At 44.7% G+C, this 57671-nt stretch carries 49 protein-coding genes, 3 tRNA genes and 1 pseudogene (2 of these 53 cut by a window edge); 23 read left to right on the top strand and 30 right to left on the bottom strand.

All coding sequences use genetic code 11. The features are described 5' to 3' along the window. From CWO08_RS04675 to CWO08_RS04665, 3 genes are all read left to right on the top strand, one after another. On the top strand, positions 1–1282 hold the 3' portion of the coding sequence (locus tag CWO08_RS04675) for a DUF3413 domain-containing protein (RefSeq protein WP_102433622.1). The gene continues 527 nt to the left of window position 1, outside the view; only the last 1282 of its 1809 coding nucleotides appear in the window; its start codon lies off the left edge, out of view; the stop codon is at positions 1280–1282. 138 nt (positions 1283–1420) lie between these two features. Then, positions 1421–1511, top strand: a tRNA-Ser gene (locus CWO08_RS04670). 445 nt (positions 1512–1956) lie between these two features. After that, a tRNA-Ser gene (locus CWO08_RS04665) sits at positions 1957–2047 on the top strand. Positions 2048–2112: 65 nt separating this feature from the next. Here CWO08_RS04665 and CWO08_RS04660 read toward each other — a convergent pair. Then, positions 2113–3033, bottom strand: coding sequence for a histone deacetylase (locus tag CWO08_RS04660; protein ID WP_102478324.1), 921 nt, complete (start codon positions 3031–3033; stop codon positions 2113–2115). Positions 3034–3294: 261 nt separating this feature from the next. Between CWO08_RS04660 and CWO08_RS04650 the strand changes: the two genes are divergently transcribed. Further along, a complete protein-coding gene (locus tag CWO08_RS04650; protein WP_102433614.1) occupies positions 3295–3981 on the top strand; it encodes an SDR family oxidoreductase in 687 nt (228 codons plus the stop codon). A gap of 7 nt (positions 3982–3988) precedes the next feature. Next, the gene (locus tag CWO08_RS04645; RefSeq protein ID WP_108019980.1) at positions 3989–4990 is read left to right on the top strand and encodes a DUF3080 domain-containing protein; all 1002 of its coding nucleotides are present in this window, start codon (positions 3989–3991) and stop codon (positions 4988–4990) included. A gap of 18 nt (positions 4991–5008) precedes the next feature. Here CWO08_RS04645 and CWO08_RS04640 read toward each other — a convergent pair whose 3' ends face one another. From CWO08_RS04640 to CWO08_RS04630, 3 genes are all read right to left on the bottom strand, one after another. Then, a complete protein-coding gene (locus CWO08_RS04640) occupies positions 5009–7021 on the bottom strand; it encodes a DNA topoisomerase III (protein WP_108019979.1) in 2013 nt (670 codons plus the stop codon). Positions 7022–7835: 814 nt separating this feature from the next. Continuing rightward, positions 7836–8384, bottom strand: coding sequence for an NAD(P)H nitroreductase (locus CWO08_RS04635; protein ID WP_009848708.1), 549 nt, complete (start codon positions 8382–8384; stop codon positions 7836–7838). A 206-nt stretch (positions 8385–8590) separates the two neighbouring features. Further along, positions 8591–10600 (bottom strand): NADPH-dependent 2,4-dienoyl-CoA reductase, encoded by a 2010-nt coding sequence (locus CWO08_RS04630; protein ID WP_165886704.1) that lies wholly within the window; start codon positions 10598–10600, stop codon positions 8591–8593. Positions 10601–10879: 279 nt separating this feature from the next. On the opposite strand from CWO08_RS04630, the gene sppA reads away from it, so the two are divergent. Continuing rightward, positions 10880–12730: a signal peptide peptidase SppA gene (gene sppA, locus CWO08_RS04625; RefSeq protein WP_108019978.1), complete on the top strand. Its 1851-nt coding sequence runs from the start codon at positions 10880–10882 to the stop codon at positions 12728–12730. A 118-nt stretch (positions 12731–12848) separates the two neighbouring features. Next, entirely contained in the window at positions 12849–13865 is a 1017-nt protein-coding gene (gene ansA, locus CWO08_RS04620) for an asparaginase (protein ID WP_019823767.1), read from the top strand. Positions 13866–14008: 143 nt separating this feature from the next. Here ansA and CWO08_RS04615 read toward each other — a convergent pair whose 3' ends face one another. Continuing rightward, the gene (locus CWO08_RS04615; RefSeq protein ID WP_010437067.1) at positions 14009–14290 is read right to left on the bottom strand and encodes a YeaC family protein; all 282 of its coding nucleotides are present in this window, start codon (positions 14288–14290) and stop codon (positions 14009–14011) included. Positions 14291–14403: 113 nt separating this feature from the next. Between CWO08_RS04615 and CWO08_RS04610 the strand changes: the two genes are divergently transcribed. Beyond that, positions 14404–15210 (top strand): DUF2989 domain-containing protein, encoded by an 807-nt coding sequence (locus CWO08_RS04610; protein ID WP_108019977.1) that lies wholly within the window; start codon positions 14404–14406, stop codon positions 15208–15210. A gap of 179 nt (positions 15211–15389) precedes the next feature. Here the strand turns inward: CWO08_RS04610 and msrB are convergent, their stop codons facing one another. Further along, the gene (gene msrB, locus CWO08_RS04605) at positions 15390–15827 is read right to left on the bottom strand and encodes a peptide-methionine (R)-S-oxide reductase MsrB (protein WP_080967323.1); all 438 of its coding nucleotides are present in this window, start codon (positions 15825–15827) and stop codon (positions 15390–15392) included. Between the two features lie 319 nt (positions 15828–16146). Here msrB and gap point away from each other — a divergent pair, with 319 nt between their 5' ends. Further along, entirely contained in the window at positions 16147–17142 is a 996-nt protein-coding gene (gene gap / locus CWO08_RS04600; RefSeq protein WP_017059382.1) for a type I glyceraldehyde-3-phosphate dehydrogenase, read from the top strand. Between the two features lie 242 nt (positions 17143–17384). Continuing rightward, positions 17385–18269 carry a D-hexose-6-phosphate mutarotase gene (locus CWO08_RS04595; protein ID WP_102433609.1) on the top strand — a complete coding sequence of 295 codons (885 nt, stop codon included), beginning with the start codon at positions 17385–17387 and terminating at the stop codon, positions 18267–18269. An 86-nt stretch (positions 18270–18355) separates the two neighbouring features. Here the strand turns inward: CWO08_RS04595 and CWO08_RS04590 are convergent, their stop codons facing one another. Beyond that, positions 18356–19324: a nucleoside hydrolase gene (locus CWO08_RS04590; RefSeq protein ID WP_108019976.1), complete on the bottom strand. Its 969-nt coding sequence runs from the start codon at positions 19322–19324 to the stop codon at positions 18356–18358. A 204-nt stretch (positions 19325–19528) separates the two neighbouring features. Here CWO08_RS04590 and rlmA point away from each other — a divergent pair, with 204 nt between their 5' ends. The 5 genes from rlmA to CWO08_RS04565 all read left to right on the top strand — a co-directional run bounded on the left by rlmA (position 19529) and on the right by CWO08_RS04565 (position 25779). Then, positions 19529–20344 (top strand): 23S rRNA (guanine(745)-N(1))-methyltransferase, encoded by an 816-nt coding sequence (gene rlmA, locus CWO08_RS04585; RefSeq protein ID WP_048660809.1) that lies wholly within the window; start codon positions 19529–19531, stop codon positions 20342–20344. Between the two features lie 75 nt (positions 20345–20419). Then, positions 20420–21373, top strand: a complete 954-nt coding sequence (locus CWO08_RS04580; RefSeq protein WP_102433607.1) for a ChaN family lipoprotein — start codon at positions 20420–20422, stop codon at positions 21371–21373. Positions 21374–21639: 266 nt separating this feature from the next. Beyond that, positions 21640–21993 carry a hypothetical protein gene (locus tag CWO08_RS04575; protein WP_048611520.1) on the top strand — a complete coding sequence of 118 codons (354 nt, stop codon included), beginning with the start codon at positions 21640–21642 and terminating at the stop codon, positions 21991–21993. Between the two features lie 128 nt (positions 21994–22121). After that, entirely contained in the window at positions 22122–24008 is a 1887-nt protein-coding gene (locus CWO08_RS04570) for a BCCT family transporter (RefSeq protein ID WP_108019975.1), read from the top strand. 193 nt (positions 24009–24201) lie between these two features. Then, on the top strand, positions 24202–25779 hold the full coding sequence (locus CWO08_RS04565; RefSeq protein WP_102478344.1) for an alkaline phosphatase: 1578 nt from the start codon (positions 24202–24204) through the stop codon (positions 25777–25779). 167 nt (positions 25780–25946) lie between these two features. Here the strand turns inward: CWO08_RS04565 and CWO08_RS04560 are convergent, their stop codons facing one another. Next, positions 25947–26384 carry a YcgN family cysteine cluster protein gene (locus CWO08_RS04560; RefSeq protein WP_017059388.1) on the bottom strand — a complete coding sequence of 146 codons (438 nt, stop codon included), beginning with the start codon at positions 26382–26384 and terminating at the stop codon, positions 25947–25949. A gap of 159 nt (positions 26385–26543) precedes the next feature. Here CWO08_RS04560 and CWO08_RS04555 point away from each other — a divergent pair, with 159 nt between their 5' ends. The 3 genes from CWO08_RS04555 to CWO08_RS04545 all read left to right on the top strand — a co-directional run bounded on the left by CWO08_RS04555 (position 26544) and on the right by CWO08_RS04545 (position 28452). Continuing rightward, positions 26544–26792 (top strand): YkgJ family cysteine cluster protein, encoded by a 249-nt coding sequence (locus CWO08_RS04555; RefSeq protein WP_017059389.1) that lies wholly within the window; start codon positions 26544–26546, stop codon positions 26790–26792. 93 nt (positions 26793–26885) lie between these two features. Next, entirely contained in the window at positions 26886–27575 is a 690-nt protein-coding gene (aqpZ, locus tag CWO08_RS04550; protein ID WP_102433604.1) for an aquaporin Z, read from the top strand. A gap of 229 nt (positions 27576–27804) precedes the next feature. Further along, complete coding sequence (locus tag CWO08_RS04545) at positions 27805–28452, top strand: porin family protein (protein ID WP_107898528.1); 648 nt, start codon at positions 27805–27807, stop codon at positions 28450–28452. A gap of 99 nt (positions 28453–28551) precedes the next feature. Here the strand turns inward: CWO08_RS04545 and recR are convergent, their stop codons facing one another. The 7 genes from recR to CWO08_RS04515 all read right to left on the bottom strand — a co-directional run bounded on the left by recR (position 28552) and on the right by CWO08_RS04515 (position 34494). Next, positions 28552–29151 (bottom strand): recombination mediator RecR, encoded by a 600-nt coding sequence (gene recR / locus CWO08_RS04540; RefSeq protein WP_019823189.1) that lies wholly within the window; start codon positions 29149–29151, stop codon positions 28552–28554. Positions 29152–29228: 77 nt separating this feature from the next. Further along, on the bottom strand, positions 29229–29558 hold the full coding sequence (locus CWO08_RS04535; protein ID WP_017062338.1) for a YbaB/EbfC family nucleoid-associated protein: 330 nt from the start codon (positions 29556–29558) through the stop codon (positions 29229–29231). A 152-nt stretch (positions 29559–29710) separates the two neighbouring features. Then, positions 29711–31933 carry a DNA polymerase III subunit gamma/tau gene (gene dnaX, locus CWO08_RS04530; RefSeq protein WP_057622326.1) on the bottom strand — a complete coding sequence of 741 codons (2223 nt, stop codon included), beginning with the start codon at positions 31931–31933 and terminating at the stop codon, positions 29711–29713. 18 nt (positions 31934–31951) lie between these two features. Then, positions 31952–32497 carry an adenine phosphoribosyltransferase gene (gene apt, locus CWO08_RS04525; protein WP_019823185.1) on the bottom strand — a complete coding sequence of 182 codons (546 nt, stop codon included), beginning with the start codon at positions 32495–32497 and terminating at the stop codon, positions 31952–31954. A 161-nt stretch (positions 32498–32658) separates the two neighbouring features. Further along, complete coding sequence (locus tag CWO08_RS04520; RefSeq protein WP_029225617.1) at positions 32659–33030, bottom strand: YbaN family protein; 372 nt, start codon at positions 33028–33030, stop codon at positions 32659–32661. Positions 33031–33104: 74 nt separating this feature from the next. After that, positions 33105–33242: a hypothetical protein gene (locus CWO08_RS23925; RefSeq protein WP_017067606.1), complete on the bottom strand. Its 138-nt coding sequence runs from the start codon at positions 33240–33242 to the stop codon at positions 33105–33107. A 148-nt stretch (positions 33243–33390) separates the two neighbouring features. Beyond that, complete coding sequence (locus CWO08_RS04515; protein ID WP_048660821.1) at positions 33391–34494, bottom strand: response regulator; 1104 nt, start codon at positions 34492–34494, stop codon at positions 33391–33393. 228 nt (positions 34495–34722) lie between these two features. On the opposite strand from CWO08_RS04515, the gene CWO08_RS04510 reads away from it, so the two are divergent. Then, entirely contained in the window at positions 34723–35598 is an 876-nt protein-coding gene (locus tag CWO08_RS04510; RefSeq protein WP_048660822.1) for a LysR family transcriptional regulator, read from the top strand. Between the two features lie 76 nt (positions 35599–35674). On the opposite strand, the gene purF is transcribed toward CWO08_RS04510, so the two are convergent. From purF to CWO08_RS04460, 9 genes are all read right to left on the bottom strand, one after another. Then, the gene (gene purF / locus CWO08_RS04505; RefSeq protein ID WP_048660823.1) at positions 35675–37189 is read right to left on the bottom strand and encodes an amidophosphoribosyltransferase; all 1515 of its coding nucleotides are present in this window, start codon (positions 37187–37189) and stop codon (positions 35675–35677) included. Between the two features lie 34 nt (positions 37190–37223). After that, positions 37224–37715 carry a CvpA family protein gene (locus CWO08_RS04500; RefSeq protein WP_009848678.1) on the bottom strand — a complete coding sequence of 164 codons (492 nt, stop codon included), beginning with the start codon at positions 37713–37715 and terminating at the stop codon, positions 37224–37226. Positions 37716–37776: 61 nt separating this feature from the next. Then, a complete protein-coding gene (locus CWO08_RS04495; RefSeq protein WP_102433601.1) occupies positions 37777–38352 on the bottom strand; it encodes an SPOR domain-containing protein in 576 nt (191 codons plus the stop codon). Beyond that, positions 38353–39615, bottom strand: a complete 1263-nt coding sequence (folC, locus tag CWO08_RS04490) for a bifunctional tetrahydrofolate synthase/dihydrofolate synthase (RefSeq protein WP_108019974.1) — start codon at positions 39613–39615, stop codon at positions 38353–38355. A gap of 42 nt (positions 39616–39657) precedes the next feature. Continuing rightward, positions 39658–40584, bottom strand: coding sequence for an acetyl-CoA carboxylase, carboxyltransferase subunit beta (gene accD, locus CWO08_RS04485; RefSeq protein ID WP_010436898.1), 927 nt, complete (start codon positions 40582–40584; stop codon positions 39658–39660). A 176-nt stretch (positions 40585–40760) separates the two neighbouring features. Next, complete coding sequence (gene truA, locus CWO08_RS04475) at positions 40761–41555, bottom strand: tRNA pseudouridine(38-40) synthase TruA (protein ID WP_004734161.1); 795 nt, start codon at positions 41553–41555, stop codon at positions 40761–40763. 193 nt (positions 41556–41748) lie between these two features. Then, positions 41749–46614, bottom strand: coding sequence for a FimV/HubP family polar landmark protein (locus tag CWO08_RS04470; RefSeq protein ID WP_108019973.1), 4866 nt, complete (start codon positions 46612–46614; stop codon positions 41749–41751). Positions 46615–46821: 207 nt separating this feature from the next. After that, on the bottom strand, positions 46822–47835 hold the full coding sequence (locus tag CWO08_RS04465) for an aspartate-semialdehyde dehydrogenase (protein ID WP_010436890.1): 1014 nt from the start codon (positions 47833–47835) through the stop codon (positions 46822–46824). Positions 47836–47847: 12 nt separating this feature from the next. Then, positions 47848–48981 (bottom strand): 4-phosphoerythronate dehydrogenase, encoded by a 1134-nt coding sequence (locus tag CWO08_RS04460; protein WP_048660828.1) that lies wholly within the window; start codon positions 48979–48981, stop codon positions 47848–47850. 86 nt (positions 48982–49067) lie between these two features. Between CWO08_RS04460 and CWO08_RS24345 the strand changes: the two are divergent. After that, a pseudogene (locus tag CWO08_RS24345) lies at positions 49068–49361 on the top strand (hypothetical protein). Between the two features lie 79 nt (positions 49362–49440). Here the strand turns inward: CWO08_RS24345 and fabB are convergent. Continuing rightward, positions 49441–50667 carry a beta-ketoacyl-ACP synthase I gene (gene fabB / locus CWO08_RS04450; protein WP_108019972.1) on the bottom strand — a complete coding sequence of 409 codons (1227 nt, stop codon included), beginning with the start codon at positions 50665–50667 and terminating at the stop codon, positions 49441–49443. 56 nt (positions 50668–50723) lie between these two features. On the opposite strand from fabB, the gene mnmC reads away from it, so the two are divergent. After that, positions 50724–52874, top strand: coding sequence for a bifunctional tRNA (5-methylaminomethyl-2-thiouridine)(34)-methyltransferase MnmD/FAD-dependent 5-carboxymethylaminomethyl-2-thiouridine(34) oxidoreductase MnmC (mnmC, locus tag CWO08_RS04445; RefSeq protein WP_108019971.1), 2151 nt, complete (start codon positions 50724–50726; stop codon positions 52872–52874). Between the two features lie 120 nt (positions 52875–52994). Here the strand turns inward: mnmC and CWO08_RS04440 are convergent, their stop codons facing one another. The 3 genes from CWO08_RS04440 to CWO08_RS04430 all read right to left on the bottom strand — a co-directional run bounded on the left by CWO08_RS04440 (position 52995) and on the right by CWO08_RS04430 (position 54495). Then, positions 52995–53516 carry an NADPH-dependent FMN reductase gene (locus CWO08_RS04440; RefSeq protein ID WP_017632536.1) on the bottom strand — a complete coding sequence of 174 codons (522 nt, stop codon included), beginning with the start codon at positions 53514–53516 and terminating at the stop codon, positions 52995–52997. A 175-nt stretch (positions 53517–53691) separates the two neighbouring features. Further along, positions 53692–53955, bottom strand: coding sequence for a YfcL family protein (locus CWO08_RS04435; protein ID WP_017632537.1), 264 nt, complete (start codon positions 53953–53955; stop codon positions 53692–53694). 9 nt (positions 53956–53964) lie between these two features. Beyond that, on the bottom strand, positions 53965–54495 hold the full coding sequence (locus tag CWO08_RS04430; protein ID WP_048660831.1) for an elongation factor P hydroxylase: 531 nt from the start codon (positions 54493–54495) through the stop codon (positions 53965–53967). Between the two features lie 299 nt (positions 54496–54794). Here CWO08_RS04430 and CWO08_RS04425 point away from each other — a divergent pair, with 299 nt between their 5' ends. Next, entirely contained in the window at positions 54795–55418 is a 624-nt protein-coding gene (locus CWO08_RS04425; RefSeq protein WP_004734183.1) for a trimeric intracellular cation channel family protein, read from the top strand. Between the two features lie 112 nt (positions 55419–55530). On the opposite strand, the gene aroC is transcribed toward CWO08_RS04425, so the two are convergent. Both aroC and CWO08_RS04415 read right to left on the bottom strand, forming a co-directional pair. Next, entirely contained in the window at positions 55531–56616 is a 1086-nt protein-coding gene (aroC, locus tag CWO08_RS04420; RefSeq protein ID WP_004734182.1) for a chorismate synthase, read from the bottom strand. A 270-nt stretch (positions 56617–56886) separates the two neighbouring features. Then, positions 56887–56963: transfer RNA gene (locus tag CWO08_RS04415), tRNA-Arg, on the bottom strand. 211 nt (positions 56964–57174) lie between these two features. On the opposite strand from CWO08_RS04415, the gene folD reads away from it, so the two are divergent. After that, on the top strand, positions 57175–57671 hold the 5' portion of the coding sequence (folD, locus tag CWO08_RS04410) for a bifunctional methylenetetrahydrofolate dehydrogenase/methenyltetrahydrofolate cyclohydrolase FolD (protein WP_017629535.1). 361 nt of this gene lie beyond the right edge of the window; the window shows 497 of its 858 coding nt (coding positions 1–497); its start codon is at positions 57175–57177; the stop codon falls past the right edge of the window.

Below are 57671 nucleotides of genomic sequence, written 5' to 3'. Positions count from 1 at the left end.
CTTCTTGTGTTTCATCAGCAGCCACTTGACCTACATGTGGGCTGATGCGTATTTCTATAACCCAATTACTAGCCAGAAAGCGAACTTCCCACTGTCTTACCCAATGACAGCGAAAAGCTTTATGGAAAAACATGGCCTATTAGATCGTGAAGAGTACCTTGAGCGTTTAGAAGCGAACAAAGAGAACGTAAACCTAGTTAGCTATCCGCTAGAAAAAATTCAATACAACCGCCGCAGTGATGATCTTAATATCCTGATGGTGAGTGTGAACAACCTTCGCGCTGACGCACTAAATGCGACAGCGATGCCAAACAGCTATGCTTACGCACAACAGTCGATCAACTTCACCAACCACTACAGTTCAAGTAACGATATGTTTGGTATTTTCGGCTTGTTCTACGGCCTGCCGAGCAGCTACGCAAGCAGCATCGAAGCTCAAGGGTCAAGCGCAGTACTGTTGGATGTATTAGATAATCACGATTATAAGTTTGCTGCTTTCAGCGGCGACAACTTTAGCGATACACTTTACTCGGATATTATCTTCCGAGGCCGTGATGTTATGCCACAGCAAGCAACTTATGATGACCAGAGTGCAATCAAAGCTTGGTCTGATTGGATTCAATCACCACAAGCTAAACGCCCTTGGTTTAACTTTATTGAACTGACTACACTGGATAACTTCGCCAGCTACGATTCAAGTTCAGAGTCGGACTCAACGTTAACAACAGCAGAACGTTTTGCTGCAGATTATCAAAAGTCAGCAACAGCGGCCGATGCTCAGTTAGCAACTATCTACGCTGAACTGGAACGCTTAGAGCTCGCCGACAACACAGTAGTTATCATTACCTCTAACCACGGTACTGAGTTTAACGAAACCAAAACCAACAGCTGGGGTGCAAACTCCAACTACAGTCGTTATCAGTTACAAGTACCGCTGTTTATCAGCTGGCCAGGTAAGTCTGCTTCTGAATACACGCACCGTTCTAGTCATCTAGACGTATCAGTAACACTGATGCAAGAGCTATTGGGCGTATCTTCGAACCCAACGGACTTCAGTAGTGGTCGCAGCCTGTTTAATGAGCGTAAGAGAAAGTGGATCCTAGCGGGCGACTCTCGTGAACTTGCTCTTGTTACTGACCAACAAACAACGGTATTAGATAAATTTGGCAACTACAAATTGTACGACCAGAATTACAAACGCTTGAAAAACGTAAGCCCTCGCTTACCTGTGTTGATGCAAGGCCTAACCGAGCTACAGCGTTTCTACACAAAAAATGACTAAATAATCAACACACAGAAAAGGGAAGCCAAGCGCTTCCCTTTTTTATTGCCGTGAGTGATTAGAAAACAAGCAACAAAACAAAATTATGAAAATTAAGGGTTTACAAGATCCTCTGCCCCTTATATTATTCACGCCACTGGAGGGATGGCTGAGTGGTCGAAAGCACCGGTCTTGAAAACCGGCAACCGTTAATAGCGGTTCTAGGGTTCAAATCCCTATCCCTCCACCACATTAAAGAAAGCCGCTGAGAAATCAGCGGCTTTTTTGCATCTGAAGCTTTTTAAAATATAAAGCTCATCTAACAAGACTCTATCCACTCTCATTTTCAAACCCATTCACTTGATACCTACTCTTAAATTCCGATCTCAGAGTTCTAAGCTAAAAGCTCCTAGTTAAGAGTCCCTAGCTGAAAGTTCTTATGCCTAAACCACTTCCCTCATAACTTTACCTGCAAGCCAAATAGATACTTTCTTTTTAATGGCACGGAAACACTTCGCGTATAACGAAAGTTAAGAATTCTTGGCTTATTGAATATAAGGTTTGGTCTGCTTCTTAATAAACCGAGCGAAAAACAACCATCCAGAACAAAAACACCAAAAAGCGTTCATAAAAAAAGCAGTCAGTTGATAAGGGTATTTACAAGCGAAAGCCACCCTTATATTATACGCGCCATTGGAGGGATGGCTGAGTGGTCGAAAGCACCGGTCTTGAAAACCGGCAACCGTTAATAGCGGTTCTAGGGTTCAAATCCCTATCCCTCCACCACATTAAAGAAAGCCGCTGAGAAATCAGCGGCTTTTTTGTATCTGGAGAAAACCTAGTTCAGCAGGTCAACTATTCACGGCTAGTGCCGCTTTCAATAACTGCATGTGAATAGGAACCAGATCTTGATGCTGTGTTCGATAGCCACCACCAACAACACACGCCATCGGAATGGAGTCTGATTTCGCTAAGCCGATCATCAAGCAGTCGCGTTCAAATATGCCTTGAGTAGACACATTCAAATAGCCCAGTTCATCGTCTTGATGGATGTCGATACCCGCATCATAGATGATGAGATCAGGTTGATGATGGGCAATCGCCAGCTTGGTCACTTGTTCGAAACACCTTAGAAACTCTTCATCTTCAGTTTCACGGCTTAATGGCACATCTAAATCCGATAATGGCTTTCGTGCAGGGAAGTTTTTATCACAATGGAAAGACAGAGTAATAATCTCATCGCTATCTTGGCAAAGCGTCGCTGTGCCATCGCCATGGTGAACATCACTATCGACAATCAACACTTTATCTATGTGCTCAAAGGTCAACGCGTGCTTTGCTGCCAGCACAAGATCATTCAACAGACAAAAGCCACTACCAAAGTCATGATGCGCGTGATGGTAGCCACCACTCAAATGAATCGCTAAACCACTCTCTATCGCCATTTCTGCGGCCAAGCAAGTTCCCCCGCTAGAATAGAGCGTTCTTTCAATAAGTTGCTCACTCCACGGAAAGCCGATACGCCTCATCTTTGCCGCAGGCAGGTTTCCAGAAACAAGCAAATCGACATACTCGCTATCGTGTACCTGTTTTACTTGCTCAACCGAAACGGGCGTTGGTTGGAACACTTCAAACTTGCTCTTCCACAAGGGTTCGCTATCCATTAGCGCCTCAACAGCACTGTGTAACAACTGATATTTGTTAATCGGATAACGGTGACCTTCAGGTAAAGGCAGTTGCGAATAGATTGGGTGGTAAATTAAAGGAATCATAATCAAGTTAATTGCGTATCTTTCTCAAAATCATAACAGCCTCAGACTTGGCGACAACCTTAATTAATGATAACAATTATCATTACCTTAAATCCATTTTAGAGGCAACAATGAAAAACGTAATACTCATCCTTGGGGTGATCTGCGGCTCGATGGCTGCAGTAATGATTTTTGTAGGAATGCTAATGGCCAGTTGGTGGACCGTTGATTTTCTCGTGTTAAGCCATCAAACTTAACTAATTGAACTGAAAAGGAATCACCATGAGCGTTATTTTTATTACTGGAGCGAACCGCGGCATTGGCTTAAGTTTGACTCAACAATACTTGAAAGGTAATCACAAGGTGTACGCAACTTACCGTGACGCCTCTTCAGCAAAAGAACTGCTCTCACTCGCAGACCACAACAGCAACTTAACCTGCATTCAGTTAGAAATAACCGATTACCAAACGGTGAGCCAACTTCCCTCTCAGATTCCGTCGATAGATATCTTGATTAACAATGCTGGCTACTATGGGCCAAAAGGTTACGGACTGGGTAACACCGATGTCGAAGAGTGGCGACGTGTTTTTGAAGTCAATACGATTGCGCCATTGAAGCTTGTCGAAATGCTATTACCTGTTCTAGAAAACAGTGACGTGAAAAAGGTCGCTTGCTTGTCTTCTCGAGTAGGCAGCATGACAGAGAACACCTCTGGCGGTGGCTACATCTATCGTTCCTCTAAAGCGGCTCTTAACTCCGTTGTGAAGAGTTTAAGCAACGACCTAACCGATGGTGGCTTTACTGTGTTAGCGCTGCACCCAGGTTGGGTACAGACTGAAATGGGGGGGCCAAATGCTCTAATCGATACAGACACTTCGGCATCAGGCCTTATCAAAGTCATCGAATCTGCCAATACCGAAGTAAGTGGTCACTTCTTCAATTTCGATGGCACCGAGATAGACTGGTAGGCTCCCCATGAATCCTCGCCTTCTTGCAAATTTACTGCGACGTTCGCCACTGGTTTTGTTAACCGTGGTGCTCGGTGGGTGTTTTGGGGAAGGCCCTGGAGACTTATTTGACGACTATCAAACTAAAATAGCCAGGGTACAAGACGCTGACGAGATAAAAGAGAAATGGGAATTTGAAAGCCTACCGAGAAAACGAGAGCTGCTGCTTGACGTGCCCTCACTCTCTATCGGCCTCATCGACAGCTACCAGCTTCGTCAGTGTGGATTGTTCAATCTGATTGCAGAAAGAAATTCAGTACTCGGAAAAGTCGCGGACGAGTTCCGAAATTATGATTATCAGGTCGATCTACTGGAAGGTGTGGGGCAATGTTTAGCTAATCACAAGCTAGACCCAGAGATCGTAGAATTACTAAAAGAAATTGAGCAACAGAAACTCGCACAGTTTCCGCTACATCAATGGAATCTCATCTATGCCAGTGATGCCATGCAGTCGCAAATGCGGGGGAGTCAGTGGTTGCGTGCGGATATTGGCGATCAAGTAAGACAGACAAGCGACGCCCTAAAACATATTAATCAAGCGTTAAACACGTCGCTCGTTTCGGGTAAAACCATTGAGGTGCAAGAAGTACTGGAGAAGAGTTCTACGCTTGGAGATTTGTACTACTCGCTCGCTCGTGCTTCGGCAGAATTGGATACCATTACTAAGCAACTCACCACCTTTGATGCCAATATCATCTGTGGTAAGCAACGAGACACCACTAAATTTCGTTATCTCAACAATGTGTTCGAACAACAGTATATTGGCAAGGTTCAGCCTTACATGGCTCAGCTGGATGGCTACTATCAGCAGTTAGCATCGCAGCTTGTTATGTTTGATGCTCAGCCAGAACTTCACAGCTATTATTTTCCCATCAAAGATACGCACCAAGCCTTTCGCGCATCAACTCGCCGCCATGTGGACTATTGGCAGCAACTGTTTAAACGTTGTGGGCGTAAAGCCGGACGTTAATCCTAACCTCAATAAGTCTTAGCTTTTGGTGCTCTTTTTAGCGGAAGTGCTTTTCTTAGCATAGGAACCATTCTTAGCATACGAACCGTTCTTGGCATAAGACTTCTTAGCACCACCACCTTTACGACGTTTAAACGCTGGTCTTTCGACTTTAGGAAGGTGGCGGAGTGATTCAGGCACTTCCCCTGTTTTCACTGTCCCCATTAAGCCATCAATCTTGCTTTCTAGCGCTTGCATGAAAGGTTGGTACGCTTGATTTCGTTCAGCCATGCCTTGTAACTGATGCTCCCAGTGTGCCGTCATGTCAGGAAAGGTAGAGTCCTCCGGTAGAGCATGAATCAAGCCTCTACCCGCAGGGCTACTATGTATACTCTTACCTTGACGCGTTAGCAGTTGTCTTTTGAAAAGGGTATCTAGAATGCCTGCACGGGTTGCCTCTGTGCCAAGGCCATCGGTCTCTTTCAAAATGGCTTTGAGGTCTTTGTTCGCAACAAAACGCGCGATACCTGTCATCGCTTGAAGCAAGGTCGCTTCAGTAAAGTGTTTTGGTGGCTCAGTTTTTTTATCACCAATCACGCCTTCACGACACGTCAACACAGTCCCTTTATCCAATGGAGGAACCGTATCCGTGCCATCACCTTTATCTTCGGTGTCCGTTTTGCCCATCAACACTTTCCAACCTGGGTTGATAAGCTGACGTCCTTTCGCAATGAACACACCACCAGCTATATCAAAGACCAGCTTAGCATCGGCAAAAACCGCAGGTGGGTAGAACTGCATTAGATACTGACGAGCGATTTGCTGATAGATTTTCATCTCATTGGCAGATAAACCATTCACCGATGACTTCTTCGGTGTTGGGATTATTGCGTGGTGAGCATCCACCTTACTGTCGTTCCATGCTTTTGATTTAAGAGAAAGGTCCGCACCTTGAGCGCCACTTTGCAGCTCTTTCGCATTGTTAGCGATAGCATCAACGATCGATTCTCGCTGCGAGTAGTGCTCTTTAGGTAGATAGCGGCTATCAGAACGCGGGTAAGTGATGAGTTTGTGTTTCTCGTACAAAGACTGACAAGTGTCTAACACCTGCTGAGCACTCATACCAAAACGCTTAGACGCATCAATCTGCAAAGCTGACAGCGAGTAAGGCAGTGGCGCAGCTTGTTTACTTTGCTTTTGCTCTGATTCCGTCACCGTCGCGGGTTGATTCGCAATTCGCTGAGCAACGTTCTCAACCAGCTTTCGATTGAGCACGCGTCCTTCTTCATCTTGCCACGGCTTACATGCTTCACTCGGTTTCCAACGAGCACGAATATCAAAACTCTGACCGTTGTTTTGGTAAGGAATCAAGGCATGCAAAGTGAAGTAATCTTTTGGAATGAAGTTTTCGATCTCTTCATCACGCCTTACGACCAAACCAAGTACAGGTGTTTGTACTCGCCCTACCGACAACACGCCTTGGTAGCCAGCCTTTTGACCAAGCAAGGTATAAGCTCGGGTCATGTTCATGCCATACAGCCAATCGGCTCTAGAGCGTGCCAATGCAGAAATAGACAGTGGAATAAAGTCACGGTTACTGCGCATTTGGGAAAGTGCACGTTTTACGGCAGGTAAGTTCAAGTCGCTGATCAATAACCTGTCCATCGACTCTTTCTTAGCCTTGGATATTTTGCAGTAATCAATCACTTCATCAACCAGCAGCTGCCCTTCTCTATCCGGGTCTCCGGCGTGAACAATTTGAGTGGCGTCCTTCAGTAGCTTTCGGATCACCGTAAGCTGTTTGCTGGATGTCTTACGAGGTCTTAGCTGCCACTGCTCTGGCACGATAGGAAGATCGGCCAAGTTCCATTTCTTGTAGCGGTCGTCATAAGCATCCGGCTCAACCTGCTCCAATAAGTGTCCAATACACCAAGTCACCACATCCCCATTGCCACATTTGATAAACCCTTGGTCTTTCTTCTGTGGATTAGGCAGTGCAGCGGCGATCGCGCGGCCGAGGCTTGGTTTTTCAGCAATAATAAGGCGAGACATGTTTTTCCAGATGCTACAAACAATTAGGGCCACATTATCTAATGTGACCCTAATAAATCAAGAAAAACTGGTTGTTTATACAGTTAGCATTCAAAAAACTACTGACTACTAAATATGCACGACTAAAACATGCCTGATACAAGCTTTCGTAACTAGCTGCCTTGTTTTGTATCTCCCAATAACTACGCGGCCACTGCCTGCAATGCCTCTAGAAAAAGCAACGATTTTGACACTATATAATTGGTTTTGTTTATTTTTTCCTAAAGAGAGAACTAACGTAATAATAATGAATTGATCTTAGTCAGCTTGGGGCTTTTATTGACCTAAATCAATACTCAAAGTTGGTGGTTCTCGTTTAATTGGGCACAATATGTTGTATTAGAAGTGCAAGTTAAGGCTATATGTAGTCTAAGGACAAATCGAATTTAGGGAGGTAACATGACTTATTCTAAGCAATAAAAAAGCCCACTCAAAGCGGGCTAATTTATCTGTATCACTCACGTTGTAATAAGCAGAGTTCAAAGTCTTTGTAGGAGAAGACTTTAAACTTTAAGACAACGATTATGATGGCTTGTTTCACGGCGAATCATATCAAAGTCTATGTAAAAAACAACGTGCTAAACTTACTTAAACGAGTATATGGGCATGTTTCAAAAGTTAAACTCTTTACTAGATGTAATAGAATCAGTTTTAGCGATTATCGACTTCTTAGTTGCTGAAGACTTTCAACTACCTACAGCTATTATGGCTTTTATCACCAGATTTAGTTTTTAGATTTAGTTGGGCAGCCCTATCTTGGGCTGCTTTTGCTCACTTATAAGAACTCAACAAACTTAGAGAAGTCGCGTTCTGGCACTTTCATTGGCGTACAGCCCGGAGTACCAAGGTATAGGAAGCCAACAATTTCGTCGTCGCCTTCTAGGCCGAAAGCTTGGTGAACCTCAGGGTGGAACATCCACTTACCTGAGCGCCAAAAACCTTGGAAACCTTGAGCAACGGCAGCCATTTGCATGGCTTGTGCAGCACAACCCGCAGATAGGTGTTGTTCGAACGCGGGCACTTTTTCGTGCTCAGTTACCTTTGCGATGATAGTGATCACCATTGGTGCTCGAAACGGCGCTTTTTTAACTTTCTCAATGACCGCTTCTTCGCTCTCGTCAGCTTGTGCCGCACGAACCAATATGTCTGAAAGCTTTTGTAGACCAGAACCTTGCGCGATAACAAAGCGCCAAGGTGTTAGTGCACCGTGGTCTGGAGCGCGCAGCCCTGCTTTAATGATGTTTTCTAACGCCACACCTTCAGGTGCTGGATCAGAGAGTTTTGCGATTGAGCGTCTGTTGAGCAATAGATCCAAAGCATCCATTTGAAGTCCTTACTAATTTTTATTGTTTGTATAGTTGAACTTTAGCACAGAATACAAACGATAATAAATCTCAACCACTGTCAATTTGGGCTAGATTAAAAACAATAAAGGCCCCTAAATCTATGACTTAGGAGCCTTGTTCAAAATCTAGCTCAGCAAATTAAGTAACAATATCTACCGGTAAGATTACAGTTTGATGGCTGATTCTATAACTTAATAGCCAGTTCAACACCTTGACGGATAGCACGTACTGCATCCAGCTCACCGGCATAATCGGCACCGCCTATCACGTGCAGTTTGCCACCAAACTCTTGCCACATATCTTCAAATGGACGAACTGACACCTGACCTGCACACACGATAACGGAATCGGCATCGAGGACCTGTTCTTTTTTGCCAATACTGATATGCAGACCTTGGTCATCAATTTTATTGTAGCTCACGCCGCCCAGTAGATTCACGCCGCGCTTTTCTAGCGTACGTTTATGAATCCAGCCTGTAGTTTTGCCCGGACCTTTACCAACGCGCCCCGCTTTACGCTGCATCACCCAAACCGTTTTGTCGCTGAATGAATCCGGGTAAGGATACAAACCACCTGGGTGTTCCATGTTCTTATCGATACCCCACTCATGCAGCCAATCGTCTAGGCTGTGTGAAGTCGGCTCTGTCAGCATGGTTGCCACATCGACACCGATACCACCAGCACCAACAATCGCGACCTTTTCGCCGACTGGTGTCTTTTCGCGAATCAAGGTTTGGTAATCGACCACGTTTTCTTGGTCAATGCCCTCAATATCGAGCTTTCTTGGCTCTACGCCAGCAGCCATCACCACTTCATCGTACTTCAACAACATCTCAAACGTTGCTTCGGTATCCAATTTCAGATTCACGCCGGATGCATCGATTTGGTTAGCAAAATAACGAATCGTTTCTCTGAACTCTTCTTTGCCCGGTATCTGCATTGCTAATCTAAACTGGCCGCCGATACGGTCATTTTTCTCAATCAAGTCAACCTTGTGTCCACGCTGCGCTAAAGTCGTTGCACAGGCTAAACCGGCTGGGCCTGCGCCGACAACCGCAATGGACTTAGTCGCTTGCGCTGGCTGAACAACAATTTCAGTCTCGTAACAAGCTCGTGGGTTAACCAAACAGCTCGCTCGCTTACCCTTAAACACGTTATCAAGACAAGCTTGGTTACAGCCGATACAGGTATTGATGAACTGCGCTTGGTCTTGAGCGGCTTTATTAACAAAGTCCGGATCTGCCAAGAATGGGCGCGCCATTGAAACCATGTCGGCCTGCCCTGAACTGAGGATACGTTCGGCCTCTTCTGGCGTGTTGATTCGGTTACATGTCACCACTGGGATCGACACGTATGGTTTCACTTTCTCGGTTACCCAAGAGAATGCACCGCGTGGTACTTGCGTCGCGATAGTCGGAACACGAGCTTCATGCCAACCAATACCAGTATTGATGATAGTCACGCCCGCTTCTTCTAGCTTTTGAGCCAAAAGAACAACATCTTCAAAGGTGCTACCTTGCTCAACCAAATCCAGCATCGACAGTCGGAAAATAATAATGAAATCTTTACCCACCGCTTCGCGAATCGATTTGACGATCTCTAGCGGGAAACGCATACGCTTCTCGTAAGAACCGCCCCACTCGTCGTAACGCATGTTGGTACGCTTACAAATGAATTGGTTAATCAAGTAACCTTCCGAGCCCATGATCTCAATGCCGTCATAACCAGCAACCTGAGCGAGCTCTGCACTATTGGCAAAGGCACCGATGGTCTTTTTGATCTGACGAGGGCTCATCTCACTGGGTGCGAACTTAGCGATTGGCGCTTTAATGCCAGAAGCACTTTGCGCGAATGGGTGCATCGCATAACGACCGGCATGCAATAGTTGAAGCGCAATTTTACCGCCGTGCTTGTGGACGGCTTCGGTAACAACTTGGTGCGCTTTGGCGTGCTTTACTTTACTGAATTCAGCACTAAATGGGGTTAATCTGCCACGTAAATTAGGAGAGAAACCACCGGTAACAATAAGACCAACGCCTCCTTTTGCTCGCTCTTCATAAAACGCGGCAAGTTTGTGTAGGCCTTCTTTATTTTCTTCTAAACCTGTGTGCATTGATCCCATCAATACACGGTTACGTAACTGAGTAAATCCAAGATCGAGTGGTTCAAGTAAATGTGGGTACATGGCAGACATCACTTCTATTATTTTATCCTTGTGGTCTGACCACAGTATAGTTCAATCACCAAAAGTTCAAACAACCGTTTACATTTTTGTAACACCGATCATAATGCTGAAGGTATTAATCGTTCAGAACCCCTTAATTTGACTACACTTAATGAGAATATATATCGATTAACAATTCTTGGTGTAGTTTGAGCTTGGGAATTATCGTAGGATACTAAGCAGTTCATATGATTGAGATTAATGGTACTACGGCTTGTTAAAGCGACGTGATCTCACTGCGGAGACAGAATGAAAAAAATATTCAAATTTATAGGTATGATCTTTAAAGGGATTTGGAAGCTCATTACGTTTGTACGTCTTGCGCTGGTTAACCTAGTCTTTTTACTCAGTATCGCCATCATCTACTTTGTGTACTTCCATTCAGATACGGCTCAACCGACGGTTCCACAGGATTCAGCTCTGGTGCTTAACCTGTCTGGTCCTATTGTAGAACAAAGTCGCTATATCAATCCGATGGATTCGGTCACGGGTTCGCTGCTTGGCAAAGACCTTCCAAAAGAGAACATCCTGTTTGATATCGTTGAAACGATTCGCTACGCAAAAGACGATGACAAGGTTACAGGTATCGTTTTAGCACTCAAAGAGTTGCCAGAAACCAACCTAACCAAGCTGCGCTACATCGCTAAAGCGTTGAATGAGTTCAAAGCGGCAGGCAAACCTATTTATGCGGTGGGTGACTTTTACAACCAAAGCCAATACTACCTAGCAAGCTACGCAACTAAAGTCTTCCTATCACCAGATGGCGGGGTTCTTCTTAAAGGTTACAGCGCTTATTCGCTTTACTACAAAACCTTATTAGAGAAGCTAGACGTAAACACACACGTGTTCCGTGTGGGTACTTACAAGTCAGCTATCGAGCCATTCATTCGTGACGACATGTCAGATGCAGCGAAAGAGTCCGCTTCTCGTTGGTTAAGCCAACTATGGGGTGCGTACGTTGATGACGTCAGTAACAACCGTCAGATCGACGCTAAAACACTGAACCCAAGCATGGGCACCTTCTTGAAAGAACTTGAGTCTGTCGATGGTGACATTGCAAAACTGGCTGAGAAACTTGGCTTAGTGGATGAGTTAGCGACACGCCAACAAGTTCGACTAGAGCTTGCAGATGTTTTCGGCAGTGACGGTCAAGACAGCTACAACGCGTTTGGTTACTACGAATACCGTGCAACCATGCTTCCCGACATGACCAGTGAATCACACGACGTTGCCGTGATTGTTGCCAGCGGCGCAATTATGGATGGCAAGCAGCCACGTGGCACAGTTGGCGGAGATACCACTGCAGCCCTACTTCGCCAAGCACGTAACGACGATAAAGTGAAAGCCGTTGTACTTCGTGTAGATAGCCCAGGTGGCAGTGCCTTTGCTTCAGAAGTTATTCGTAATGAAATAGAAGCGATCAAGCAAGCGGGTAAGCCAGTTGTTGTGTCGATGTCGAGTCTTGCTGCTTCAGGTGGTTACTGGATCTCGATGGGCGCAGATAAGATCCTAGCTCAGCCAACCACACTAACGGGTTCGATTGGTATCTTCAGTGTTATCACTACCTTCGAAAAAGGGCTGAATGATATTGGTGTTTACACGGATGGCGTTGGTACGTCACCTTTCTCAGGTCTTGGTATTACAACTGGACTTAGCGATGGCGCGAAAGACGCGTTCCAAATGGGCATTGAAAACGGATACCGTCGATTCATCAGCCTAGTTGGAGAAAATCGCGGCATGGAAGTCGATGCGGTCGACAAGATTGCTCAAGGTCGAGTTTGGACAGGTCAAGATGCGATTCAGAAAGGCTTAGTCGATGAGATTGGTGATTTCGATGATGCGGTTGCAGCGGCGGCTTCACTTGCAGAGCTTGAAAGTTACAACATCTACTGGGTAGAAGAACCACTTTCGGCGACTGAGCAATTTATTCAAGAATTTATGAACCAAATTCAGATGTCGATAGGCCTTGATATTCAGTCAATGATTCCAAGCAGTTTACAGCCTGTTACTCAGCAGTTAGCTCAAGATAGCCAGCTGTTAGGCAACTTTAACGACCCACAAGGCCGATACGCTTTCTGCTTAAACTGCCAAGTTCAATAAGATAAGCTCAACGCTTTATTATCAAGAGGCACCTCTGTGTGAGGCGCCTCTTTTTATTGCATGATAATTCGCTATAATCGCCCCCCTGTTCCCTATATCACACTAAGTATTAATCGCCATGGAAAGAAAACACATCTATATCGCGTACACCGGCGGCACAATTGGCATGCAGAAGTCTATTGACCACGGCTATGTTCCTGTCGCAGGTTTCATGGATAAGCAGCTAGCCGGCATGCCTGAATTCCATCGCCCAGAGATGCCTGAGTACACCATTCACGAATACTCTCCATTAATGGACTCTTCAGATATGACGCCACTTGATTGGCAGACCATCGCTGATGACATTCGCGCGAACTACGATAAGTACGATGGCTTCGTTATCCTGCATGGTACAGACACTATGGCATACACCGCCTCTGCACTGTCTTTCATGCTTGAAAACCTCGGCAAACCTGTGATTGTTACGGGCTCTCAGATCCCCCTAGCAGAGCTTCGTTCAGACGGACAAGCAAACCTGCTGAATGCACTGCACATTGCAGCAAACTACCCTATCAACGAAGTGACACTGTTCTTCAACAACAAGTTGATGCGTGGTAACCGCAGCACAAAATCACACGCAGATGGCTTCAATGCGTTTACTTCTCCAAACCTGAATCCTTTGCTAGAAGCGGGTATCAATATCCAACTTAGCAATAACGTAAAGGTAAACGAACAACCTGAAGGCGCTTTCAAGGTTCATAACATTACTCCGCAACCTATTGGCGTAATCACAATGTACCCTGGCATCTCACACGAAGTGATTCGCAACACGTTATTGCAGCCTGTGAACGCAATGATTCTGCTTACTTTTGGTGTTGGTAATGCACCACAAAACCCAGAACTGCTTCAACACCTTAAAGACGCATCAGAGCGTGGTGTTATCGTGGTGAACCTTACTCAGTGTTTAGCGGGTAAAGTGAATATGGGGGGTTACGCGACAGGTTGTGCACTGGCAGAAGCTGGCGTTGTCAGCGGTTATGATATGACACCGGAAGCGGCACTGGCGAAGTTACATTATCTACTAAGCCAAAACCTAGGCTACGAAGAAGTGAAGGCTCAAATGCAACAAGTGTTGCGTGGCGAGATGAGTTTATAACCAGTTCACAGATTCATGTTAAACCCAGTTATTCGATGATAGCAACGGCGGCTTAACGTGAACTAAATCGTTTTATTGCTTATAAATAAACGAGTTAAACTAAAAGGGGTGGCACATTGCCACACCTTTGTTGTAATTTAAGCTTAATGATTCGGGTTAACCCTAACAATGTCTTCTTGATCTGACTTAAACTGTTTCTTTAGTTCAGACTTAGATTTAAAGCTAATTTCACCACCAGCTGCAATTGTCATATGTTGAGCTTCAGAGTTATGTTTAGATTGATATAACATAACCGCTTGCATACACGAGTCACGCTGTTCTTTTGAGAGCGCCGTACCTTCTGGCCATTTACCCGTTTCAACTGCGTAGGTTAAACGTTCGTAGACCTCGGGAGTCATTGCGCTAAGAAGTTGTTCTGCATCCATGGTAAAGCCTTAGTTTTAACAATTTTCACCAGAAAATAACCCGTAACAAAATTGAGTCAAGAACCTGACCGATAATAAGTGCATTTGATCACAAGTGAAGGAATATGAAAATTATGAAATGGTTGGCGATTAGCCTATTGCCTTTCACTCTGGTTGGGTGTCTTGAAGGGAACAAAAATACCGATCAACTGTGCCAAAGCAACCCGGGCCTTCAGTGTGAACAATTGAATATGAACGATGGGCAATGTCGCGTAGCACGTACCGATCTTATCTGGCATCGATTTGAAGTTCAGAAGCAACCCACCGAAATAAACAAAATTAAAGAATTCGAATTAGTCACGGCCTACAAAAAGTGCCTAGAACTCGCGGCGCAGATCGAAACAATCGATCAATCTAAGCTGCAAGAGCGTCGCTTTACCTCTTTAATGCACAGTATCGAAGAGTCTGAGCGCATTGTTGATGAGCTATCGAAATCCGATACACCAGAAACGCTTTACTTCTTGTGGTCGCAAACTGGGGACACCAACGCCAGACGCAGTTTCCTACAGCTAGAAGGAAAAGAAGCATTAAATACAGCAGAGATGCAATATGCCTTGGCAACCTTCTACACCACCCGCGATCATGCAAAGACACTTAAGTTACTCAATAATGCGCTAACGCTTTCTAATGGCTCAGTAGCCAACACTGAAATCTTCAAGTCGATGGCAAGTATCAACCATAGCCTTGGCCATATGGAAAAAGCGTACGTTTGGGCGATGGTTGCCAAAGACTTTGACGTGCCGATTGCTTCTGAAGCAGAGCTAACTGTGCTGTACCGTTTCGACAAGGCAACCTATAAGAAGCTAAATAAAGACGCAGACAAGATCGTCGAAGCTATTGAGGATGGAGTTTACAGCCCTTCAATCGTCCCGAGTTACTGAGCGCACCATTTAGTGTGTTCTAACCTAAGCTTCCGATTCATTCACCCGCTTTCAAAAAAAAACAGCTACCTTTCTGGTAGCTGTTTTTATTTGTACTAGAGTTAATTCTGAAATCTTGGGTCATTCAGCATTCCTAAATCGGCAAATGCGACCTGTAAGGATTAGACAATAGTTACAAGTTATTTCGTACTTTCGTCATTTTTGTTGAAAATTAACGACACCGAATTAACACAGAATCGTTCACCTGTGGTCTTCGGACCATCAGGAAAAACGTGACCTAAATGGCTATCACAGGCGTTACAACGGATCTCTACACGCTTCATTCCGTGACTTAGATCTTCTATATAGCGTACTGCTTCATCATTCACTGGGGCATCAAAACTTGGCCAACCACACCCAGAGTCGTATTTGTTATCCGACAGAAACAAAGGGCTTTCACAGCATGTGCAGCTATAGACACCAGTCTTATGGTTGTGCAGTAGCTTACCGCTATATGGGGCTTCAGTACCACGTTCACGACACACTGCAAATTCGTCGTCTGTTAGGCGCTCACGCCAGTATTCATCAGGCTTTATCATATTTCCTCCCTTTTGAATCACGTTAATATTTCTCCACATTCTCAGTTATTATATTTACTTTTTTCTATAAAGGCTTGCATATCAGTCGTTTTGTAGCACATACTTTCTCACCAGGAAACATTGTACATATACACTCATAAGTGAATCATCATTTAGGGGTATTTTACCCAACTGGAAGGGTACAGAGCCACTTGCAATGGTCAATTTTCAACCACTTACACCCAATTGTTAAGAAAAGCGTCGCTTTTTTTTGACATTAAACAAGTTAAGTCGGATTATCTATTGCAGATGTATACTGGATTCTGTAATTTTACTACCAGTTATCTTTAATCAGAAATTAAGTTGTGGAGCAACTACAATGACTATCAAAGTAGGTATTAACGGTTTTGGCCGTATCGGCCGTTTCGTATTCCGCGCAGCTCAAGAGCGTGCAGACATCGAAGTAGTAGGTATTAACGATCTAATCGACGTAGAGTACATGGCATACATGCTTAAGTACGACTCAACTCACGGCCGTTTCAACGGTACTGTTGAAGTTGAAGGCGGTAACCTAATCGTTAACGGTAAAACTGTACGTGTTACAGCTGAGCGTAACCCAGAAGATCTTAAGTGGGATGCTATCGACGTAGACGTAGTTGCTGAAGCAACTGGTCTTTTCCTAACTGACGAGACTGCACGTAAGCACATCACTGCTGGCGCTAAGAAAGTAGTTCTTACTGGTCCTTCTAAAGATGCAACTCCAATGTTCGTAATGGGCGTTAACCAAGCATCTTACGCTGGTCAAGACATCGTTTCTAACGCTTCTTGTACTACTAACTGTCTTGCACCTATCGCTAAAGTACTTAACGATAAGTGGGGCATTGAGTCTGGTCTTATGACTACAGTTCACGCTACTACAGCAACTCAAAAAACTGTAGATGGCCCTTCTGCTAAAGACTGGCGCGGTGGCCGTGGTGCTTCTCAAAACATCATCCCATCTTCAACTGGTGCTGCTAAAGCTGTAGGCGTTGTTCTTCCAGAACTAAACGGCCTTCTAACTGGTATGGCTTTCCGTGTACCAACTGCTAACGTATCTGTAGTTGACCTAACAGTTAACCTAAAAGAAGCTGCATCTTACGAAGAAATTTGTGCTGCAATGAAAGAAGCTTCTGAAGGCGAAATGGCTGGCGTTCTTGGTTACACTGAAGACCAAGTAGTATCACAAGATTTCATCGGTGAAGTTCAAACTTCAGTATTCGATGCTAAAGCTGGTGTTGCTCTAACTGACAAATTCGTTAAAGTTGTATCTTGGTACGACAACGAAATCGGTTACTCAAACAAAGTTCTAGACCTAATCGCTCACATCTCTAAGTAATTTCTTTTTAGAAATAGCTTTAGATAAGCATTAGCGAAGACTGTTTTGAGCAGACTTTGAAAAAGGCGACCTTAGTGTCGCCTTTTTAATACCTGCTATCTTTTAAACCGCGTCTATCTAAGCTCATAAAGATAGCCCAAATGCAAAATTCAATTCTAATACTGGCTCTGCTTGTTACTTATGAAAACACAAGCATCACTCTAGTCAGCATTTGAATTCAATTTCCTTAGAAGGATCATGTAATGGATTTATCTACTCTACCTGCACTGGCGGTACTTTCTGACAACGTCACTATCGTTGAACACGAAGGTGTAAAACTGGTTCGCGTTATCCACGATAAAGCAAACGCAGCGATTTCACTGTTTGGCGGCCATGTGGTGTCATTCCAACCGCAAGGTCAAGAAGACCTGATTTGGATGAGCCAACAAGCTAAATTCGATGGTAAAACGGCTCTGCGTGGTGGTATTCCAGTATGTTGGCCTTGGTTTGGTCGCATTGCAGCACCTGCACATGGTTTTGCTCGTTCAAGTGAATGGCAATTGGTTGAGCACCGTGAAAGCGAAGCTGGCGTGATTGTTAGCTTAGGTCTGAAGCCAAGCGAAGAGACGCTAGCAGTATGGCCTCATCAGTTCGATGCACGTTTGAATGTTGAGATCGGTGAGCAACTAAAAGTAACCCTGGACGTGAAGAACACAGATTCACAACCATGGACTTTCTCTGGTGCGCTGCACACTTACCTAAACGTTGCAGACATTCATAACACCACCACCACAGGTATGGGCGCTAAGTACATCGACAGCCTGCAAGGTGGCAAGATCTGCCAAGGCGGTGATGAACTGGTACTAACCGACACGATTGACCGTGTTTACACGCAACCAGAAGCGCAAATTTTTGTTGCTGACAAGAAGCTAGATCGCACGCTAACCGTTGAAAACCACGGTCATAACTCTGCAGTACTGTGGAACCCGTGGGCAGAAGGCGCCGCTAGTATGGGCGACATGCAAGACGACGGTTACCTAACCATGCTATGTGTTGAATCAACACTGCACGCACCAAGCCTAGAAGCAGGAAAAACATTACAGCCTGGCGAAAGCCACCAGCTGATTACGGTGATTTCAGCTCAGTAAGCGACTCAAAAAACTCTTCAAAGGCCGGTTTATCCGGCCTTTTTTACAGCTATTTTTTACAACACTACGATGACGATTAGTTAGCTTTACTGCTGTGAATAGTGAACTAAAGTTTCTCTATAGAGTGACAATAGAGCATTGTTGTCCACTTGAACGCCGACCTTTTGTGCAGGGAATGAACTCCACTCATCATTCATATATTTACGTTGATCAACTTTCTGAATTGTCATCCCTTCAGCGGGGCCATCAGTCACTACTCTGACTGAGCCACTACGACAGGTAAATAGAGATGTTTGGATAACATAAGCAATGGCTGAAGGATCGTGAACATGACAACCCTCCATTCCTACTTTTTCAGAATAGAACTTTAAGTAGTAACGGCTAACATCCCAGATAAACTGCCCTACCTCTCCAGCATCATCTCGTAAATCATCAAGGTATTGACCAGTAAAGAAGCTCTCCTCAGTGACATCTAATCCGATAATCACGACAGGCCATGATGCCGTAAACACCTTATCCGCAGCGTGAGGATCATCATGGATATTCGCTTCAGCAAATGGCGTCACGTTACCTCGATGGTCATTTTCACCGAACGCGCCCCCCATAATGACCACTTCTTTTACTAAGTCGACAATTTCAGGGTCCGCTTCCAGAGCGAGCGCGAGGTTAGTAAGAGGGCCAACCGCCACAAGAGTGATCTCTCCCGGTTCAGCTCGAACACTATCGATAATGAACTGGTAAGCCGGCTTATCAAGCGCTGTAACATCTAATGAACTTGGCGCTTTCACATCCCCAAATCCAGCCTCGCCATGCACCACAACCGTGGCTCCAACAGGATCTCTTATTAACGGCTTATCCGTTCCCTTAGCCACAAGCGCCTTCATTCCAAACTTCTGCTTCAGATAAAGGGCATTTTGAGTCCCGTTGTCTATCGTCGCATTACCATAAACAGTAGTGATGCCCACTAACTCAATATCAGGATGTGCTTCCGCAAATAGGATGGCCATTGCATCATCGATGCCCGGATCTGTATCTAGAATGATTTTCTTTGTCATATCAGCTTCTAATTAAACAGTAGGAAAGCGTAGACGATACCCAGAAAAAACGCAGATAAACGTGACCTAAACCTAAGCTCTGATTTTTATTGTAATAAGCCATAAGCTCACTATTCTAGAAGCGGATATTCTCGCCTTTTTATTTAGCCTGATGCAGACCTTTTTGATAGAATCTTCGCCCAACTCTATGCCTCTGAGATCGTCATGACTTACCAATGCCCTTTGTGTCACCAACCTTTATCTCAAAACGATCGTACGTTTAAGTGTGAAAAGAACCATCAGTTCGACCTAGCGAAAGAAGGCTATGTCAATTTGATGCCTGCGCACCACAAACGCTCAAAAGATCCAGGTGACAACAAAGAGATGATGCAGGCACGTCGTCGCTTCCTTGAAGGTAACCACTATGACCCAATGCGCCAAGCGGTGGTGACGTTGTGTTCTCGCTACCTACCAGAAGAGGCGCCTAGCCTATTGGATATTGGTTGTGGCGAAGGGTATTACACCAACGAAATTGCTGTGAATCTTCAAGAAAAGAATGGTGCTACTTTTGGCCTAGACATTTCTAAAATTGCTATCAAATACGCCGCTAAGCGCTACCCTGCTGTCGACTTCTCAGTTGCATCAAGCCATCGTCTTCCCTTTGCGGAAAATAGCTTAGACGGCATTCTACGCATTTACGCACCTTGCAAGGCTGAAGAGTTACAACGCACCATCAAAGATAATGGTGTGGTGATCACCGTAACACCCGCTAGCCGACACCTTTATCAGCTGCGTGATGCGATTTATGATGGCGTTCGTTTGCACGATGAAGATCCAGAGATGATCGAAGGTTTTATGCTTGAGCATCAAGAGCAACTAAACTATATGATGGAACTATCGGGGTCAGATGCATTCGACCTGCTACAGATGACGCCGTTTGCTTGGAAGGCGAGTGAAGAGTTTAAACAACAACTCACCGAAGCCGAGCAATTCAACTGTGAAGCTGACTTTATGCTGCGGGTGTATCGCAAACAAAATTAATTGATATTGATTATCGTTTGCATTGAATTCTTATCTTGCCTCCTTTAGTATGCGTGTTCTTCAAGGAGGCATTTCATGCAACGTATTATTCTTATCGGATTAGCGACTCTTCTCACGGCTTGTGCTAGTCAACCAGCAAAAGACACTTCTCAAAAAGTGACTCAAAAGGAATCTGTTTCCACATTCTATGACTACCAGTTCGCTTCTCCACAAGGCGAAATACTTCCTCTCGATGCATTACCTAAACAGCTAATTGACGCTGATGTAATTCTTATTGGCGAATGGCACACTCATTCTGCTATTCACCGCTTCCAAACCGATTTTTTAAAAGCGCGCTTTAACGCGACATCAAACATTGCTCTTTCAATGGAACAGTTTACTCGAGAGCACCAAGCCACACTCGACCAATACTTAAACGGTGAAATTGGCGAACAAATTCTCCTGTCTCAAGCGGCAGCGTGGCCAAACTACGAAAGTGATTACCGTGCGCTCGTTGAGTTCGCCAAAACCAACGACATCGATGTTATTGCAGCAAACGCACCAAAGCCTTTCGTTCAGTGTATTGGCCGTAAAGGGTTACCTTACTTAGATCAGTTATCGACCGAGCAACGCCAATGGATTGCCGCCGAAGTCGATACGGGTGATAGCCCTTACAAAGAAAAGTTTATGGCTTCCATGCATCACGGTACACCAGAACAAACGGAAAAGCAGTTTGCCGCTCAGGTCACATGGGACGAGACCATGGCCGAATCGATTGTGGATTACCTAGCATCAAACCCAGAGAAACAAGTGATTCATGTAGCCGGTAAATTCCACACAGAAGGTGGTTTAGGGACGGCGGCATCAATTCTACGTCGTAACCCTGATTTGAAAATCGCCATCATCAGCCCAGTTGAAGAGATCTCATCGGATAGCAGCGATTATCAGCTTGAAGTGCTTTCGCCACCGGCTCGCTTTGTTAAGAAAGAGAACCGAATGAAGGCATACAAGCACCTATCAAAACGCAGCGCTAGCCTAGAATGCGACTAAACCACTCTTCTAAGCTGAAGAGTCGGTGGGCTAATCCTAGATAATTAGCCCATCGTCACAACTTGATCACGTTCCCATCATTCATCCCAACTCTATCTAAAATCAAACATTCTTATCGGCACAAGATTTGCTTAGTAAATAGACGATTTAACCAAGCAGATGAAAATGTAATGTGCGAATAAAAAAACATCACTACCGATGATTAATTGCACAAGTTTTTCACACCTCTGCCGATACTATATTTAAGGATAGGTAAGGAGAGCGATATGACGCCAGTAGGAACGAGTAATACTCAGCTGTATTCACCTTCGCAAATGAATGCACAAGCTAAAAGCACTGAAGCTGAAAAGCCTGCACCGCTTAAGGTTGAACAAAATACCGTCAAGCTTTCTGATGAAGGCAAAGCCCTATTATCTGCCCTTAAAGAAATCGATAAAGAAGCCAAGAAGGTCGAAGCTGAAAACGCGACCGTAACCGATAAAGTAGAGTCATTTGCTCATGGCGCTTTAGGTATGGATCATCCAGATAAGATTGAAGAAGAGGACGATGGTTCTTATTCAGCTGGGCAATACTTATCCGCAGCGGCAACCGTGGGTGGCATTCTACTTGCCTTAATCTAACTTCCCCCTCTGTTACTGCACCTTCCTCTCTGCATTAAAGCGATTTGTCGTCACGACAACAGACCAGATTTGGTCTAAAAAACGAGTTCATTCCATAATTCCGCTCTCATTTTAATGGAATAATACTCGTGAAAAACACTTTTGAGCTTATTGATAAGCCTACCTTCTTTGGTGCGATTGCACTCCTACTCACGATAGTTTTCCCGCTCATTTTGTTCCCAGCTCAGGGCGCAGACTGGATTGCGGTTGCGAAAACATTCATGACGGATCAACTAGGATTTCTATATCTTGCGCTAGGCCTCGCTGCCTGTGCATTTATGGTTTACGTTGTGTTCAGTGATATGGGACAAATTAAACTAGGCGAAGCTGATGAAGAGCCTGAATTCAAAACAGCATCATGGGCTGCAATGCTATTTTGTGGCGGTATCGGTGCTAGTATCTTGTACTGGGGCTGTATTGAGTGGGCTTACTACTACCAATCACCGCCTTTCCAACTAGAACCTGGCAGTGAAGAAGCAGTTCGTTGGGCGGCAACTTACGGTCTGTTTCACTGGGGACCAATCGCTTGGTCTATCTACCTGATCCCTGCGATTCCTATCGCTTACTTCTTCTATGTACGTAAACAGCCAGTTCTAAAGATCTCTAGTGCGTTAATGCCTGTTCTTGGTGAACACCGCAGTAAAGGCGTACCTGGAAAAATCGTCGATATCCTTTTCATTTTCGGTCTATTAGGCGGCGCTGCAACAACGCTAGGTTTAGCCGCTCCTCTTATCACTGAAGGTCTGAATCACCTATTTGGTCTACCTAAAAATAACCTAACGCAAGTGATGGTGCTTTTAGTGTGTACTGCGATTTTTGCTTACTCATCTTATGCTGGATTGGAAAAAGGCATCAAGATCCTAAGTAACATCAACTTCTGGGGTGCGATGGGCCTACTGGCTTTCGTTCTGATTGCAGGTCCAACAATCTTCATGTTAGAAACGGGGTTAGACTCAATTGGTCGTCTACTGTCTAACTTCTTCGTGATGGCAACGTGGTCTGAACCATTTGGTGGCTACGGTACATTCGAAAACACTCACTTCCCACAAGACTGGACGATTTTCTACTGGGCATGGTGGCTAGTATTTGCACCGAGTATGGGTCTGTTTGTTGCGCGTATCTCTCGCGGCAGAACCATCAAACAAATGGTGTCAGGTTCTATCTTCTTCGGTTCTCTAGGTTGTTTCTTATTCTTCATGATTCTAGGTAACTACGGCTTATCACTTCAGCTTTCTGGTGAGCTAGATGTGGTTGCCATCCTGAATGCAGAAGGCGCAACCAAAGCTATCTTCTCGATGCTTGCACAACTGCCAATGAGCACGCTAGTTATCGCAGTATTCACTTTGCTTTGTATCATCTTTACAGCAACGACGTTTGACTCTATCTCATACATTCTTGCGTCTGTGGTTCAAAACAACGTGACTGAAGAACCAATGCGTTGGAACCGTATGTTCTGGGCATTTACTCTGTCGTTTTTGCCAACGATCCTGATGTTCCTAGGCGGTCTAAGTACACTACAAACGGCGGCGATTGTTGGTGGCCTACCGCTGCTTGCTATCTCTGTCATGTTGATGATTTCAGCCGTTCGTGCGACTAACCTCGACCTACGTCATCAAGATGCGTACATCGAGCCAACGATCAACATCGAAGAACTACCAGACATGGACCCTTGGTCTGCTGAAGGTATGGCACTGGCTCAATTTGAGAAAGAAAAAGATGCTGCGCAAGAAGCCGCAGAACTTGAGCGTGTTGCTTACACAGAACTTGCCGCAGTGAAGAAAGAAATTCGCGCTTATGTGTTAGAACAAGGTTCACAAATGGAAACTCACGAGTTACCAGAGAACCTACAACAAGCACTTGAGCAGGCCGAGAGTAATCTTAGTGCCGCACAAGCGAAAAAGATCGAGTTATCTGAGCAAGCTCAGAATGCTCGTATCACGTTCAACCAGGTGGTTGCAGACTTACCGCTTGCTTGACATTAGCCATGACACAGTCCATTGATTTGGACCCTCCTAAATACGACAAAGGCTCACAGAAATGTGAGCCTTTTTTTATGCTTTTCTAAAAACTTGAGTTAATGCTCAATTTCATATTGATGAAATAAATATGAAACGAATTTGACACAAATCGGTGTTCTAATCATCCCGCTTATATAAAAAGGGATAACTAATGAAGCACTTTATGAAACCAATTGTTACCGCAGTGGTAACCTCTACACTCTCATTCAACGTACTTTCAGCAGAAATCAAAAATGTCATTCTGATGATTGGCGATGGTATGGGACCTCAGCAAGTTGGTTTATTGGAAACCTACGCAAACCAAGCGCCAAACTCCATCTATAAAGGGAAAAAAACGGCCCTTTATCAACTTGCTCAAGAAGGGGTTATTGGTTCATCCCTAACACATCCGGAAGACGCAATCGTAGTGGATTCAGCTTGCTCTGCGACCATGCTTGCAACGGGTATTTACAGCGGTTCAGAAGTAATCGGTATCGATTCCCAAGGTAACCATGTTGAGACAGTACTTGAGAAAGCGAAAAAAGCAGGCAAAGCGACTGGCTTAGTTTCCGACACGCGCTTAACTCACGCGACTCCAGCTTCTTTTGCCGCTCACCAACCTCACCGATCTTTAGAGAATCAAATCGCATCCGATATGCTAGCAACGGGCGCCGATGTGATGCTATCTGGAGGACTACGTCATTGGATTCCTAAATCGACCAACGACAAAGGTGAAACTTATAAGCAACTTGAGCAACTGACTCAAGGTGACATTTACCTAAAATCAAAGCGTAAAGACGACCGTAACCTTCTTACCGAAGCAGAGAAAGACGGCTACCAATTAGCGTTTAACCGCAACATGCTAGACGACGCTAAAGGCGAAAAGTTACTTGGTCTGTTTGCCTACTCAGGCATGGACGATGGCATCGCTTATAGCAATAAGAAAAAGAGTGGCGAACGAACTCAGCCAAGCTTGAAAGAGATGACACAAAAAGCGCTCAACATCCTATCCAAAGATGAAGATGGCTTTTTCCTAATGGTCGAAGGTGGCCAAATAGACTGGGCAGGCCACAGTAACGATGCAGGTACGATGCTGCATGAATTACTAAAGTTCGATGAAGCGATCCAAACTGTGTATGAATGGGCGAAAGATCGTGAAGACACGCTCGTGATTGTGACCGCAGACCACGAAACAGGATCTTTTGGCTTCAGCTACTCTTCTAACGACCTACCAAAACCACAGAAACGCTCTGGTGAAGCCTTCGCCGACCGCGACTATGCACCTAACTTTAACTTTGGCGCATTCAATATTCTTGATGGTTTATATAATCAGAAGCAAAGCTACTACGGCATGATCAGTGAATTTCAGAAGCTGGATAAAGCGCAGCAAACACCTGAAAAGCTCGCTGAAATCGTTAACAAAAGTAGTGAGTTCCCTATCACAGCGGAACAAGCGAAAAACGTGTTAGCGAGTAAGCCGAATCCATACCGATTGGCTCAACACAAATATTTATCAGCAGAAGAAGTGCCTGCTATCAACGATTTCGATGCTTTCTTCCCATATAACGACCGTGGCAACTTGCTTGCTCGCGAACAAGCAACAGGCCAAAACATCGTTTGGGGTACAGGTACACATACTCACACACCAGTGAACGTGTTTGCTTGGGGCCCAGCAGAGAAGATATTGCCAGTTTCAAAAATCATGCACCACTCAGAACTGGGTGAGTACATTAAACAACAAGTAAACTAGCCTGAATCTCTTTTGCTCGTTTCACTTAGCGCCCTTCGGGGCGTTTTTTGTTTTAATTTTTTAAGTCTTAAAACCTTTAAACCTTTAAACCTTTAAACTAAGTAAGTTTAAATTTAGGCGACGCCAAATAGCAAAACAGCCGCTCAAGAGCGGCTGTTTTAAAATAATTAGCGATTCGGGTGATTCAGGATGTGGTCTTCCCAATCGACAACATCAATTTCGTATACCACTTTATTACGAACGCTTTCACCTGCTGCATGCATCTCCGTTTTTGATCCGGTGATCAATGGATGCCACTCAGGGATCGGCTTAGATTCTGATAGAAGGCGGTAAGCACAAGTGTCTGGTAGCCAGTGAAACTCATCGATCTTGTCACGAGTCAGCTTTAAACACTCTTCACCTGAAGTGAAGCGGTTCGGGTAATCTTTACACGAACATGTTTTGTCGTTTAACCAGCTACACGCCACATTGGTGTAGTAAACTTCATCGCTATCTTCATCCATTAATTTATGTAGGCAACACTTACCACAACCGTCACACAGTGATTCCCACTCGTTCTCGGTCATCTGCTCTAGTGTCTTTTCTTGCCAAAATGGATTCGTCATAGGATTACTTCTTACTCTTTTACTGGGGTGCGTGTTATACCGCTAGCCCATAAAAAGTTCAAGGATAATAATTGTTCATTCTTTGATTCAATCAACAGCTGTCACTCTCATCATTTTTTGCTACTATCGCGCACCCTGTTATTTAGTGAGTTTAATTTGATGGAATGTCGCCTAGGTTGTGGAGCATGTTGTATCGCTCCAAGTATTACATCTGCAATTCCTGGAATGCCTAATGGTAAGCCTGCTGGCGTACGCTGCATCCAATTAAATGAGCAAGATCTGTGTAAGTTATTTGGTCAACCTTCACGCCCTAAGGTGTGTCACCAATTTAAAGCTTGCCCTGTCATCTGTGGTAAAACAGATCAAGAAGCGCTTGATAACCTGATTGAACTCGAAGCAATAACCTAACAATACTTTTCTTTTTATATATGCCCAAGATTTCACAACTTTGATAGATCTAAACTATCTTATTGATACTGGTAAAGATTAATAAGGATAGTTATGAATAGGTATATCGCAGAAATGTTCGGTACGTTTTGGTTGGTATTAGGGGGTTGTGGTAGTGCCGTGTTGGCCGCTGCTTTTCCAGATGTAGGTATCGGCTTACTCGGGGTCTCCCTCGCCTTCGGTTTAACCGTTCTCACCATGGCTTTCGCTATTGGCCATATATCCGGTTGCCACCTCAACCCTGCTGTTACTATCGGGCTGTGGAGTGGTGGTCGCTTTGATGCTAAAGATGTTGCACCCTACATTATTGCCCAAGTAATTGGCGGTATTATTGCGGGTGGCGTTTTATTCGTTATTGCTTCAGGCCAAGCTGGTTTTGATGCTGTCTCGTCAGGCTTTGCTTCAAATGGTTATGGTGAGCACTCACCGGGCGGCTACTCGCTCACAGCAGCTCTCGTTTGTGAAGTAGTCATGACCATGGTGTTTCTTTTCGTGATTATGGGTGCAACGGACTCGAAAGCACCTGCTGGATTTGCACCGATCGCAATAGGTCTCTGTTTAACCTTGATCCACCTTATCAGCATCCCTGTAACCAATACCTCCGTGAACCCTGCTCGAAGTACTGGTGTGGCGGTGTTTGTAGGTGATTGGGCTATTTCGCAATTATGGTTATTCTGGGTGGCACCGATTATTGGTGCTGTGATTGGCGCGATGATCTACAAAGCGGTAAGAGGTTCTGATTAGGCTCTCTGATTCACAAAAAACACATTCAATCAACACAAAGCCGCTAAATTAGCGGCTTTGTGTTTTATGTCGTTTAGTTACTTATCAAGCTCTATCTGTATCTTCCTATCACACCTGTCACCATTAGCTTAATAACTTTTGGTTAACAAGACTATTCCATCGAATCATTAGCCGCAGGTATCTGGGCTACGCATAATGCACCTCATTCCCTATACCGATGGACATAACAATGAAAAAAACATTACTTGTACTAGCAATCTCTTCTTTAACGGCAACAACAGTTTTCGCTAGTGAATCAGCACCAACCCCAGAATTAATGCCAGAACCAATTAAGACCGAGTTTTTTGTAGGTGGTGGTTTAGGCTACCACTCTGCTAAAGCTCAAATTTCAGGGCCTGGCTTTAAAGAAAGTGAAACAGCCAAAGGCACTGCTTTTCACATTCGTGGCGGTGCTTATATTCAAGAAAATCACCGAATTACTGGTACAGTTAACTTCACCGGTGACAATGAACTGGTCAACTATAACTGGGGACAAGGAGATGTTACGACTCTTGACTTAAACCAAACTGAATTCTTAGTTTCATACGACTATGTTCATGCTCTGAACAATGATTTCTCAGTTTTCGGTGGTGCATCAACAGGTTTTGTTAAAAATAAGCTAACCATTAAAGATACAGAGCTTGGAAAGGAAAGTGGAAGTGAAACCGATTTTGTTTTCGGTCTTCAAGCAGGTGTTCAATACAAGATCATGAAAAACGTTTCTGCCGATTTCCAATATCGCCATATGTTTGAATCATATTCTGAGTCAGTAGAAGATGTGAAACTATCGGTTCCAAATAACAGCGAATTTACCGTGTCTGTCGACTACCGATTCTAACTGGGTTAGTCATATTCAGTTGAAGTGAATATAGGGAAGATATTCAGACTGCTTTAATAAAGAAAAAGCCGCTTAGTGATGATTCACCAAGCGGCTTTTTTAGATCTTATGACGACCGAGTAAGGAGTGCGAAAGCGTGGTGCCATCCACCAGCTCTAGCTCACCACCAACGGGAACACCATGAGCGATACGGCTTGCGTTCACTTCATGGGCATTACATAGCTCAGCAATGTAGTGCGCTGTCGCTTCCCCTTCAACTGTTGGGTTAGTCGCTAGGATTACTTCAGAGATATCACCACGGCGTAAGCGGTAGTCCAGAACATCGAGACCGATATCACTTGGACCAATACCATCAAGTGGTGAAAGGTGACCCATAAGCACAAAGTAACGACCAGAATATTGGCCTGTTGCTTCGATAGCTGCAATGTCTGCTGGGCTCTCTACTACACAGATTTGACCATTTTCCTGACGTTTAGGATTGGTACAAATGTGGCAGGTATCTTCTTCAGTAAAAGTACGGCACTCATTACAGTGACCAATTTCGGTCATTGCTTGGCTAAGAGCTTCAGCCAACTGTAGGCCGCCTTTTCTATCGCGCTGTAACAAATGAAAGGCCATACGCTGCGCCGACTTGGGGCCAACCCCAGGTAGACAACGTAAGGCCTCCATCAAATGCTCCAGCATATGACTGGTACGCATATTTAACCGTTCTAATTTTCAAGTAACGATTTACTCAAGATAAACCGCAGCTTGAATAAACCTTTAGAAATAGTTTCTTAGAAAGGCATCTTCATACCTGGTGGAAGTTGCATTCCGCCAGTTACGCTAGCCATTTTCTCTTTTTGAGTTTCTTCAACGCGACGAGCCGCATCGTTGAAAGCAGCAGCGATAAGATCTTCAAGCATCTCTTTATCGTCTTCCATTAGGCTTTCATCGATATCAACACGGCGAACGCTGTGGCTACCAGTGATCGTTACTTTTACAAGGCCAGCACCTGACTCACCTGTAACTTCCATATTTGCGATTTCTTCTTGAAGCTTTTGCATGCGCTCTTGCATTTGCTGGGCTTGCTTCATCATGTTGCCCATACCGCCTTTACCAAACATGTTAATACTCTCTGGTCTAATTGGTTTATTAAAATTAATTAAGCTATACGTGCTTAAATGGGGGTTAAGCCAGTGCGATTCAACCCCTCGATGTTCAGTTCTCAGATTTGCTTATCTGGGATGATATGCAAGTCACTAAACGAGAAAATGTTCTAGATAGGACGAACGCTGTCTCTGTCGAGTTCTGCAGCAAAACGTCTTTCGATAAACTGTACGTTGGCATCGTTTTCCAAACTGGTAAACGCGTCTTTCAACTTGCCTTGGTACAACCTTTCTCGTAATTCTAGTGGTGTTTCTCCACCATCACCGATTTCAACACTCAAATGACACTCTTCTCCGAGCACTGTATTGAGAGACTGCAATAGCTCACTCTGTGCACGGTCCGTATTCAAGTGAGCTTGGCTCGCCCTTAACGTTAAAGTGATTGATGTGTCGTTTTTAGCAAACACTGAGTTCAATGCTAACTGTTCAACAAGCTTGGCTGTCTCTAGCTTTTGAATCGTAGCGGACCATTCATCTTGAGCAATCGACTCTTGAAGCAATTTATCGACCATTTCTGGTGTCTTAATATGCTCTAACGCACGCTTGATCTGAGTAGGTGTAAGCTCTTTGCTCACCTCTTTCACTACAGGTTTAGACGGTTTCCAGCGATAAGGTTCATTATCGTTGGTCACATTTTCTGTCGAAGAGGCTGATAAAGAAGCTGGCGACACCCGCTCAGAACCACCGTGTTGCTGAGCAACTCGATCAAGAACTGAAGTTTTAGCTGGTGTCGCTTTAGCCTTTTTTGGCGCCGAGCCTTTGTTTTCTGTTGCCGAACTGCCTCTACGTTGAGAACGTAATTGGTGGCGTAAACCACTCACAGGCGAAGTTGCACGCGCTGGCTGCTCTTGCGGAGCAGAAGGTGCAGCGCTTGGCTGTTGAACCGGACTCTGGTTTTGATAATTCGTTTGTTGCTGCTGAGGCTGCTCTGCACCGTAACTTGGACGCTCATCATAAGCAGGAGGCGCGTCATACTGGCTATGCGGGTAATCCTGCTCTGGATAACCTTGGTTGCCTGAGTGATCAGCGTAACCTTGCGAATCTGAATACTGTGCTTGATTCTGCTGCGGAGCCTGTTGTACGGGTTGCTGCTGCATAGGCTGCTGTTGAGGCGCCTGTTGTTGCATCTGAGGCTGTCTCGGAGCTGCCATTGGCGCAGATTGGCTAACAGGCTGAGCAACGCTCTGAGCTTGAGCTGCTGGCGCTGGACTTGTTGACTGAGTCGAGATTACCGTAGCAACCGCTTGTTCAGCCGGTCTAAATGCCAACATGCGTAAAACCACCATCTCAATACCAACGCGAGCGGTTGGCGATAATGGTAAGTCTTCACGACCCTTCAACACGATCTGGTAGTAGAGTTGAATGTCTTGTGGACTTAGCGCTTTACTCAACAGTTCTAGCTTCTCAGCATCCGGCTGTGCTTTATCTAAGGTTGACGGCAGAGCTTGGAACATCGCCAAACGATGCAGTTGAGTCGCAAGCTGATTCAACAAACCATCCCACTCTACGCCATTCTCAGCAAGACTTTGGATACACGCCATCGCTTGTTGTGGCTGCTTACTGCTGATCGCTTCAAGCAAGTGGATAGCTTGGTCGGTATCTAGCGTGCCAAGCATGTGAGCCACGGTGTCTGTCACGACATTGCCGTTACCTAATGCGATAGCTTGGTCCGTAAGGCTTAGCGCATCACGCATACTGCCGTCAGCAGCATGAGCAATCATCCCAAGCGCACGAGACTCAGACGTCACACTCTCTTGTTCAAGAATGTGGTCAAGCTGCTCGTGAATATTATCAACGCTGATCGGCTTAAGATGGAACTGCAGACAACGCGACAAGATAGTCACAGGAAGCTTTTGTGGATCGGTCGTTGCGAGCAAGAATTTCACATACTCAGGCGGCTCTTCTAACGTCTTTAGAAGCGCGTTGAAACTATGCCTAGAAAGCATGTGTACTTCATCGATAAGGTAAACTTTGAAGCGACCACGCGCCGGCTTGTACTGAACATTGTCCAGAAGCTCGCGGGTATCTTCTACCTTTGTACGTGATGCCGCATCGATCTCTAGCAAGTCAACAAAACGACCTTCATCGATCTCTTTACAGGTTGCACATTCACCACAAGGTGTAGAGGTAATGCCTGTTTCACAGTTTAGACCCTTAGCAAATAAACGGCCGATAGTCGTTTTACCGACACCTCGAGTCCCGCTGAACAAGTATGCATGATGCAACCTGTTTTGGCTAAGTGCATTCTCTAATGCTGTTAAAACATGGGCTTGACCAACCACTTCTTTAAATTTGGTTGGTCGCCATTTTCGCGCTAACGCAAGATAGCTCATGAATAATTCCGAAAAGGATTAGTGACCGTCGAATTCGCAGATGCTAAACACTTCTAGACCTAAGCCTTGTAAGCGCTTGTCACCACCGATTTCTGGAAGGTTAATAACAAATGCAGCGTGTTCTACCACACCACCTAGCTGACGAATCAACTTTGTTGTTGCTTCAATCGTACCGCCCGTTGCTAGCAAATCATCAACCATCAACACTTTATCGCCTTCAACGATAGCGTCAGTGTGGATTTCTAGCGTATCAGTGCCGTACTCAAGCTCATAAGATTGTGCCACAGTTTCACGAGGCAGCTTGCCCGGTTTACGAACAGGGATAAAACCAACACCTAGCTCAAGTGCCAAAGGCGCACCAAATAGGAAACCACGAGCTTCAGTACCAACGATCTTAGTAAAGCCCATGTCCTTGTATGTTTCCGCTAGCAGATCGATAGTCGCTTTGTAAGCTGCTGGATCTTCCATCAAGCTTGTTACGTCACGGAACAAAATACCCGCTTTAGGGTAATCAGGAATGCTTTTGATGCTTGCTTTGATCAGAGAGATTTTTTCTGTGTTCATAATCTTATGCACTTCATTAGGCCGCTTTCCAAACTCTCGTTAACGAATTAAACATCAACGTTCGAAATTAAGGAAAGGTACGATTGGTATTCATTGCAACGAGAGTCATAACTCTGGTTGCTGAAATAATAAACGCCCGCTATACAAGCAGGCACACTGGCTTAATGGTAGTGATTTTCTTTGCTGTCAGCAACCAACTCATGAGTTGGAAGTCGCATAAACCATGTGAGAAGAATAACAAGTACGCAAATTAGGAAAGCCTTGACCCAAATGATAGGGGCAAAGTAGATCGATAACGCAAAACTCAACAAGATAAAGAATACGCCACGCGTTTTAACTTGTTTAGTCACAGCACCGTGCTGATACCAATTGTTCAGTAACGGGCCGAGCGTTTTATGCTCATGCATCCATTTGTGAACTTTAGGGTTACTTCGCATGAAGCATGCGCTAGCAAGAAGGAGGAAAGGTGTTGTGGGCAGAACGGGTAAAACTATCCCTAAAACTGCAAGAAATATACAAAGGCCACCAGCAATATTGAGGCTTAAAACTCGAACGCTAATTGTGGCCTCCTTGAGTTAGCTATCGCCAATTGGCGAAGATAACGTCACTAGAATGTTGCGTAACCATTGAATACACGGATCAACGTAAGTGTTGCTGGTAGCAATGGAATCATTAAAAATGCGGCTAAAAATCCTAAAAAGTAGAATACATTAAACGGGTCTTGAAAGTCTTTGTTATCTGCCATGATTACTTCTTGTTTTTGTTAGTAAAGGTAAGTGTCTGGCGAACCAAACCCGCTTTGCTAAATCGACATTTAACAAAAAAGGCATAGCAACACCATTTGCGCAACTATACCTTAATCAATTATTCACAAAAACCGAGGAAATATAGGGTTAATCAGTAGACCCTTGATGTATGTCTAAGCTAAAACTCGCCGAACCAAGCAGGCTCAACGAAAGTTGGCAGCCCTGTTCAATCGGCAGATCCCGTGTAATGAAGTTCTTCTTACAATTCTCACCTAAGCGTTCGCCCGCGGCAATATGTTGATTCAATTCACCATTAGACCATTGTCCATCTAAACCCGCAGGCAAAATAGAGATAGTACCCTCGGCAAGATTGGCGACACCAAACAAAGCGTTAACGGGCGTTGCGCATTTCGAGCACTCAATCCCCTTCTCTAAAATCTCGGCAATATCTTTGAGATCAACATTAAAATCTTTTCGATTTCTTATGTAATCGTGGAATAAGGCTCTCACCAGAAGTGTTGACGCTGAACTGCCATTATCGGCAGAAGACGAATCAACGAGGTAAAAAGCAAATTGCCCATTCATCATCCAAGCATAATCAAAGACGAGTGGCATCATCTCTGTTGATTGCAGTAGTCGGTAACTGCAACGCCATGAACCTTGTCGTGTGTCTTTCTCTGGTAGCAACGCGTGCAATAAGTCTCTTGCCGCACTAGGGTTCTCTTGCAGGTAATTCAGGTGCCAATGTAGCTCTTGGTCTTCAGGGATCTCTCCCCCGTCATCAACGCAGAACCATTGGCTTGAAAAATCTCGTTGGTCTGAAATGTTATCGAACGAATCTGTCAATGTATTCGCAATCGCACTTCCTAAGTGACCGTGATCCTCTAACGGTTTCGCTAAAAAATCTTTAATACCAAATCGCAATGCTTTCGCTACATCAGACATGTCATCTGTGCCGGACACAACGATCATAGGCAGCGACGGGTACTCTAAACTGAGCTCTTCCACAAGCTCGATGCCATCAAGTATCGGCATTGATAAGTCACACACAATTAAATCTGGCGCTGAGTCTCTAAGCTTTTGCAGAGCGTCCAGCCCATTTTCAGCCTCAACCACTTTATAACCAACCTTGTCTAGGTATGCGCTGGTTATCCGGCGAAAAATAGGATCATCATCAACCAACATCACGCATTTTTGGTTAATTACTTCCTGAGCCGAGGTCATTACTGGCTGACTGTGAGTTTTGTACATAATCTATAACCTCACAAAACTAAGTCGAATTATTATTGTTATCTGTTCTAAGAACTAATATAAAACTTAGTAATAAAATGCTAAATACACAAATTTGCACTCTTTGCTGGTAATTCGTGACGAGGGTTGGAATACTTGTAAATAGTGCAACGAGTTGACGTAACGCAAACATTGATCTCACTGTTACGTATAAATTAGATGAGATTGTAAACAAATGTGTCTGGATTTATGAAATTAGATGATTTAAACCTCTTTCGACTCGTCGTTGAAAATGGGAGCTACACCGCAACATCGCGCAAGACTATGATTCCGGTTGCGACCATCACACGACGCATCCAAGCCTTAGAAGACTCTTTGAACCTTAGGCTTCTCAATAGACACGCGCGTAAACTTTCTTTAACAGAGGCTGGCGAACGTTTCTACAATGAATGCTCTCCGTTATTGCAGCGTCTCTCTTCTACTGCTGAAGAGTTAACTGACGTGTGCAAAGGAGCTTCCGGTAAGATTCGTATTACGGCACCTTCCAACCTGACCAAGCGCATGATGATGCCAATGTTCAGCGATTTCATGACTCAATACCCTGATATCAATATTGAGCTGATGATGAACAACCAAGCGGATCAGCTGGACCCAACTGAGTGGGACGTGATTTTCCGTGTCGGCCCACAACGTGATTCAAGCCTAATCGCTCGAAAAATCAGTGAAGTAAAAGATATTCTTATCGCGAGCCCTGAGTATTTAGCGAAGAACCCAGCACCAAGCCATGCTGAAGAGCTAGCGAACCATTCGCTACTCAAAGGCTACCCGCTGATTAAGTGGCAGCTGAGTAATTCGAATGAAGAGACGGTGGTGAATAGCGAGAAAGGCCGTTTCAATGCGAATGCGCTTAATGTCGTGAGACAAGCCTGTTCAGAAGGCCTAGGTATCACCCTAATGCCTGACGTGATGATCCGTGAATACATTGAAGATGGCAGCTTAGTCCAAGTTTTAGAAGACTGGAGCGCTAACCCTCGTGATATTTACATGCTTTATAACCACAAAGACCATCTACCAGAGAAAGTTAGATTGTTTATTGATTTTGTGATCGCGTACCACATTCATTAAGGTAAATCCCCTTCTCCGTAAACAAAAAAACCAGAGCCGATGCTCTGGTTTTTTATATTCTTGCCACTAACGAAAACTAAGCACCTTCGTTGTGTAACTCTAGGTTCGCTAGATCTTGTTGAATCTCACGCTGAACCTTTGAGTCGTCATTACGCAAAGAGTCTAGGAAATCTAGGTACGCTTGGTCGATATCACCCGTTACATACTCGCCGTTAAATACAGAAGTATCGAAACGAGAAATGTCTTGATTGCCCATGCCCACTGCCGAAATCAGATCTGGTAGTGTTTGGAAAATCAAGGCATCTGCGCCAATCTGCTTACAAATCGTTTCGTTATCACGACCATGAGCAATCAGCTCTGTCGCGCTCGGCATATCAATACCGTAAACGTTAGGGAAGCGAACCTCTGGAGCTGCTGAAACCATGAACACTTTGTTTGCGCCAGAATCACGAGCCATTTCAATGATCTGCTCTGATGTTGTGCCGCGAACGATAGAGTCATCAACCAATAGAACGTTCTTACCTTTAAACTCAGAACGGATTGCGTTCAGCTTACGGCGAACCGACTTCTTACGCTGTTGCTGACCAGGCATAATGAACGTGCGGCCAACATAACGGTTTTTTACGAAACCTTGACGGTATGGCTTATTGATCGCTTGAGCGATTCGCAGCGCAATATCGTTTGATGTTTCAGGGATTGGGATAACCACATCAATATCTAAGTCTGCGTACTCTTCTTTAATACGCTTACCAAGCATCTCACCCATCTCAACGCGTGCGCTGTAAACCGAGATTTTATCGATGAATGAATCTGGGCGTGCAAAGTATACAAACTCAAAGATACATGGGTTTAGTTGTGGGTTGTCTGCACATTGCTTAGTGAAAAGCTCACCGTCGAATGTTGCGTAGATAGCTTCACCTGGCGCTACGTCGCGCATGAAGTCGAAGCCAACAGCATCGAGTGCTACCGATTCAGACGCAACCATGTACTCTGTTTTACCATTAACTTCACGCTTACCAAGACACAGTGGACGAATACCATGTGGGTCACGGAATGCGATCATACCGTGGCCGATGATCATCGCAGTTACGGCGTAAGCACCGCGAATTGTGCGGTGCACATTTGCCACAGCGCGGAAAACATCATCCGAAGTCACGTTACCTTTAACAGTATCGATCTCATGAGCCAATACGTTCAGTAGAACTTCAGAGTCAGAGGTTGTGTTTACATGGCGACGGTCTTTTTCGAACAACTTCTCACGAACTTCGTTTGCGTTCGTCAGGTTACCGTTGTGCGCCAACGTAATGCCAAAAGGAGAGTTTACGTAGAAAGGCTGAGCTTCAGACGCACTTGAACTACCCGCTGTAGGATAACGAACATGGCCAATACCAACTTCACCTTGTAGGCGCTGCATGTGTTTTGCTTCAAAAACATCTTTTACTAAACCGTTCGCCTTACGCAGACGGAAACGATTGCTTTCTATGGTACAAATACCAGCGGCATCTTGGCCACGATGCTGCAATACCGTTAAAGCGTCATAAATAGACTGGTTTACAGGTGTTGAACCCACGATTCCAACAATACCACACATGTCCTAATCCTCGATTTTTCGACATTAACTGGCGCTAGAGCGCGCCAGATAAGAAACTAGATGTTGCTTGTAAATGCTCGAAGAACGGCGCAATGATTCGACTAAATTCCGGAACCAATTGCGAATTCTTCCACCACTCAGAACTTGGGAATGCAGTAAACGCATCCATGAAAAACAACACTGCAGAAACAATCAAAACACCACGTAAGCCACCAAAGACGACACCGAGGATTCTGTCTGTACCTGACAGGCCTGTTTTCTGAACTAGCTGACCGATGACATAGTTAACTAAGGCACCAACAACTAACGTTGCAACAAACAATGCTGCTATCGCAGTTCCGTTTCGAAACATCTCATCTTCGATATTGGTGAAGTACATCGCTAATTTAGCGTAGTACTGGCTAGCAATAAAAAATGCTCCAAACCAAATTACGAGTGACAAGGCTTCTTTAGCGAAACCACGAACTAAACTGATCACGGCAGAGAAGCCGATCACGCCTAAAATGACAAAATCTAACCAATTCATGAATTCTTCATCTTAAGTTGGCGCGCATTTTAACAGAAAAAATGCTGACGCAAACGTTTTCTTATGGATTTAACGGTTTAAATTTGAGCAATTGGCCTTTTGAACCCGTAATTTTTTCTAATTCCTTAATTTGTCGCTCAAGTTTGGATTTAGAGACATCCGGGCCAATAATTACTCGCGTAAAAGTTTTTTCTTGCTTGGTGTGAGCCTGATAACCACGCTTTTGCAGATCCTCAACAACGTTTTTTGCGTTGTCAGCATTCTTCAAAGCCATCAATTGAATAATCCAAGCACTGTCTTGGTATTCATTTTTTTCCGGTACTGGCTTAACTACTACTGCCACTTTGTCAGCTTCTTTATTATTGGAAGAAGACGCGGTTTGCGTGTTTGAATTATCAGTAGGACCACTTTCAACCACTTGCTCAACTGGAGAATCCGGTAGCGCTATCTGATCTTCAACGGGATCGAGTACTTCAAACACTTCAACATTACTATCAAGCTCAGGCTTAATCGGAATGCTTGCAAACTCTTCTTTATAGTGGAGCTTCTTACCATCTAGCACATCGGGTAATACAATCACGCCAATGGCCACTAAAATGATGGTGCCGACTAATCGGCTTTGGAATTTACTTGCCATTTAGTTTCCTTTTTTCTGCCAATGCTCCAACACTTCACCCACAGTATGGAAAGAACCGACAACCAACACAACATCATCACCTTTAACAGAAGCTAAAGCCGCTTCAAACGCTGCTACAGGGTTTAGATACTGCTCTACACCTTCAGGCAGACTTTGACACAATTCAGCCGCTGTTGCTGCGCGTGGGCCTTGCAACGAAGCTGGATACCAATGTGTTGTGATAGGGGCCAATACTTCCAATGTCGCTGGAATATCTTTGTCATGAAGCATAGCGACTACAACGTGTAAATTTTTGCCTGCGTATTGCTTCGTTACTTGCTGTGCAAAGTACTCAGCGGAATGTGGGTTGTGTGCCACATCAAGAACAATCACAGGTTGATCGCTAATTTGCTGCATACGCCCAGGAAGCTGTGCGTTCTTCATACCATTAACGACATTCACATCACTGATGCTAAGTTCTGATGTACCTAATGCCATCAACGCGGTTGCTGCGTTTGGTAGCGGTAGACTTGGAATCGGTAGCGACTCCAATTGGAATGCACCGCTGCGCCAGTTCCAAATATCACCATCCACATCGTAGGTGTATTGAATGCCAACTTGGTAGAACTCAGCCTTAATGTCATCAGCGTGCGCTGCAACCGTTGCCGGTGGTTTAGGTTGACCACAAATAGCGGGTTTACCACTACGATAAATGCCGGCTTTCTCAAAACCAATCACATTGATGTCATCACCTAGCCAGTCAACATGGTCGACAGCCAAACTAGTAATCACAGAAACATCATGCTCAACGATATTGGTCGCGTCTAGACGTCCGCCTAAACCAACTTCTAATAGCACAACATCAACCGCTTCAATTTGAAATGCACGTAACGCCGCTAAAGTGCCATATTCGAAAAAGCTCAGGCTGATTTCGCCACGCTCTTTCTCAATAAAATCGAAAGACTGAACCATCTTTTCATCAGATAGATCTTGGCCGTTGATACGCACACGTTCGTTATAGCGAATTAAGTGAGGAGAGCTGTAGACACCAACTGAGTAACCAACGTCCAATAGAATCGCTTCCATCAGTGCACATGTTGAGCCTTTGCCATTGGTTCCGGCAACAGTAATAACATGTTGAGCAGGTTTGGTGAGGTTTGCCTTAGAGGCGACGGCCTGAACTCGGTCTAATCCAAGATCAATAGCGCTTGTGTGGATGTTTGATAAATAATCAAGCCACATCTCCAAAGAGGATGTGGCTTGAGGAATAGGTTGTTGACTCATCTAACTCATAACCATAATTAAGTTGGTTTGTTAGAAGGTACTTTACCCTTTTTCTGGCGCTTCTGGTACTTCATAAGTAGCTTCATTCGGTGAATCGTTCACAGAAACTACTAATGGTGAAGGCTGGTTGGTCATTTTAGCAACAAGGCTTGCAACGCGCTGACGCATCTCACGACGGTCAACAATCATGTCGATAGCACCGTGGTCTAGTAGGAACTCACTGCGTTGGAAACCTTCAGGAAGGTCTTCACGTACCGTTTGTTCGATTACACGACGTCCAGCAAAGCCGATAAGTGCTTTTGGCTCACCAATGTTGATATCGCCAAGCATCGCCAAACTTGCAGAAACACCACCCATTGTTGGATCAGTCATGACTGAAACAAACGGTAGGCCTTTCGCAGATAAACGCTCTAGAGCAGCACTGGTTTTCGCCATTTGCATTAGAGACATCAATGCCTCTTGCATACGCGCACCACCACTTGCAGAGAAACAAACTAAACCACAGTTGTTCTCGATAGCAGCATCTACCGCTTTCACGAAACGAGCACCAACAACAGAACCCATTGAGCCGCCCATGAATGAGAATTCAAAAGCACACGCTACGATAGGTAAACCAAGCAGTTCGCCTTTCATTGCAACTAGTGCATCTGTCTCACCACTGTTTTTCTGTGCAGCAGAGATACGTTCTTTGTAACGCTTAGAATCTTTAAATTTCAGCTTATCTTGTGGCTCAAGATCAGTACCTAGTTCAACACGTTCACCTTTGTCTAGGAATGTATCCAGACGACGACGTGCTTTCATGCGCATGTGATGGTCACATTTTGGACATACTTCTAGGTTACGCTCTAGTTCAGCATGGTACAGAACCTGCTCACAAGAAGTACATTTAGTCCAAACACCCTCAGGGATAGACGCTTTACGAGATGTTACGATGTTGCTTTTTTCTAAAATCTTTTCAAGCCAACTCATGGAAGACCTTTTTGTTTCGATTCTTCCGCTTGATTGCGAAAGAAATAAATTTGGGAATTATGCGTGGGAATTAAAGCACATAAAACAGCGACTGTAGATAAAAAACTGGTTGTACCTATTTTCTGGGACTATCTTACGCACTAAACCGTAATAATTTTTGAACCTAAGTCTCACATTTAGTTCAAATTATCCGGCAAAAATAGAGGACCAATTGGCTCTCGTGGTAGTTCAAAATGTTCGGGATAATCAACATCCACCAGATACAAACCTTCCGCTTTTGCAGTTGCGCCGGCTACTTTTCGATCTTTAGCTTCTAAAAGCCACTGGATCCACTCTGGTTTCTGCTCACCCTTACCAACGGCAATAAGGCTACCAGTAATATTCCTCACCATGTGGTGAACAAACGCATTCGCTTTAATATCGATCACAATGTAGTGTCCATGGCGAGTCACATTCAAGTGAATCATGTTTCTCCATGGGCTACGGGATTGACAATGTGTTGCCCTGAACGAAGTGAAGTCATTCTCACCAAGTAAGTACTGACCCGCTTCGTGCATTTTTTTCTCATCAAGATGACCATGATAATGGCTCACGCCTGAATTCAAAATGCCTGGGCGAAGTGCATGGTTAAAGATAATGTAGCGATAACGGCGGGCAGTTGCTGAGAAACGAGCATGGAAATCCTCATTCACTTCTGTCGCCCAACGAACCGCAATATCTTTTGGCATGTTGGCATTCGCGCCCATTGTCCATGCCACCATTTTACGATCGACATTAGTTTCAAAGTGAACGACTTGTCCCGTACCGTGAACACCGGCATCTGTACGACCTGCGCACATAACTTCTACAGGGTGATTCGCGACAACTGAAAGAGCCTTTTCCAATTCTTCTTGGACACTTTTCACGTCTCGTTGGCGCTGCCAACCAAAGTAGTGGGTACCGTTATATTCAATACCTAAAGCAATTTTCATGTTCTTGTTCTCTTTGAAAATGGGCGAGAAGTATATACGGAAATCAGTGCTAGCCCAAATAGGATGGGGCTAAAACTTCAATAAACAATCAGCATCGACCGAGACGATACTTTTAAGAAACCAAATAATACAATGGCGCTCTGTATCGCCTTAAAACAAAGGGTAGCCAACGCTACCCTTTATGATTTTTAATTTATCGACCGTTTAACGAATCGATCAGGTTTTTTGCCTCTCGACGAATATCATCGCTACCGTCAACGATTGCCTCTTCTAGAAGCTTAATTGCACCTTGCGAGTCACTCATCTCGATGTAAATTTTAGCCAAATCAAGCTTACCTGCAGCCTCTGCGTTGCTATCAACATCATAGTTGCCAATGTCGCCGATAACGTCTGGGAATTCATTTAGGCCAACATCCAGTTTAAGCTCTTCATCATCCGGATTAATGACCTCTTCACCTTCTTGCTCGACTTGAGCCATCAGTTCATCAATGGTCATGTATTGCTTATCACGGCTGCTGCCTGATTCGGTTAGGTTGTCTTGTTGAGCCCAGTTCTCTTCTTTGATCTTCGGTTCAGCTTGCTGTTCAGCCGACGCCCAAATCTCTTGTTGGTCATCAGGCACATCATTATGCATGCTCGATTGTTGCTCTGGCGCTAGGTTAAAGCCTTTCCAGTCTTCGCCGCCAACTTCTAGCATGGCATCAATATCTAGCCCTGCACTATCAATCGATGTTGCATCCAATGGCTTATCGAACATGTTGTCGACAGAGTCTTGAACATCTTCAGAAAGCAACTCAGCTAATGCTGTCTCATCAAAGTCATCAAAGCCTTCTAGTGGCTCGTCTTGAACCGCTGCAGGCGTTGAGTTTAGCTCTGACGCAGCGCTCAGTGATTCTTCTGGCTGTGCAAAACCAGCCAACTCAGAATCTTGTGCATTCGAGAAATCTTCAGCGTGACTGAAGCTCTGCGGGTTTGAGAACAAATCATGCAACGCATCCTGCTCTTCGCCTTGTGGACTGAAAGACGTTAGCGGTGTTGGCTTCTCAGCAAAAGCATCAGAGATGGCTTCATCTTCACCGTATTCTGGTAAATCAAGTTCATTGAACTCTACGCCTTCATCTTCTGCTACTGGCTCAGCACTGCTTTGCTCAATATCATCTAAGACAGAATCGGCTTTCGCACTCTCTTCATCGTATTCAGGCAGATCAAGGTCATCGAATTCGAACTTCTCAGTGCCATCAGATAGATCTTGTTCTAATTGAGCTTCGTCTGGTTCGCTAACAACTTCAGCTAATGCATCTTCTTCACCGAATTCTGGCAACTCAAAATCATCAAACGAGAACTCTTCTTCGCTTTCTGGTTTCGCAGTTTCAGCCAGTGGTGCAGCCTCTAGCTGAGGCTCAGCGGTTGGTTGCGATTCAACACTTGGTTGAGAGTCGATATCAGGCGTTGCTGCCTCTGATGTTGATTCAGCATCAGCTTCTGCCAGTGCGTCTTCTTCACTAAACTCTGGCAACTCAAAGTCATCAAACGAAAACTCTTCGTCGTCTTGGCCCTTAGCTTCAGCTTGAGTCTCAACAGCAGGTACTACTGACTCCGATGTTGATTCAGCATCAGCTTCTGCCAGTGCGTCTTCTTCACCAAACTCAGGTAATTCGAAGTCATCAAACGAGAATTCGTCTTCGTTTTCTTGTTCTGCTACTTCCGCTTGTGGAGTAGCTTCAACTTGCGATTCAGCGTCTAATTTAGGTTCAACAACAGGTGCTACAGGTTCTGGTGTTGCGTCAGTTTCTGCTAATGCTTCTGGTGCAGACGTCTCATCTTCAATCAGCCAATCGTCGTCTTGTGGTACGCCGAATTCATTTGGAATAATTTCTGGCATATTTGCAGCACGAACTGGCTCTGGCTCTGGCTCTGGCTCTGGCTCTGGCTCTGGCTCTGGCTCTGGCTCTGGCTCTGGCAAGGATTCAACGACATCTTCAAATTCATCGCTACCTTGAATTTTAGGCTCAAAGTCGAAATCAGAGTCGATGTTCGCTGGAGACTCTACATCGTCGATCGCTTCAGCTAACCAATCTTCAACCGTCTCTTCATCATCTTCAGAGATATCATTTAAAGAGGATGGCGAAGCTTGATCTTCAAAACTAACAGCAATGTCTTCACGCTGCTCTTGTACGTCGGCTTCTTTCGACTCTGGTTCTTGTTGTGCGGTTTCTTCTTGAACTCGCTCTTCAAAAGCTGGTTTATCAAAATCAGAATTCTCAGATAACAGCGAGTCGATATCCAGTTCATCATCTTCAACCGATGATGCGCTTTCTTCCGATGATACTTCGTTGCTGTTTGAAAGAGACGTTTGCTCTGGTTCAACCGTATTTTCAAGAGATGGTTCAGCTGGCTCTTCTGTCGCTGGCAGCGAATCGTTGTCATCAGAAGTCATTAACTCATCAATCAACGCTTCGTCTGTCGTTTCTAGCGAGTCATCAAGTAAAGCATCCGTTGCCGGTGCGACACCGAACAAATCATCGATAAAGTCATCACGATTAAAGTCTTCATCATTTTCTGGCTTAACGTCAGCACTTTCTTGGATCAGTTTCGAATCTAACGACTCATCACTAACGGCTTCAGATTGTGGTGTTTCACTTATATCCGACGCTTGCTCAGGCTCAACTTCAGATGTTTCAGAGGTTAACGGAGTATGCTCAACGTCTGCGTTATTTGCAGACTCATCGTTAGCGTTGTCAAAACCAAAGGCCGCGTCTAGCTCTTTATCAAACGCCTTCTCTTCAGATTCAAGCTCGTCTTCAATGCCAGTTGTCAGTAAGTCATCAAACGGGTCTAAAGATTCCGCTTTTGGGGCATCTGCTTCGTCTGCTGACAGCCCATCATCTGACAATTCACTATCAAGGAAGTCATCCAATAAGTCGGTACTTTCGGCATCAAGTTCGAAATCATCATCGTCAGAATCACCTATCAATTCATCTAAGGTTTCCGTGCTGTCTTCTGCGATGTTTAGGTCATCATCGGTCGATAAACCAGAAAGCTCTTCAAGTTCAGATAATGAGTCAAAACCTAAAGGCTCACTTTCAGACTCATCACCCGATTCGTCTTCCAACATTTCATCAAGAAGGTCGGTCGAGTGACTTAGATCAACGTCATCCCCAGCCAATTGCTCATCAAGCAGGTCAACGCTGTCTTGAGGTTCTTCATCTACGATTGGCTTATCGAACCGAGACAAAATGTTTTCGATATCATCATCAGACGCTAAACCACTGTTTAGGTTAGTAGCAATCTCATCGTCGTTATCGAGGTTGAAAGGGTCATTCGCTTGATCGTTCTGAGCGGCAACCTGGGCAAAGATGTCATCAATATCGTCATTTGCTGGCGGTGACGCAGGCTCAGGGCTCTGTTGTTCAGAGATTAGAGCATCAATATCAAAATCGTCATTGCTCAAATCAGCAGGCTTGGTATCGCTTTGTTGCTCTGAGATAAGTGCATCAATGTCAAAATCATCGCTTGCTGGTGCTTCAGTGTTAGACGGCGAATTACTTTGCTCTTCCGAAATCAACGCATCAATATCAAAGCTGTCATCATCTTCGTCATCAAGAGCAAACAGATCATCTAATAAAGATTGGTCTAGCTCGTTAGAGCCTAAGTCCTCAGTTTCACCCTCTTGAGATAACAAGGCTTCAATGTCATCAGCAGACATTGCGTTATCATCAGAAAGGTCAAAATCGACTTCATCTGTATCAAGTGCGCTTTCCGCGGTTTTATCGAGCGCGCGCTCCATCTCTTCAAGACCAAGAGCCTTCTCTTCGCCATTAACACTAATGCCGTTACTGCTGTCTAAATCAAGATCATCGAAGTTGGTGTCTAAATCACCGTTTTCGCCAATGCTGGCAAACGGGTCATCATCTTCACCGTCGAGGTTAAAATCGAGATCCGACTCATCTAAACCGGCAAAGACATCGTCTTCTTCAGCTAGCGCTTGATCGTCAAACAACTTGTTGGCGTCATCTTCCGTACCAAACAAATCATCGTCTAACGACAGCTCGTTAAGGTCATCCATCTCGTCGCCCAATGCAATAGGCGCGACGACGCTTGGTTCTGGCTGAATCGGTTGCTCTTGAGTAGTTTGCTGTTGCTCATCATTTTTAGAACGACGGCCTAACAACATCACAATGATCAAACCAAGTAGCAGACCTGGAATAATCGCAAGAGCCGCCACTAACCAACCATTCGATAACAATTCGTCCATGGCACTTGGTGCCATCTTTTCAATTTCGGCGTTCTTTCTGCGCTCTTCATCAAGCAGCTTTTCCACTTCGCTACGAATGCGGTCTTCATCACTGAGCTCAGTTTTTAGTTCATCAACTTCCGATTGAACATTCGACAACATCAAACGAAGTTGGTGGTTTTTCTCTTCAAGTGACAAGAGTTCAGTTTCTGAAAGCTCTAGCTGCTTCTCTAACTTGTTCATCTCTTGGGTTGGAGCGGATTGTTCTAGAGAAGACTGAGTTAGAGACAATGGTTTTTTTGCAGTTTCAGCAGAGCTTACTTGCTTGGCAGGAGTAGTATTTTTTGCATCAGAACTCGAGGTTTTTGGTTTTGAAGCGACAGGCTTGCTCGCAGGAGCATCAAGCTTAGCAAGATGTGAGTTCATGATGTTGATAGCTTGCTGCGTCGAACTTGCACGTGTTTGCTCTAAAGAAGGCACACGTAAATTGCTGGCAGGCAGCAGACTATGGATATTCTGGTTTTCAAACGCTTGTGGGTTTAAGCGATAAATAGCCAACAGGGTTTGTTGGACTGAAACGGAGTTATCAGGGCGTAACTTTGAAGCAATAGACCACAATGTCTCTGAGCCGCGAGTTGGACCATAGAAACGTGAAGGCTCAGCGCTATTCGATTGCGCTCTTTGAAGAGGTTCTGAAAACGTAGGCGCTGATTGTATCTGACCATTAGGCCCTACAACTCGAATGGAATCTGCACGAACAACGGAAATCTGAGTCGCAATGATAAAGGCAAAAGGCATTAACCACGGCTTGAAAATTTGAAACATAAAAGGCTCAGCTAGGTGCTTAAATTCGGAAAAGTGATGATCTATTAAATATATCGGATAAATGACGTAAAACTATAGAGATGAAAACAAAAAATGTGTTGCAGCAACAATATTCGCAGCAATTTCACACAATTTGACTAACAATATTTTTAATCGATTAAAAAAGCCCCACTAAAGAGTGAGGCTTGTTTATCAAAGCAATAAAGCTTAGAAGTAATCGCGAATCAGAACTTCAGCGATTTGAACTGCGTTTGTTGCCGCGCCTTTACGAACGTTATCAGCTACAACCCACATGTTCACGCCGCTGTGATGGCTGATGTCGTTACGAATACGACCAACCATTACGTGGTCTTTACCACCGGCATCACGAACTTGAGTTGGGAAGTCTAGCGCTTGGAATACTTCAACACCTTCTGTGTTCTCTAGAAGCTGAACCACTTGCTCTGCACCGATAGGCGCGCGAGTTTCAATGTGTAGAGATTCTGCGTGACCGTAGAATACTGGTACGCGAACACAAGTCGGGTTCACTGTGATTGAAGAATCAGCAAAGATTTTTTGAGTTTCCCAAACCATCTTCATCTCTTCACGCGTGTAGCCGTTCTCTGTAAATTCATCGATTTGAGGAATACAGTTGAAAGCGATCTGCTGTGAGAACGCTGAATTTTCAGCTGGCATACCGTTAAGAAGCTTAGCTGTTTGACCCGCTAGCTCATCGATACCTGGCTTACCTGCACCAGACACAGATTGGTAAGTTGAGACGTTAATACGCTCAAGACCCACTTCATCGTGAATTGGTTTTAGCGCTACTACCATTTGGATAGTCGAGCAGTTAGGGTTCGCGATGATGTTACGGTTACGGAACTCAGCAATTGCTTCAGGGTTCACTTCAGGCACAACCAGAGGAACATCGTATTCGTAACGGAAACGTGATGTGTTATCGATAACAACAACACCTTCATCAGCAGCAATTGGAGCCCAACGCTCTGAAAGTTCGCTACCTGCAGAGAAAAACGCAATATGTACTTGAGACCAATCGAAGTCTTCTACGTTTTGTACTTGTATTGTTTTGCCGTTAAAACGGGAAGTTTTGCCTTCACTACGTTCACTTGCTAGTAAGTGCAGTTCACCGACAGGGAATTTACGCTCTTTAAGTACTTCAAGAATGGTTTCACCAACCGCACCAGTCGCACCTAAAATAGCAATATTAAATTCTTGGCTCATTGTTTCTCTCTTTTATAAAGTTGGCTTTACCATAAAACCGAGTTTAGATAACGGCGTTAAATTACAAGATTCGTCGCCCGTTAACTCGACTGCACTGTATTCTCTGCGGTCCCAATATTCTTTACGCATCTTGTCAAAAGAACCCGGCGTAGCGATATTGCGACGGAATAAGGCGTCGTCTTTGCGCACATCATAGATCAACTGAGTCAAATTGTGCAGTGTTGCTTCATCCCAAGCTCTATCTAATTTCATTTGAGGTACAGGCGCTGTCGGCAATAAGTCACTTGCATACGCACGCTGTTCAGTACCTAAAAACTCACAATAACTGTTGAAGATCATCGTGGTACCACGCGCTTTACCCTCTAAACCGTAGCCCGCTACGTGAGGAGTTGCAAAAGCGAGTAACGGAAGAAGTTCAAAGTCGACTTCAGGTTCAAATTCAAACACATCAAGAACCGCAGTAAATCCATCAGCTTTTTGTAAACGAGCTTTTAGCGCTTGGTTATCCACCACAGGGCCACGAGCGGCATTAATCAGAATTTGATCAGCACGTAAGTTGTTCAGCACTTGATCATTGATCAAGTGATGCGTTGGAAACTCACCCGTTTTAGTGATTGGCGTGTGCAATGTAATAACGTCTGATTGCTCAAGCAGAGTCTCTAGCTCAGTAAATTCGCGAGAATCACCCTCTTGTTGTTTTAGAGGATCGTTCAGCAGAACTTTAATACCTATGCCTTCTAAGCACTTCGCTAAGTAGCTGCCCACTTGACCACAGCCGATAATACCAACCGTTTTATCAAAAACAGAGAAGCCTTGCTGCTGCGCAAGAACCATCATCGCACTGAACGCGTACTCAGCAACACCCACCTTGTTACAGCCAGGAGCCGCAGTAAAGAAAATGCCACGCTCTTTCATCAATTCTTGGTCAACGTGATCCATACCAGCCGTCGCAGTCCCGACAAACTTCAGCTTATTGGCTTTGCTGATTAATGACTCGTTTACTTTGGTAACAGAGCGAATCATCAATGCGTCTACGTCAACTAGGTCGTCAGCTGTTAATGTGCGACCAGACTTCATTGTCACTTCCCCTAGCTGGCTAAATAGCGCTTCAGCGTAAGGCATATTTTCGTCGATTAAGATTTTCATTTGGCGAGTACTTTCGTTGGGGTCTATCGACCTAAATGTGAATTGAAATGATTGTGCAAAATTCCACACACGGTGTCGAGTAGCAATTGGAATACATTATAAATAAAGGGCTGAATCGGCTAGCCTTGACAGACAAGAACCGAAACCAAAATGAACACCCAAGATCAAACGGCTAAAACGAAAAATGCCCGATTGAATAAACAATCGGGCAAACATCCAGAACAAAAGGATCCTATCTCGCTCTCCAGGAGACAGAGTCTTGCGTCTGTTCAACCAGTACTAACTAAGTCACTACTGATCAAGCTCTGGAAACCTTTCAACTTTTAAACCTAGATTTAAAACCCATGTTTATAAAGCTTTGTTCTGTGGTTCATAATTAATGAGTTACCTGTGCGTGTTGGATCTACACTCGCGTAACCCTTTAACGATTAACCTTTGTATATCTGACTCAAGCCTAAATTAAGCTTGGTACTTTTTGATTACTAGCGTTGCGTTCGTACCGCCGAAACCAAAGCTGTTAGACATAACCGTTGTTAGCTCTTGTTCACGAGCTTCAGTTACGATATCTAGGCCAGCAGCTGCTTCGTCTAGGTTAGAAACGTTAATGCTTGGAGCGATGAAGCCGTTGTCTAGCATTAGCGTTGAGTAAATCGCTTCGTGTACGCCAGCTGCACCTAGAGCGTGACCTGTCATCGCTTTAGTTGCAGAAATTGCTGGGCTGTTACCGCCGCCATTACCTTGAGAGAAAACTTCTTGGATAGCGCCTAGCTCTTTCACGTCACCAACTGGAGTTGAAGTACCGTGAGTGTTCACGTAGTCAACGCCATCGACGTTTTGCATAGCCATCTTCATACAACGAACCGCGCCTTCACCAGAAGGAGCAACCATGTCGTAGCCATCTGAAGTTGCGCCGTAGCCTACGATTTCACCGTAGATTTTCGCGCCACGAGCAACTGCGTGATCAAGCTCTTCGATTACTAGCATGCCGCCACCACCAGAGATAACGAAACCGTCACGGTCTGCATCGTAAGTACGAGAAGCCAGTTCAGGAGTGTCGTTGTACTTAGTAGAAAGTGCGCCCATTGCGTCGAACATCATAGTCAGAGACCAATCCAGTTCTTCACCGCCACCAGCGAATACAACGTCTTGCTTACCAAGTTGGATAAGCTCCATTGCGTGACCAATACAGTGTGCAGATGTCGCACATGCAGAGCTCATAGAGTAGTTCACACCACGGATTTTGAAAGGAGTTGCTAGACAAGCAGAAACCGTAGAAGCCATTGTACGTGGAACCATGTATGGACCAACACGCTTCACGCCTTTCTCACGAATGATGTCTACCGCGTTTACTTGGTTTAGAGATGAAGCACCACCTGAACCCGCAACTATACCCGTGCGGTCATTAGATACTTGATCTTCAGTTAAACCAGAATCAGCAATTGCTTGCTCCATTGAAAGATAAGCGAATGCCGCTGCATCACCCATAAAGCGCATTTTTTTGCGATCGATATGGTCAGCAGGGTTCATTTTTAGGTTACCCCATACTTGAGAGCGCAAGCCATTTTCCTTGAACTGCTCTGAAGCGGTAATACCAGATTTACCCTCTTTCAGTGATGCTAAAACTTCTTCGACGTTGTTACCGATACTTGAAACAATACCCATACCGGTGATTACGACTCGTTTCATGTGACATTCCTATAATTCTAAATTCAGCTAGATGATAACTAAGAAGCCTAACAAAAGTGGTCAGCTTTCCTAGAAATTCGTACAATCCCTACCAACATATCGCTTCAAATCACAAAATGATAGATTTTATGACTTCAATTACTAATGCAGAACTGGAATGGAATGAGTCTGGCACGCCAGTTTCAGACCAATTTGACGACGTTTACTTCTCCAATGTTAACGGTTTAGAAGAAACTCGCTACGTCTTTTTAAAGCAAAACCACCTTCCAGAGCGTTGGCTTGAACATGAACAACGCCGTTTTGTGATTGCTGAAACCGGCTTTGGCACAGGTTTGAACTTTCTTGCAGTTTGGCAATGGTTCGATGCTTTTCTTAAAGATAACCCACAAGCGATGACCAAAGAGTTACATTTCATCAGTTTTGAAAAATATCCTTTAAATAAAGAGGATCTCATCAAAGCACACCAATCGTGGCCAGAATTAGCCGAGTATGCGACGCAACTCCAACAACACTACCCTATCGCCCTGCCTGAATGTCACCGCATTGTGCTTGGCGACGGTGCAATCACGCTTGATTTATGGTTTGGCGATATTAAAGATTGCATGCCTAACGTACCAACCCCACGTGAAGGTTTGGTTGATGCTTGGTTCTTAGACGGTTTTGCTCCGAGCAAGAACCCAGAGATGTGGAATCAAAACCTATTCAACGGTATGGCCAAGCTCGCCAAGCAAGATTGTAGTTGCGCGACTTTCACCGCGGCTGGCTTTGTGCGCCGTGGCTTAATTGAAGCTGGCTTTGAAATGAAGAAGGTCAAAGGTTTTGGCACCAAGCGAGAAATGATTGCAGGCCGACTTGGCGAAAAGCATGCTCACACCAACATCAAACCTTGGTATGGCCTATCACAGCACAGCGAATCGCAAGACATCGCTATCATCGGTGGTGGTGTTGCTAGTGCAGCACTCGCTAAAACGCTGAGCCGCCGTGGTAAAGACATCACGCTTTATTGTGAGCACCCACAAGCAGCGGGTAATGCATCAGGCAACAATCAAGGTGCGATTTATCCATTGTTAAGCGAAGCCACCTCGAACGTGTCTCGCGTGTTTGGACCAGGCTTACTGTTTGCTCGCCAGTTCATTAATCAGGCGGCGCAATCTATTCAGTTTGACCACAGTTGGTGTGGCGTGAACATTTTGATGTGGGACGAAGGCTCCACTAAAAAGCTCAACCGCATGTTGGAAGGCAATTTCCATACAGATTTGATTCAGCGTTTATCGCCAGAACAAGCGAATGAAAAGATTGGCCTACCGGTCGATAAAGAGAGCGTTTACTTCCCACTGGGTGGTTGGTTGAGCCCTCTGCAACTGACACAAGGCCTGATCGGGAAGTTAGAAGAGACCCACCAAGTTAGCACTCACTATCAACATCAAGTGACTCAACTAGAATGGCTCGAAACTGAACAACAATGGTTGCTCATCATTGAGACACCACAAGGTGAGATTCAAACCAAGCATGACCAAGTGGTGGTTGCGAACGGCCACAAGTTCACTCAGTTTGAGCAGACTCAGCCAGTACCACTGACACCGGTTAAAGGTCAAGTGAGCCACATTCCGACCACGGATAACCTCAGTAAACTAAAAACCGTGTTGTGCTTTGATGGTTACTTAACACCACAAAACCCAAACAATGGACACCATTGTATTGGCGCAAACTACGACAAAACCAACATCGACCAAGAGTTTGATATTGAGGTTCAGCAACATAATGGCGAGCGTCTGCATGGGTCACTGCCAGACCAAGCATGGACAAAAGATGTCGATACCAGTAGCAACCTAGCGCGCCAAGGTATCCGTAGCGTGAGCCGTGACCACTTGCCATTTGTTGGCAATGTGGGCGATTTCGAAGCCATTAAAGATCAGTACCAAGATCTACACAACTTTAACCCACAGCGTGACCCGGTTGATGATGTTGAAACGGTGACAAGCTTCCCTAACCTATACTGTTTTATCGGATTAGGCTCACGTGGCTTGAGCTCTGCGCCATTATTGGCTGAAGTGTTAGCATCACAAATTTGTGGCGATCCGCTTCCCTTACCTGTCGATGTGCTTGAAGCGATTCACCCAAGCAGAATGTGGGTACGCAGGCTGCGTAAAGGTAAAGCATTAACCGCTGGCTGGGTTGCAGATAAGCACTCAAAAACAAATCAGTAGTTTCTAGTTCAACTATTCTGAATATCTAAATATTGGAAATACCTGAAACTAAAAGCTAAAAAGCCCGAGCGACATTATGTCCCTCGGGCTTTTTGTTGTTCGTGTTGATCTAACTTGTATTTACAGCTTAGCAACCGCGTCTTTGATCTGCTGAGCAATCTCTTCGTTGCTGATAGAACCAGACTCAAAATCAAAGTTATCGTAGAAGCTTGGTACTGAAACTGACGCTTTTACGTTTCCGCCAAAGTATGGCGCTGAACCTGTTGCTGCGCCAAGTACCGTTTGTGCACCGCCTGGGCCAGGTGAAGTCGCTAGGTAAACCGCCGGCTTCTCGCCAAACACAGAGCGCTCAATGCGTGTCGCCCAATCAAATAGGTTTTTGTACGCAGCTGGGTAGTGGCCGTTGTGCTCAGCAAAAGAGATAACAAACGCATCTGCTTCAGCTAAATCACGTAAGAATGCTTGTGCGCCTTCCGCTTGGCCAATCTCTTTTTCAGTGTCTTCACTGAACATAGGAACGTTGTAATCATTGATGTTTAGAACTTTAACTTCAGCACCTTCAATCAAGTTAGCTGCGTAAGTTGCTAGAGTTTTGTTGATAGAAGTAGAGCTTGTGCTTGCGCCGAATGCGATAACTTTCATGATGTGACCTTTTCTGTAAATCCGTTAAGTGGGATTAGAATAACGTAGTCAGAAAATGGAACCATCACAAGGATTGAACGGACTCATTCAAAAATTTCGAATGAGTCTCAAATAATTAACAGCTCAGCAAAATGGAAAGGAAGGGACTGAGCGGATAGTGATAAATTGTTAGCTATTAAGCTTGGTTTTGCAGTTCAACCCAAAGGTCATTAACGATGGTGCGATCTGCTGGCGTTAGTTCAGAGCGAGCGTCATCTAGGCTCTTCTCGATGCGTGCTTTTACTTCAGCTACGTCTTCAATGCCTTCTTCTTCACATGAAGCCACTGACAGAGAAATATGACCACGTAAGTAACCACCAGCAAACAGTTCATCGTCTGATGCGTTTTCAATGCGAGCATCAATTACTTCAAGTAGTTTTTCTTCAAATTCGATAATCATAATATTCTCTTATTTCACAATAAATTGGCTAGTACATAAAGGTTCTACATCGTAGAAGCTGCGTAATGCTTCAGAGAGCATTTTTACGCGAGGCGGAAGACCAGCTTCAAAGATACCCATGACTTCGCTGTGTACTTTATTCATAAAGGCCAAACGATCTGGCTCAAAATCGCCGTGTAGATTGTCACAGCTGACATTAAAAGGAAAGCCTGCACTCATCGCAATGATCCATTCATACGCTTGTGGGCGAATTTCTACTTTTTCAAACTCAGCTTGAACCGACTCAGTTCGACCATCAGGCTCATACCAATAGCCAAAATCTTCCAACAAACGACGCTCAGGACCAGCGACACACCAGTGCGCTATCTCGTGAAGTGCAGACGCATAAAATCCGCGAGCAAATACGATACGGTGATGAGGAACCTCCCCATCGGCTGGCAGGTAAATAGGCTCGTCTGCACCCAGTTCGAGTTTGGTATTGTAACTCTCGAAAAAGGTTTGATTGAAAATATCGATGATGTCTGGGTATTGGTGCGTCATAAAATCAAATTTAAGTAAAAAGAACCGGGGCATTTTGCGTTTTTTTAAGCGCTCGGTAAAGCCCTATCACGAGCAATGGCATTAGGTTGCCCCCAATACTTTACTGTGACAATCGATTGCTGATCCCAGATTACACTACTTTGAGGCGAATGATTAGTTTAGCTAATCTGAAACACCCATTCACGGTACAAATATTCATTCGTCAATCAGCGTTTTTACTACTACACTCGCGCTTCATTTTTATATCCCTAAGGCCTATAAGACTCCAATTTATAGACCTATATTATAGAGCTACAGCAATGCTACTAAGTGTTTTGTATATCATTGGCATCACGGCAGAAGCCATGACCGGCGCTCTCAGTGCTGGCAAACAAAAAATGGATTGGTTTGGTGTAATGTTGGTTGCCAGTGCAACGGCAATTGGCGGCGGTACAGTACGAGATATCTTACTCGGCCATTACCCTTTAGGTTGGGTTGAAAACCCACAGTATCTGGCAATCACCTGTATCGCAGGTGTTATTACAACCGGACTGGCTAAATGGGTTATCAAGCTCAAAGGGCTATTCATTCGTTTAGATGCACTAGGGCTTATCGTGTTCAGTATCATTGGTACTAAGGTAGCGATGACCATGGGTCTACATCCAATGATCTGCATGGTGTCTGCGCTAGTCACGGGTGTCTTTGGTGGTTTACTGCGCGACCTTATCTGTCGTCAAACACCATTGGTGTTGCATGAAGAGCTGTATGCCTCTGTTGCACTTGTCGCTTCAGGTTTATATCTAGGTTTGCTTGAACTTGGCATTAACGACGTAACCGCGACGATTGTGACGCTTGTAGTTGGTTACTTGCTGCGTATGGCAGCTGTACGATTCAAGTGGCGTTTACCTTCGTTCCAGCTTGATCCTGAAAGCTCGGTACATTAAATGATATATTCTCAATTACACAGAATATAAAAAGGGTTGCTTCATCACGAAGCAACCCTCTTTGTTTTTATCAAATCAGTTTCAAATCTGTTCTGATTACAACGAAGCAGAACTAGATTTTTGGCGTTTCAGTTGTCACACCAAAGTTTTGACCACGGTGACGTAGCAAGTGATCAAGCAATACAATCGCTAACATCGCTTCTGCGATCGGCACGGCACGGATACCTACACATGGGTCATGACGACCTTTAGTGATTAGTTGCGTTGCTTCACCGTCTTTAGTGATCGTGTCACCAGGAACGGTAATGCTTGATGTTGGTTTAAGCGCAATGCTTGCAACAATATCTTGGCCAGTAGAAATACCACCTAAGATACCGCCAGCATGGTTGCTGCTGAAACCTTCTGGCGTTAATGGATCACGGTGTTCACTACCGCGTTGATTAACGACGTCAAAGCCATCACCAATCTCAACACCTTTCACCGCATTGATGCTCATTAGAGCGTGAGCAATGTCAGCATCTAGACGATCAAAAATTGGCTCACCAAGGCCTACAGGCACTTTAGTCGCAACCACTTGAATCTTCGCACCAATCGAGTTGCCTTCTTTTAGCAAGTCACGAATCAGTTGGTCAAATTCTGGTACTTTGTCGGCATCTGGGCAGAAGAAAGCGTTGTTTTCAATCTCGTTCCAATCCACTTTATCAATTGAGATATCACCCATTTGAGAAAGGTATGCTTGGATTTCAACACCAAATTCTTGTTTTAGGTATTTCTTCGCTATTGCACCTGCAGCAACGCGCATTGCAGTTTCACGAGCTGAAGAACGACCACCACCTCGGTAATCACGTACACCGTACTTTTGATGGTACGTATAGTCAGCGTGGCCTGGGCGGAACTTGTCTTTAATTTCGGAATAGTCTTTAGAGCGTTGGTCTGTATTTTCAATCAATAGACCAATAGAAGTGCCCGTAGTTTGGCCTTCAAATACACCTGATAAGATTTTCACTTCATCCGCTTCACGGCGAGCCGTTGTATAACGAGAAGTACCAGGGCGACGACGATCCAAATCTCTTTGAAGGTCTGCTTCGGTAATTTCTAATCCTGGTGGGCACCCATCTACGATACATCCTAGTGCGATACCGTGACTTTCTCCGAACGTGGTCACGCGGAAATGTTGTCCGATACTGTTTCCTGCCATTACTTCCTCTAAATCAGCTATTGAGCAGAAGGTTTGATTCCGAAACCGACTGGCTAACAGCTTTACTTGTCTATTCTTCGTGAATTCATAGTGGCTTTATTACCAAATGATGTAAACCCCAAAAAACGAACAATTTTAACTTTCTATTACATGAGCCGAATGAAATGAATAACGCGGGGAAATGAGTGGCGCTTTGAGAAGAGTATTTTTATTATGGTAGGAAAGCAAAAAACCCGACAACTCGGAGAGTTATCGGGTTTCTTTAAATAATGGCACGCCCTGAAGGATTCGAACCTTCGACCACCTCCTTAGAAGGGAGGTGCTCTATCCAGCTGAGCTAAGGGCGCGCTACAGGAACGAATTATACGAATTCGAATCAGTAAAGCAACGGCTTTATGTAACATTCTGATCTAAGTGAGTAAAAAAAGGGCAACAAACATATAAGTGTTGGAAAATAGAACAAAGCAAACGTTTGCTTGATGGTAATCAAAAAGATTTTCTGGAATAATGCGCCAAAAACATCAGCCACTAACTTGAATATCAATACTAAGGAAATTCATGACTGCTCAAAATATTGATGGAAAGCTAATTTCTCAAACGGTTCGCTCCGAAGTTGCTGCACGTGTAAAAGCTCGTACTGAAGCTGGATTACGCGCTCCGGGCCTAGCGGTTGTTTTAGTGGGTGAAGACCCTGCTTCTCAGGTTTACGTTGGAAGTAAGCGTAAAGCGTGTGAAGAAGTTGGCTTCGTGTCTAAATCTTACGACTTGCCAGCCACTGCGACAGAAGACGAATTGTTAACACTGGTAGACCAACTGAACCAAGACCCAGAGATCGACGGTATTCTGGTTCAGCTGCCTCTACCTGCTGGTATTGATAGCACTCACGTTCTTGAGCGTATCACGCCAGAAAAAGACGTTGATGGCTTCCACCCATACAATGTCGGCCGTTTGGCTCAGCGTATGCCTAAGCTTCGCTCTTGTACGCCAAAAGGCATCATCACGCTGCTTGACCGTTACAACATCGATTTACGTGGTAAGCACGCGGTTGTCGTTGG

Source organism: Vibrio sp. 10N.286.48.B8, assembly GCF_003050085.1.
Taxonomy (GTDB): domain Bacteria; phylum Pseudomonadota; class Gammaproteobacteria; order Enterobacterales; family Vibrionaceae; genus Vibrio; species Vibrio crassostreae.
Note: the sequence above shows the minus strand (reverse complement) of the source record. Positions and strands in the feature narration are given on the sequence as shown.

Excerpts from the sequence above, each read along its gene's own strand:
- CWO08_RS04660 (WP_102478324.1), bottom strand. The coding sequence starts at position 3,033 with ATGATTCCTTTAATTTACCACCCAATCTATTCGCAACTGCCTTTACCT.
- CWO08_RS04650 (WP_102433614.1), top strand. The coding sequence starts at position 3,295 with ATGAGCGTTATTTTTATTACTGGAGCGAACCGCGGCATTGGCTTAAGT.
- CWO08_RS04645 (WP_108019980.1), top strand. The coding sequence starts at position 3,989 with ATGAATCCTCGCCTTCTTGCAAATTTACTGCGACGTTCGCCACTGGTT.
- CWO08_RS04640 (WP_108019979.1), bottom strand. The coding sequence starts at position 7,021 with ATGTCTCGCCTTATTATTGCTGAAAAACCAAGCCTCGGCCGCGCGATC.
- CWO08_RS04635 (WP_009848708.1), bottom strand. The coding sequence starts at position 8,384 with ATGGATGCTTTGGATCTATTGCTCAACAGACGCTCAATCGCAAAACTC.
- CWO08_RS04630 (WP_165886704.1), bottom strand. The coding sequence starts at position 10,600 with ATGTCTGCCATGTACCCACATTTACTTGAACCACTCGATCTTGGATTT.
- sppA (WP_108019978.1), top strand. The coding sequence starts at position 10,880 with ATGAAAAAAATATTCAAATTTATAGGTATGATCTTTAAAGGGATTTGG.
- ansA (WP_019823767.1), top strand. The coding sequence starts at position 12,849 with ATGGAAAGAAAACACATCTATATCGCGTACACCGGCGGCACAATTGGC.
- CWO08_RS04615 (WP_010437067.1), bottom strand. The coding sequence starts at position 14,290 with ATGGATGCAGAACAACTTCTTAGCGCAATGACTCCCGAGGTCTACGAA.
- CWO08_RS04610 (WP_108019977.1), top strand. The coding sequence starts at position 14,404 with ATGAAATGGTTGGCGATTAGCCTATTGCCTTTCACTCTGGTTGGGTGT.
- msrB (WP_080967323.1), bottom strand. The coding sequence starts at position 15,827 with ATGTGGAGAAATATTAACGTGATTCAAAAGGGAGGAAATATGATAAAG.
- gap (WP_017059382.1), top strand. The coding sequence starts at position 16,147 with ATGACTATCAAAGTAGGTATTAACGGTTTTGGCCGTATCGGCCGTTTC.
- CWO08_RS04595 (WP_102433609.1), top strand. The coding sequence starts at position 17,385 with ATGGATTTATCTACTCTACCTGCACTGGCGGTACTTTCTGACAACGTC.
- CWO08_RS04590 (WP_108019976.1), bottom strand. The coding sequence starts at position 19,324 with ATGACAAAGAAAATCATTCTAGATACAGATCCGGGCATCGATGATGCA.
- rlmA (WP_048660809.1), top strand. The coding sequence starts at position 19,529 with ATGACTTACCAATGCCCTTTGTGTCACCAACCTTTATCTCAAAACGAT.
- CWO08_RS04580 (WP_102433607.1), top strand. The coding sequence starts at position 20,420 with ATGCAACGTATTATTCTTATCGGATTAGCGACTCTTCTCACGGCTTGT.
- CWO08_RS04575 (WP_048611520.1), top strand. The coding sequence starts at position 21,640 with ATGACGCCAGTAGGAACGAGTAATACTCAGCTGTATTCACCTTCGCAA.
- CWO08_RS04565 (WP_102478344.1), top strand. The coding sequence starts at position 24,202 with ATGAAGCACTTTATGAAACCAATTGTTACCGCAGTGGTAACCTCTACA.
- CWO08_RS04560 (WP_017059388.1), bottom strand. The coding sequence starts at position 26,384 with ATGACGAATCCATTTTGGCAAGAAAAGACACTAGAGCAGATGACCGAG.
- CWO08_RS04555 (WP_017059389.1), top strand. The coding sequence starts at position 26,544 with ATGGAATGTCGCCTAGGTTGTGGAGCATGTTGTATCGCTCCAAGTATT.
- aqpZ (WP_102433604.1), top strand. The coding sequence starts at position 26,886 with ATGAATAGGTATATCGCAGAAATGTTCGGTACGTTTTGGTTGGTATTA.
- CWO08_RS04545 (WP_107898528.1), top strand. The coding sequence starts at position 27,805 with ATGAAAAAAACATTACTTGTACTAGCAATCTCTTCTTTAACGGCAACA.
- recR (WP_019823189.1), bottom strand. The coding sequence starts at position 29,151 with ATGCGTACCAGTCATATGCTGGAGCATTTGATGGAGGCCTTACGTTGT.
- CWO08_RS04535 (WP_017062338.1), bottom strand. The coding sequence starts at position 29,558 with ATGTTTGGTAAAGGCGGTATGGGCAACATGATGAAGCAAGCCCAGCAA.
- dnaX (WP_057622326.1), bottom strand. The coding sequence starts at position 31,933 with ATGAGCTATCTTGCGTTAGCGCGAAAATGGCGACCAACCAAATTTAAA.
- apt (WP_019823185.1), bottom strand. The coding sequence starts at position 32,497 with ATGAACACAGAAAAAATCTCTCTGATCAAAGCAAGCATCAAAAGCATT.
- CWO08_RS23925 (WP_017067606.1), bottom strand. The coding sequence starts at position 33,242 with ATGGCAGATAACAAAGACTTTCAAGACCCGTTTAATGTATTCTACTTT.
- CWO08_RS04515 (WP_048660821.1), bottom strand. The coding sequence starts at position 34,494 with ATGTACAAAACTCACAGTCAGCCAGTAATGACCTCGGCTCAGGAAGTA.
- CWO08_RS04510 (WP_048660822.1), top strand. The coding sequence starts at position 34,723 with ATGAAATTAGATGATTTAAACCTCTTTCGACTCGTCGTTGAAAATGGG.
- purF (WP_048660823.1), bottom strand. The coding sequence starts at position 37,189 with ATGTGTGGTATTGTTGGAATCGTGGGTTCAACACCTGTAAACCAGTCT.
- CWO08_RS04500 (WP_009848678.1), bottom strand. The coding sequence starts at position 37,715 with ATGAATTGGTTAGATTTTGTCATTTTAGGCGTGATCGGCTTCTCTGCC.
- CWO08_RS04495 (WP_102433601.1), bottom strand. The coding sequence starts at position 38,352 with ATGGCAAGTAAATTCCAAAGCCGATTAGTCGGCACCATCATTTTAGTG.
- folC (WP_108019974.1), bottom strand. The coding sequence starts at position 39,615 with ATGAGTCAACAACCTATTCCTCAAGCCACATCCTCTTTGGAGATGTGG.
- accD (WP_010436898.1), bottom strand. The coding sequence starts at position 40,584 with ATGAGTTGGCTTGAAAAGATTTTAGAAAAAAGCAACATCGTAACATCT.
- truA (WP_004734161.1), bottom strand. The coding sequence starts at position 41,555 with ATGAAAATTGCTTTAGGTATTGAATATAACGGTACCCACTACTTTGGT.
- CWO08_RS04470 (WP_108019973.1), bottom strand. The coding sequence starts at position 46,614 with ATGTTTCAAATTTTCAAGCCGTGGTTAATGCCTTTTGCCTTTATCATT.
- CWO08_RS04465 (WP_010436890.1), bottom strand. The coding sequence starts at position 47,835 with ATGAGCCAAGAATTTAATATTGCTATTTTAGGTGCGACTGGTGCGGTT.
- CWO08_RS04460 (WP_048660828.1), bottom strand. The coding sequence starts at position 48,981 with ATGAAAATCTTAATCGACGAAAATATGCCTTACGCTGAAGCGCTATTT.
- fabB (WP_108019972.1), bottom strand. The coding sequence starts at position 50,667 with ATGAAACGAGTCGTAATCACCGGTATGGGTATTGTTTCAAGTATCGGT.
- CWO08_RS04440 (WP_017632536.1), bottom strand. The coding sequence starts at position 53,516 with ATGAAAGTTATCGCATTCGGCGCAAGCACAAGCTCTACTTCTATCAAC.
- CWO08_RS04435 (WP_017632537.1), bottom strand. The coding sequence starts at position 53,955 with ATGATTATCGAATTTGAAGAAAAACTACTTGAAGTAATTGATGCTCGC.
- CWO08_RS04430 (WP_048660831.1), bottom strand. The coding sequence starts at position 54,495 with ATGACGCACCAATACCCAGACATCATCGATATTTTCAATCAAACCTTT.
- CWO08_RS04425 (WP_004734183.1), top strand. The coding sequence starts at position 54,795 with ATGCTACTAAGTGTTTTGTATATCATTGGCATCACGGCAGAAGCCATG.
- aroC (WP_004734182.1), bottom strand. The coding sequence starts at position 56,616 with ATGGCAGGAAACAGTATCGGACAACATTTCCGCGTGACCACGTTCGGA.